Raw genomic sequence first — 51333 nt, 5'->3', positions numbered from 1 at the left:
AATTTTTGAATTTTAGGTTTGAATTTTTGCTAATAAAAATAAAAAAAGAAGAAAGTTTGAAAAATGATTTTTGTTTAAAAAAAACATAAATTCTTTAATAATGATTTTTCATTCATACTATCCTTTTAATTAAAAAATATAAAATTTAAATTAAAATAAAACATCCTTTAATTAAAAATTGAAGGATGTTAAATAAACACGTATTGTGAATGATTTATATTTTTGTTATATTAAAACTAATTCTGTAAGTTTGATTCAATAATAGCTAATTTATTATGTTTTTTAAATTTATATCTTCTAAATATCAAGATAAATGTCGGCAAAATAAATAAAGTACCTATTATTATAAAAAGCGAACCTATTCAAATTATTTTTCCATCTACAACTATTCATATGCCTACAGCGGTAAGCATTAATATAATAAAAATATATAATAATAAATTTATAAAATAACTTTTAAAATTTGTAACATTTGGAAGTAAGTTTTTTCTATGCAGTAATTTCATTTAATTTCCTCGCAATTTTGCTGTAAGTTAACCCAAACATTTTAAAAACAAAATCTCACCAAATAAATGAAAAGTTAATTAAAAACTTATATGTATTAGCAAATTTTTCTTTAATTTTTTTGAAACTTATAATGAAATTGCTATTGGTGTTATCAGATGTTGAAACTGTAATTTTCTGTATAACTACCGCTACAATATCAATCATTTTCGAATAGAACATGTTTCTACTGCTTTCTAGCAAAATAACTTTATTTTGTGTTGTTTGTTTAGGATTAAAAATTTAATACTTATAATAATTATATAGCTTTAATTAAGAATATAAAATTAAGTGTAAAGTTTCTGCAGATTTTAAGTAAAAATTTATTTTTTATTGTCTTTTTTTATGTAAAATAATTGTATTTTTAATTAAAAAATAAAAAAAAGGAATCATTTTTAAACCAAAAATAAGTGATTAAGAAAATTAGTTTCCAATCTAAAAAATATGCTTATAATTATTTAGCAATTTATTAAAAATAGTAATATATTTAATAGTAATTATTTAATCTAAAAAATAAAAAAAGAAAGGAATATTATGTATAAAAAATTTTCTGATGGAATGATCGAAGTCATTACAGGACCAATGTTTTCTGGAAAAAGTGATGAATTATTAAAACGCGTTGTTTCATTACATTATGCTAGTGTTCCCATTTTATTATTTAAACCTACAATTGATAATCGCTTTTCTGATGATCAAATTATTTCACGCTCAGGCGCTAAAAAAGATGCTTTTAATGTGGGCAACTCTCAAGAAATTAGGGATATTATTAACAAGCAAAAAAAACGTTTTCGTGCAATTGCAATTGATGAGGTACATTTTTTTGATCAAGATTTAGTAGATTTAATTGTTGAACTTGCAGATCAAGGTTACCGGGTAATTTTGAGTGGTTTAGACCAAGATTATTTGCGTCGTCCTTTTGGCATTATGCCCACACTATTATCGCTTGCAGAACATATCACAAAATTGCAAGCCGTATGTGTAAACTGTAAAAATGCCGCTTCAACAACTTTTAGAAAAATTTCTGATTCTTCACTAAATTTGATTGGCGATTCTGATGAATACGAGGCTCGCTGCCGAGCATGTCATATTAAAGGTGAATACTTAAAATTAAATAAACAAGAAAAGTAGGGCATTTTACCCTACTTTTTATTTATTATTAATTAATACTCTTTTTTTACCTTCATATTGATATTCATAACAATATAATTTTTGGTCATTCATTTCTAAAATAACAGCATTTTTAATCGGTTTTAAAGAGGCTCGATAAACTTTTAATCTCTTATTGTTTAAAATAATAAAGGCTCCCGGGTTATGGCTTAAGGCTCTAATTTTTCTTAATGCAATTTCGGCATTATCAATTAAAAAAAATTCAGCCATTTCTTTAGTAATTTTCGGTGAGTAGGTTACTGAATTAAAATTTTGTTTTTCTGGTTGTAATTTATTTTCATACAAATCATTAACTCACTGAACAATATTTTTAGCAGCTAGTGTTGCAAGAATTTTAAATAAATCTTCTGAATTATCATTTTCTTGAATTTTATATTTTACTTGAGCTAGCATATCTCCCGCATCCATCTCTTGTGCCATGTACATGAAAGTAATTCCTGTGGTATCATCACCATTCAAAAGTGCATGTTGAATCGGTGCTGCTCCTCGATATTTAGGCAATAAAGAGCCATGCACATTTAGAGAGCCCTTTTTAGCTAGTTTTAATATTTTGCTTGGAATATACTGTCCAAAAGCTGCTGTGATTAAAAAATCAAATTTTAAAGTGGATAATTCCGAATAAATTTCACCAATTTTCTCATGTTGAAATAGTTTAATATCTTTTTGAGTAGCCAATTCTTTTGTGGGTGTTGTTTGAATTTTATATCCCCTTTTTGCAGGGCGATCTGGCTGGGAAATGATTGCTAAAACATCAAAATTTTCAATAAGAGGTTGAAAAACTGTAGCAGAAAATTCTGTTGTGCCTGCTAAAATTAATTTAATCTTTTTAGACATTTTCCCCTCATGATTCAAAAATTGATTGGTATACTTCCACACTAATTTCTTGCGGCCTAATATTTTTATTTAAATTAAATCTTTCAAAAGTTTGGTAAATCTTGTCTTCAGCAATAAATTGTTTTCAATTATTAATTAATGTTTTGCGTTTCATAGCAAAAGATTTTTTAATAAAATACAAAAATTTTTCACTATTTAAAGATATCTTTTTATCAAAAGTTAGTGTAATTACAGCTGAAGTTACTTTTGGGATTGGTTGAAATGATTCCGGAGATACAGTAAAATGTTTTTTAATTGTTGCAAAGTGTTGTGCTGCAATTGACAATTTACCATAATCACTTGTATTAACTTTAGCAGCCAGGCGATTAGCTACTTCATTTTGAACCATAATTGTAATTGAACTAAACATTGAAACATGCTCAAAAATTTTAAATAAGATTTGGCTAGTGATGTAATAAGGTAAATTGGCAACAATTTTCTTTTTACCATTTCATTCAAAATTAGCTTCCAAAAAATCTTGATGCTGTAATTTAAAATTATTTGCTTGAATTTTTTGTTGCAAAATTTCTATCATGTCGTTATCAATTTCATAAGCTTCAACATCTTTTGCTAATTGTACAAGTTTCTCTGTTAATGCTCCTTGCCCAGGACCAATTTCAATAATGCTTTGATTTTGTACTTCTGAGATATTGATAATTTTTTCAATGATATTTTTATCAATCAAAAAATTTTGGCCAAATTTTTTCTTTGCTTTGATGCTTCTAGACATTAAAAACATCCTTAGCATTTTGAAATAAATGTTTAGTTAAATCAGCCTCACTCACGCCTTTTAGATTAGCTACAAATTTTGTAATCTCTTTAATATAGTAAGAATGATTTCTTTTCCCTCGATAAGGTACAGGGGTTAGAAAAGGGGCATCAGTTTCTACAAATAAACGATTAAGGGGGGTTTGCAAAACAACATCACGAGTTTCTTGTGCATTTTTAAAAGTTATAACACCAGAAAAAGATAAATAGTATCCTCTTTCTAAAAATGTTTTTGCCCATTTTAGGCCACCGCTGTAAGTATGAAATACTATTTTTAATTTATTATATTTTTCTTCTAATAAAATATTATTTACATCTTCATAAGCAGCTTCTTCTCTAACATGCAACATGACAGGAAGATTATATTTTAAAGCAAAATCTAATTGCATTTTAAAAGTAGTTATTTGTACTTCTCGCTTTGGGTTTAGTGGGTGGTAATAATCTAGTCCAATTTCACCAATACCAATAATTTTATTATTAGCGATGAATTTTTCTAATTTTGATACATTTTCTTTTTCCACTTCTGAAGGATGTATTCCTAAAAGGGGGAATAAGTTTTGCGGGAATTTTTTGCAAAGCTCTAATAATTCTGGAGTTTCACGAATTGAAGTCCCAACAAAAAACATCTTTGTAATATTATGCTTTAAATTTTTCTCAACTTCTTTTTCTGGTTGGGAATAATACTCTTTATAAGGATGAGTATGAACATCAATATATTTCATTTTTAATCTCCTATTTTTTAAATTTAAATAATTATATTAAACAGTATTTTTTTGAAAAGAAAAAAGAGTCTTCAAAAACTCTTTATTACTTTATTTTATCATTAACATCAATTAATGTATAAATTAACGCTTCCCCGCCTAAGTTTTCTTCAAAATTAGCAACTTCTAGGTCATTGATTAAATCATTACCTAAAAAAGCTGATATTTGTGCATATTTTTGAAATGGAAAATCTTGTGGAGCTATATTTTTAAAAAGTACATTCTTAAAAATTTTTCCATAAGGAATTAAATTATTATAAGTGGTTACATCTTCTTCATAATAATATTTTTCAGCTGAAAACTCAAAAATAAAGCCACTTGAATGCAATAAGTAAATTTTTTTAGTTGTTTCACTTTCATCCTCAAAAAATAAAACATCAGTAAAGTCAATAAATTTATTATCTTGTGGTTGTCAAAAAGTTCCAATTATTAATGTATTTTCTGCTCATTTTTTTTCAAACTCCGAATTTGAAAATTTATTTAAATTTTCTTGTGGTTTGTACATAAATTTAAATTTATTAATATTAAATAGAAATCATAATCAATTTTTCCATATTGAATCTTTATATAAATCGCCCCATTCTAATTTTTGAATTTCAGGCGCAATAATCTGAACATCATTTCTGTAATATAAGTAAGTTTTTAAATTTTCTAATGTTTTTTTTGTATCAATTTTCATTTGTGATTTTATATAATCATTTTTTGCTTTTTCATCTGAAAAAACAGTATTTAAAAGATTATTAATGGGTTCGCTTTTTAAAAATATATTTCATTTTTGTTCATCACTTTGATAATAATTAATTATTTGTTTTTGTGCAGTTTCAAAAGAAGTTTGCACAATAGAATAAGAATCTACATGAGCGCAACTAATTAATAAAAAAGGTAATCCAACAGGTGCCAAAAAAAACATTTTTTTAAATCGCATTTTTATCACTCTTAGGAATTAGCAACATTCACGCTGGAGTTGGTGTTTTAGAATCCATAATTTCTTGTTCAAATTGATAAACATCTTTTAATCTATTATGCATTATTCCAGAATGATAGGCATCTCTAAAATATTTTAAAGGCGCCGGTTCTTTACCATCAAAATAAACATTTAAAGGTTCTAGTGCAACATCTGTCGCTCCAGCTTCTTTTCTGATTCTAAAAACTAAAAATGTTTTTTCAATTAAAAGAAAAATATCACTCATCTGATTTGAATGGACACCCAAGCCTGCTTCTTCTCCTTCTTCAATATTTGTTCCGTTATATTGAGAAGGTTGATAAGGATTTAGTGTTTTTAAATATTTTGAATATTTTTCCGAAAATCTATTTGTTCTATTGCCTAAATCCCCCAAAGCATATCAATCATAAAATTTAAATTCAAATTTATTAATATTTTTTAAAACTAAATATCAATTTTTAGAGAATAATTGCTTTAACTTTTTTAAATCTTCACTTTTTTTAGAAACTAAAACTATGTCTGCTTGTTGTTTGATTTCCGCTAAAGTCTTTTGGATATATTCTGAATTTTTTTGTTGCTCTAAAAATTGAAATTTCTCAACTTCTTTTTTACCAAAAACTTTATCTGCTAGTTGATCCAAAATTGTTATTTCTCCAATTGTTTCAAAACCACCACCCGGTTGTATTGGCTCGATGCTAAAATCTGCTTGAGTACCACATGAAGCTAGAAAAATTGCAGTTGAGGGGACAACTAAGGGTACAATTTTTAAAAATAAACTTTTAGATTTCATCTGTGCTCCTTAAAATATAGCGTGTAATTTTAGCTTCATTTTTAGCGTTAATTTTTTTTATTGCATCTTTTATCATTGGTTGAATTATTGCTTTTGAAAAATTTTCAAAATAATTGGAATCATTATATATTTGATATATTTGGTCATTATATGGAATATCAAAGGGTTCATCTAAATAACTATCTTTTCTTAATTGATAATTTATTTCATAATTTCTTTCAGTAATTATATTTTTTTCTAATTCTGTAAATAAATCTTGAAAGTTTTCTCTATTATCAATCACAAATAAATCCGGTCATACAAAAATTTTGGGCTGGTTGTTTTTAATTACATACATAATTTTAATAAAAATATTTTTTGTATAACGCAAATATATTGCTTGCTTATGAGTATAAATGTCACCTTTTTGATTTGGGATATCTATAAAATACATTTCTTGGATTTTGTTTTCCGGAATTTTTTTTAATAAACTATTTTGGTTATCTTTTAAAAGGTCAATGATTTCTTCGTTGGATCCAAATCCAAAATCTCAAAAACTATTTGAAGTAATGCTGTAAGTATTTAAAATAAAAAACATTTTATTAATATTTTTTAAATACCAGTATCAATCATTACTTAGTGTAAAAAACAATTTATCTGCTGCTTTGATTTTTGCAATTGAATTTTTAGTAATCGAACTATTTAATGATGCTGATGAAATTAAAAAATCATTTCAAATTAATGAATGTTGAACTTCAATTAAATTAGTAGCTGGTTGTGTGTTTTGAGTAAATAAATAATTTTTTTCCGCATTTATATTATCTTTAAACAAAAGTTTTAATAGCTTTTCAATTTGCTTATCAGCAGAAAAATCTCGTCTAGGTTTTAGCAAAACTGAAACATCGCTTTTTTTATCATTGTCTTCATAATTTTGCCCACAAGATACAAGAGTTATTGATCCAAAAATTGATAAACCAAATAAACTAGCTTTTTTTAGTAATTTTTTCATAATAAATACTTTCTAAATTATCGTATTTAGCTCCTGAATAAACTATTTTTCCTTTATGAATCAGTGTTAAGCTATCTGCGTATTTATTAACTTCACTTAAAATATGCGAAGAAATAAAAATTGTTTTGTTGTTTTTTTTCAAATTTTCTAAAATACTAAATAATTCATATCTTGCTGTTGGATCTAAATTGGCTGCTGGTTCATCTAAAATAATAATTTCAGGGTTATGAATTAAAGCTTGAATTAATAAAACTTTTTTTTGTTGTCCTGAAGAAAAAAAAGCTGGTTTTTTATTTTTTAGGTTTTGAATTTCAAATTCTTTTAAAAAATCATCAATTTTCTTGATTGCATCCGCCTTAGTAACTCCGGACATGCGCGCAAAAAGTAATAAATATTGTTGCGTAGTTAATTCCTTAGGGAATTTAGCAGCCTCAGGTACATAACCTAACTTTATTTTTGAGCTCGCTAATTGGTTGCTTAAGTTATCTATTAAAACTTCTCCAGTTCAATTTGTGTAAGACCCGACAATGCACTTAATTGTTGTGGTTTTCCCAGAGCCATTTTCACCAATAAAAACGTGAAAGCTACCTTTATTGACATTAAAAGTTAAACTAAAAATTCCTTGATTATCTTTTGTTGAATAAATTTTAGTTAATTTTTTTACCTGCAAAATATGGTTCATTATCTAAAGTCCTTTTTACTATAGAATCTATAATTTAAGAAAATTAGAAATCCTATAAAAGCTACTCATATCAAAATGTAATAATTTTTATCTAGTGCAGTATTTTCCGCTTCTACACTATAAACGTCTTTGATATTTTGAAATAAAAAATTGTCATTAGATTGGAGTTGGAATCGAGTTACAATTTTATTGTTAATAATCTTTTGAATTTGAGAATATGAGCTAAATCCACCAATATTATAATTATATTCACCTAACTTAACTACAAGACTACTTGGTGTGTATTCCAATTCAGAATTATCATTTTTTAATAGTGTTTGTAATAATTCTTGATTTTCAGTTGAAAAATATAGATAATAAGCTAAAGCAGTAATGATATAAATTTGTTTTTCTGTTAGGTTTGTAATTTGATGTGTGTCAATTATTGAATTAAATAAAATTGTATTATTATCTTCAAAACTATCCATCACAACATTAGAAAATTCTGCAATTTTTGCAATTAAATCTTTTTTAGATATATTTTTATTTATTTTTTTAAAAAAATCAAATGCTATTTTATTAAAGTTTTTAGATTCTAATGCATCTCTTAAAACTTTCCATTTTAATTTTCCAACAAGATTATTAGGAGTTTGGAATGTATAACTATCTTCTAAAAAAACAACATCAAAATTGTCAGCTTTTTCACGAGCATAAATAATTTCTGAATTAATTAAGTTTGGAATTTGACTTTGATTTTTTAGTGCTCCAGGAACAATATATTGTTCTTCTAATTCAGAAGAAATATTTTTTACAAGGCCTTTAAATAAATAAGGATTTTTATTTAATTTATAAGAATTATAAATAGATCCTGGTTTTGAAAAATTAAAGTAATTTTTTAGGTTACTTTCAATATTATCTTGTTGATTTAAAATGTTTTGATTTTCATAACTAAAAATATCGATAAATTGCGAAGGTAATGATAGCCAAGAAAAAACCTGAAAGGGTAGGGCTGAGTTCTTTGTATAATTAAAAGCTTTTTCCAAATATGGCTTTTGCTTCTCGTTAAATTCTTTATTTTCAAATCCATTGGGCAAAATAAAAAATTTATCTTCATGGTTTTTTAAATAAAATTTTTCAAGGTTAGCTATATTACCGGCAGCATTTTGACTTGTGGGTATGTTTAAGTAGTGGGCATAACTATTGTTTCCCGAAACTGAAGATAAATTCAAAAAAGTTCCCACAATACTCAAAGGCACAAAAATAAATGTCGGGAGCGTTAAGGCTACTTTAGAATTGGTTTTTAATGCAATAAGAGAAGTAACGGAACCAAAAAATAAAGCCGCCATAAATGGAGATAATAATGAAAAAAATAAAAAGTTTCCAATAGCATTAATTTTATTAAAATTGAAAGCAAAAAATATTAAATTAAAAATTAAAATTAAAATCGCTCATGCAAAAGCAATAGTTATAAAAGTTAAAATTTTTCCTAAAATAATATTTTTTCTGGTAATTTTCTTAGAAAAGACAATAACTTCAATCCCCTCTTCTTCTATTTCCACAAAAATATTGATGACCTTAATACTTATAAAAATAATAGTAAACAATAATTCTACAAAAATTAATGAATAAAAAATAACATCAAAAGCACTTCCATTCAAATTCAATGCAAGACTTGTTATACTAAGAATTAGTGCTAACCCAAATAAAGCCAAGGGTACAACTAAAGTATTTTTTTTTCGAATAATTATTTTAAGTAAAAGAAGTGTGTAATGATTAAAGAATCATTTTTGGTTATTTTTTAAAAAATTTTTAAACATTTTCAGGTTTCTTTTCTACTAATAACTATTAAAAGTTATTAAAATTTTTAAAAAACAAAACTATAATATTTTGAAATTATACTACTAAAAAATTTTATTTTGCAACCAAAAAAACAAAAAATCGCATTGCTTGCGATTTTTTGAAAGAATTCTATTTTTGAATTTTTGAAAAAACATTGTTTGCCAAAGCTTTTTTAACTTGATTTAAAGCGCTTAAAAAAGCTTTCTCATCACTTGATCCATGAGCTTTTAAAACAATTCCATTGACACCGATGATTCAAGCAGCACCTACATTACGATAATCAAATCTTGATCTAATGCTTTTAAAAGCTGGTTTTAATAATAAAGCTGGAATTTTTCTAAAAATTGAAGCAGTTAATTCTTGTTTTAACAATTTAGAGAAAGTACCTACAGCACCTTCCATAGATTTTAAAGCAATATTTCCCCCATAGCCATCAGTTAAAATGATATCAGCTGGGGAATTTAAAATTTCTCTAGGTTCAATAAACCCAATAAAATTTAAATTTTTTTCTTCTTTTAAAAGATTAAAAGCTTCTTGATGAAAATCTAAACCTTTATTCTCTTCTATTCCGATATTTAAAATTGCAATTGAGGGTTTGTTATTTTTAAATAAAACATCATAAAAAGCCGTTGCAATTTTTGCTCATTCCACTAAATAATGTGCCTTAATTTCAACATTTGCCCCTGCATCTAAAAATAAAATTGATTTATCTTTTTTTAATTGCGGGAAAATCGGCATAAAAGCAGGGCGAGAAACATTTGGTAATCTTTTCAATTTTAAGCTTGAACTAGTTAAGATATTTGCTGATTCACCAGCAGACAGTACAGCATCCACTTCTTTCACTTTTAATAAATCAATTGCTTTATTCATTGAATTTTTCTCTGAGGCTGCTGCTCTTAAATTGTTTGTTTTAATTGAAACTTCAGGTTCATCAACAACAATTATATTTGTTGAATTTTTTAAATATTTTTGTATTTCCAACTCATTGCCCACTAGATAAATTTCAAAATCTGGATTTGTTGCTACAAATTCTTCTGCTGCTTTAATTGCTGGTTCGATACCTTTATCGCCACCCATAATATCAAATGCTATTTTTTTCATAAATACTCTCCATTACTCTATACTAATTAGAAAATCATATAAATCTTGATTACCAGAATGAATCTCAATTTCTAAATCTAGTTCACTATATTTTTCTTCAATTAATTCTGAAAGATCATTAGCTTCTAATTCAGAAATTTTTGCTCCATAATAAATTGTGATAATTTCTGTGTCTTCATTGACAACTTCTTCTAAGGTTTTTAAAACCGCTGTATTAATGTTTTTATTTGAAACAACAACATTACCATCTAAAATCCCTAAATAATCTCCAATATTAATTTTAACATCATTCATTACTGTTTTTTTTGCTGCTTGAGTGACTTTTACTTCTGAAATATTTAAAATTTCACTCATTATTAATTCTTTATTAGTGTTAAAATCAGTTTCTTCATTAAAATGCATAATAGCATTAATTCCTTGCATCTGATTTTTTGTTGGAATAATAATTATATTTTTATCCTTAACGGCTTTTGCTGCTTGCTGGGCAGCTAAAACAAAATTAGAGTTATTTGGTAAAACAAAAATATTTTCGGAATTCACTTCTTTAATAGCTTCAATAAAATCACTAATTGAAGGATTGCTATTTGCTGAAGATTCAATTATAAAGTGCGCTCCATGTGCTTGCATGATATCAATAATGCCTTGGCCATTATTACATGAAATAATCCCTGATTCTATAACTTTATTTTTTTGTTGCTGTGCTTGATTTTTGGTTTCACTAGCTTGTTCTTGCATATTTTCTGATTTAATTTTTAAAAATTCCCCATATTTTTGCACAAAATTCAAAAATTTACCTGGTTTAGCGACATGAGCATGAACTTTCAAAAGTTTTTCATCGCGCACAACAACAATGGAAGAGGCATAAATTTCATTTTCTAATTTTTCTTTAAATTTATCAGCATCAAATTTGTGGGGTTTCCTTAAATTAACAATTACTTCTGTGCAATAACCAAATTCACCATCATAAATTTCTTGATTAAAAATAAATTGAGTTTCTTGATTAGTTTTTTCATTTAAATTTACAGGTCGATCTTTTAAACTCAATAAAAAACCTTCTAAAATACATACAAGGCCTTCACCACCAGAATCTGTTGTCCCAACTTCTTTCAATACAGGCAGAATATTAGGGGTGTTAGCGCAACTTGTTTTTGCCAATTCTACAGCTTTTTCAAAAAATTCTAGTACAGTTGTTTTTGATGTTACAAAACTTTTTAAACCTTCAACAATTTCTCTGATAACAGTTAAAATCGTTCCTTCAACAGGTTTTAAAACCGAATCATAAGCTTTGTTTTTTCCTTCTTCAAAAGCTTTTAATAAATCTGTCGTGTTAACTTCATATAAGGATTTTTCTAACCCTTTAGAAAATCCTTTAAAAATTTGTGAAAGAATAACTCCAGAATTTCCTCTTGCAGCAAATAACATATTTTTTGCAAGCTGATTCATAGTAGAACTAATCTCGGTTTTTTCATTAATGTTTTCAATTCCGCCCATAATTGTTGCTGCCATATTGGTTCCTGTGTCACCATCAGGAACTGGAAAGACATTAATTGCATTAATTCTGTCTTTATTATTTTCCATATTATAAGCGGCTGAAAAAATACCACTTTTCAGTTGTTGAAGGTTCATGGTTTTCATTATTTTGCCACTCCTCTATAGTAAATGTTTACAGAATACACTTTGTAATTATTTTGTTGAAAACATAATTTAATCACTTGATTCAAACTTGTAGAAATATTTTTAAAATTAATGCCTAGTGTTGCAATTACAGCAATTTTAACAGCAAAACCTTTTTTACTTTCGTAAATTAAAATAGCTTGAGTAAGATTATTATCACTCAATTTTAAATTATTCAATTTGGAATCGGAATCAATCAAAGCAAAACCTTTGATTCCTGATATTTTCGAAACTTCTTTAATAATTTCGTTTTTTAAAATATCTAGATCTTTTTCTTCCACAAGTTTCCTTTTATTTAATAAATTATTAAATTTAAATTTATATGCTGCAAAATTTAAATTTTAGCATATTTATCATTTTTTAAGATTTTTGCAATTGCCCTTTAGATATTTGAAGATATTGTATAATTTCCATTATGTCTAAAAAACCTGTTTATTTACCACAACTTCCAAATAATGTTTTAAGAAAAAAATCAGTTGATGTTCCAATTCCTTTAGTCCAAGAAGACATTGAATTGGCTGAACAAATGATTGATCACATTGATTACTCACAAAATGACAAACAAACAATTTATCGTCCAGGAATTGGTGTGGCCGCAGTACAATATGGTATTTTAAAAAATGCTTTTTATATTCATGTCCCTGATTCTGAAAAATTAAAAGGATTTCGAGATGTTTTATTCAACCCCAAAATTCTAGGGACTTCAGATAGTTGAATTGCACTAGCCAATGGTGAAGGTTGTTTAAGTGTCCCTGAAGATCACCCTAAGCAAGAAGGGTATGTTCATAGAAAAAGTAGAATTATCGTTGAGGCTTATTCTTATTTCCAAAAAAAAGTTGTAACATTTAAAGTTAGTGGGTTTATTTCTATTGTATTTCAACACGAATTAGACCATTTACAAGGTAAATTATTTATTGATCATCTAGACAAAAAAAATCCTTGAAAAAAACGTTCTAATTGTTTATATATTAATTAAAAACTTTACAATAAATTTAATTGTAAAGTTTTTTTATGAAAATTATTTATTGTAATTTGGTGCATTTTTTTCAATTTCTACATTATGAGTATGAGATTCTTTTAATCCAGCGGAACTAATTTTAACAAACTGAGCTTTCGTTCTTAATTCTTCGATTGTTGCATTTCCTGTATAGCCCATTCCACTTCTTAAACCGCCAATAAGCTGAAAAATTTCATCTTTTACTTTACCTTTAAAAGGCACTCTTGCTTCCACGCCTTCTGGAACAAGTTTTTTAGCTTGCTTTTGTTGAAAGTAACGGTCACTACTTCCGCGTTTCATCGCTGCCAATGACCCCATGCCTACATAAGATTTATATTTTTTACCTGCTACAATTAATTCTTCCCCCGGTGATTCCTCGCAACCAGCTAAAATGCTTCCTAGCATTACAGTATGAGCTCCAGCTCCTATTGCTTTTGTAATATCGCCAGAATATTTGATTCCCCCATCAGCAATTATTGTGACTTGTTTATTTTTAGCTCATTCATAAACGTCATTAATTGCAGTAATTTGAGGTACACCAACACCAGCTACAATTCTTGTGGTACAAATGCTCCCTGGCCCAATCCCCACTTTTATAGCGTCAGCTCCTGCTTCATATAATGCCTGAGCTCCAATTGCTGTGGCAATATTTCCAGCAATTAAATCTACATTAGGAAACATTGCTTTAATTATTTTGACAGCACTAATTACATCTTTACTGTGACCATGTGCTGAATCTAAAACTAAAACATCAACTTCAGCTTCAACAAGCTTTTGGGCACGCTCTTTTAAATCAATGCCAATTCCAATTGCAGCACCCACCAACAAACGTCCTCGAGAATCTAAAGCAGCATCTGGGTAGTTATTTTTAGTTTCAATATCACTAATAGTAATTAATCCTTTAACTTCATTTTTAGAATTAACCAAGGGTAGTTTTTGAATTTTATTTTTCAGCATTAATTTTTTTGCTGCTTCAACTGAAATGCCTTTATTAGCAGTAATGGGATTTTTTGACATGACTTCAGAAACTTTTTTGTGTTCTGGAGTTACATATTTTAAATCGTGTTTAGTGATAATTCCTACTAGTTTATTATTTTGGTCTAAACACAAAATACTTGAAATATTATTTGTTTGAATCATATTAAAAGCCATTTGGATTTCTGCATTTGCAGAAATTGTAAATGGTTTTCAAACAATTCAAGAATCTTTTTGTTTTACTTTTTGAACTTCAAAAACTTGCTCTTCGATTGATAAATTTTTATGAATAATACCAATTCCTCCAGCTCGCGCCATTTCAATTGCTAACCCAGCTTCTGTAACTGTATCCATAGCTGCGCTAATTAGGGGGATATTTAATTCAATATTTTTGGTTAATTTTGTTTTTAAAGAAACTTCGCTTGGTAACTTTTCTGAATAACTCGGTACTAAAAGTAAGTCATCAAAAGTTAATCCTTCTGCAACAATTTTTCCATTTAAATCTTTATTTTTCATTTTTACTCCTTTAATTATAAATTTTATTTATTCTCACTCAATTGTCCCCGGAGGCTTTGACGTGATATCATAAACTACTCGATTTACTTTTTGCACTTTATTAATGATTTCATTGCTAAGTGAATTTAAAAATTCCCACGGTAAATTTGTACTTTGAGCCGTCATGAAATCAATTGTATTTACACATCTCAAAGCCACTACATTTTCATAAGTTCTATTGTCTCCCATTACACCAACAGTTTTTACTGGTAATAAAACTGCGAAAGCTTGAGAAACATGGTGATATAATTTTTCGTTATGTAATTTATTAATAAATAAAGCATCAACTTCTTTCAAAATTTCAGCTTTTTCTGACGTTACTTCGCCAATAATTCTGATTGCAAGCCCCGGACCAGGGAAGGGGTGTCGATAAACTACATCATAAGGTAATCCAAGCTCTAATCCTAGTTGCCTTACTTCATCTTTAAATAATTCTCTTAGTGGTTCTAATAGTTCTAATTTTAAATTTTTAGGTAGCCCACCAACATTGTGGTGTGATTTAATTACTTTTGATGCTTCGCCTGTAGAAGATGATTCAATTACATCTGGGTAAATTGTTCCTTGTGCCAAAAATTTTGCATTAGTTATTTTTTGTGATTCTTCTTGGAAAATATTGACAAAAATTTTACCCATTATTTTTCGTTTTTCCTCAGGCTCAGTAACGCCTTGTAATCCCTTGAAAAAGCGCTCTTGAGCATTTACAAGTTTTAAATTAATTGAAAAATTTTTAGAATAAATTTCCAAAACTTTTTTTGCTTCATTTTTTCTTAATAATCCAGTGTCTACAAAAATACAAGTTAGTTGGTCACCAATTGCCTTTTGGATTAATGTTGCTGCTACAGAAGAATCTACCCCACCACTTAATGCTAAAATCACATGATTTTTACCAACGGTTTTTTGAATTTCAGTAATCTTATTTTGTGTAAAATTAGCCATACTTCAATTTTTGAGGCAATTAGCAATTTCAAATAAAAAGTTACTCAAAATTTTTGCACCATACTCTGAATGAGTTACTTCTGGATGAAATTGAATTCCATACAATTGTTTTTCTATATTTTCAATTACTGCAATTGAATTATCAGATATAGCTAGAGTTTCAAAATTTTCAGGAAGTACTGTTACATGATCTGCGTGGCTCATTCAAACAATTGAGTTATCAGGAATATTTTTTAATAAGTTATTTTGTTTGCTTTCTAGTTTTAGTCTAGCTTTTCCAAATTCTTGAACATCAGCTAATTCAACTTTTCCGCCCATTAATTCAGTAATTATTTGCATTCCATAACAAATACCCAGAATAGGTAAATTTAAGTTTAAAATTTCTGAATCAATTTTATAGTGGTTTTGCATATAAACGCTAGAAGGTCCCCCTGACAAAATTATTGCTTTTAAATCCGGATATTGATTCCGTAATTTTTCTGCAGTAGTATCAAATGGAACAACTTCAACATATACATTCAACTCTCGGATTCTTCTAGCTAAAACTTGGGTGTATTGACTTCCGAAATCTAAAATTACGGCTTCCTTATTCATTTTTTTACTCCTTTTATGTTTTGAAATCAAAAAGTTAATAAAAAATACCAACTTAAAATTTAAATTGGTATTTTTGCATTATTTACTTGGCTTATCTAAAATTTTAAACATATTTTTTTTATAAACTTCAACTCCAGGTTGATCAAAAGGGTTTACACCCAATAAGTAAGCAGAAACTGCACAAGCTCTTTCAAAAAACATAATTAATCAACCTAATGTTTCTTCTTTATTATCTTCTAATAATAAATGAATATTAGGAACTTGTCCTTCTTGCGAGTGAGCTTTTAATGTCGCTTCGAAAGCTGCCTTATTAACATCATGTACAGTTTTTCCGGCTAAGTAATTTAATTCGTCTAAATCTTCATCTGCCGCTTCTAATTTCACATTCAAAGAAGGATTCTTAACAGTCATTACTGTTTCAAATAAAACTTTTGAGCCCTCTTGTATGAATTGTCCTAAAGAGTGTAAGTCGGTTGAAAAAATTACAGAAGCAGGCATTAAGCCTTTCCCATCTTTTCCTTCACTTTCCCCAAAAAGTTGTTTTCATCATTCGTTGAAAAATGCAAAATCAGGCTCATAAGAAACCAACATTTCAACAGCATATTTTTTACTCAATAAATAACGCGCTACAGCATATTTATAAGCATCATTAACTTTTAAGTCAGTTTTTTTATAAACATCATTAGCTTTAGATGCACCTTTTAATATTTTTTCAAAGTCAACTCCCGTTGCCATGATTGGTAAAGCTCCCACAGGAGATAAAACACTAAATCTACCACCAACATCATCAGGGATAATAAATTTTTTATAACCTTTCTGTGTTGCTAAATTATATAATGTTCCTTTTTTGCCATCTGTTGTTGCGATAATAAATTTCTTAGCTTCTTCAGCTCCAATTTGCGCTTCTAACAAATTAGCAAATAATCTAAAAGCGATTGCCGGCTCTGTAGTTGTTCCTGATTTAGAAATTATATTAATTGCAAATTTTTTGTTTTTTACATATTCTAATTGTCGACTTAATGCAATTGAGCTTACAGAAGTTCCTGAAAAAATTATTTCCATTTTTCTTTCAGAAGCAAGCGGTAATTGCCCCTGTACAAAATCAATAGCTGCTTTAGCTCCTAAATACGATCCACCAATTCCGATAACTACTAAAACTTCAACATTTTCTTGATGTAAAAACTCTGCAGTTTTTTTCATGTCTGCAATTTCTAAAGTATTGGGTTTTTCTACTAAATCAATTCATCCTAAGAAATCACTTCCCACAGATGTTTTATCATTTATTTTAGTTGCTATGTTATTTACTTGATTTTGTAAATCTAAAACCTTAGATTCCTCAATCGCAAAATCCAAATTTAAATTTAATCTCTTCATTATTAATTTCCTCTTCTGCGTGTTTTTTCAAATTTTTAAACCCTTTAGCTGTCGGCTTAATTAAATAAATATAAGCTGATTTTTGGTATTTAGGTCTAATTGCTTTATAAGATAAAGTTGATTTTTTGTTTTTGTGATTTACAGTTAAAACTTTTAAACTGATTATGTCACCAATAGTAACAACTTTATTTATGTCAGAAACAAAATAATCACTTATTTCATTTACAAAAATTACTCCTTGGTAATCATCTTCAAGATCAACTCAAAAATATTTATCAGAAATAGATTTTACTTTACCTTTTACTACTTGGTTTTCTTTTATCATATTTTGATATTATACACTTTTTTAAATTTAAAAAATTAGCAGTTATAATTACTTAATTAATTGTAAAATAATTCATATTCTTTTAATAGTATTCAGGTTTTACTATTCCTAAAAAATTGCAATTACGGTATTTGCCTCTACTATCAATTCCAAAACCAGCTACTCATTCATCCGGAATATCTAAACCTCATCAGTCTGGTTCAATGTCTACTTTACGCACAGAAATACTCTTTCTAAATAAAGTTGCAATCTTGATATCTTTAGCTCCAGAACTTAATAAAAATGTTTTAAAAATTTTTAAAGTCTTTCCAGTATCTACTAAATCTTCTAAAATTAAAACTTTTTTGTTGGCGAAAATTCCAATTTCAAAATCAAATTTAGCTTCTATTGTATTATCCTCGCTTATTCTAATTTCTTTCCCATATAAAGATAATTTTGTAGTTTTAAAAATTAATTTAAAATCAAGATAAGGTAATAGATGTCCAGCAAAAACAACAGAACCATCTAGTACTGCAATTACTAAAACTTCTTCTATTTCATCTTTATAATGATTATTTAAATTATTAGCAATTTTTTGGATTGCTAGCTCTATTTGTTCTTTATTTCAAATAACTTTATTGAAAAATTTTTCCATTTTTTTATTTAAACACCTTTTTATAAATTTCATCCACATATTTTAGATGATATTTTGCATCAAAGACATCATTAATTTCTGATTCAGATAAATATTTGCTAATTTCTGATTTTAAAATTTCTGATTTAAATGATGTTTTATTTGCGGTTGCGATGTGTGAAGCTTCTTTAATAATTTGATAAATTTGTTGTCTACTTAAATCAATTTTATTAATTAATTTCAACATTAAGGTTTGTGAAAAAATACTATTTGAAGTGAGGTTAATATTGTAATTGATAGAATCGCTATTAACAATCATTGTTTGTAATGAATTTGTTAATCGATTGGTGATGTAAGCCAAGATTGTTGTTGCATCCAAAAATAAAATTCTTTCATTAGAAGAATGAGAAATGTCTCTTTCATGTCATAAAGCTACATTTTCATTTGCTGTAATTGCATAGCCTTGCAATAATCTTGAAAGCCCGGAAATATTTTCTCAACTAATAGGATTTTTCTTGTGTGGCATAGCGGAAGAACCAACTTGCTCTTTGCTAAAATATTCATTCACTTCATTCACTTCCGTTCTTGCTAAATGACGTAATTCAGTAGTAATTTTATTAATTGACAAACCCATTAAGTTTAGTACATTGAAATAAAATGCATGACTATCACGCGAAAGAATCTGAGTTGATATTTCTGCAGAATTTACTCCTAGCTTTTGGCAAATATAATCTTGTAGTTCTAAACCGGTGTTAGCGTAAGTGCCGACTGCTCCAGAAATTTTCCCGACTTCTAGTTGTTTACGAGCTAGTCTAAATCTCTCTAAATTCTTTTCCATATCATTATAGAAAATTGCAAATTTTAAGCCAAAACTTGTAATTTCGGCATGAATACCATGAGTTCTTCCGATTTGAGCTACATCTTTATATTGAAATGCCAAATTTTGAAGTGTTATCATTAAATTTAAAATTTTAGATTCTAAAAAATCATTAGTTTGTTTGATCAAATAAGCATTAGCAGTATCCACTAAATCAGTAGATGTTAAACCATAATGAATTCATTTTTTTGCTGTAGCATTTACAGAATTACTAATATCATTAATAAAAGCAAAAACATCATGCTTTAAACTTTTTTCCAGTTTTAAAATATTTTTTAAACTAAATTGTATTTCTGCTTTTATTGCTTGTAATTCTTCCTCTGAAAGCAAATTACATTTGGTTAAATATTCAAGTAAAAAAATTTCAATTTTCAATCACGTTTTGTATTTATTTTCATCTGATCAAATTTGGCTTATTTCTGTTACTTCATATCTTTTAATCATTAATTTGTTCCTTAATAATTGTTTGAGTTCTATTTGGGCCAACAGAAATGTAAGCTACTTTTACATTTAAAAATTCCTCAATAAACTTAATGTATTCTTTTGCTTCAAAACAAATATCATCATAATTTTTAATTTGAGTTAAATCTTGATTCCAACCTCTAAATGTCTTATAAATAGGTTTGTACTGCGAAGGGTTTTCTTGAAATAATTGAAAACTTCCTTTTTCTATAATTTTTGAATCAATATTTTCATAGTCCACACAAACTTGAATTTCTTCTAAACCTGTCAAAACATCTAACAGTGTTAAAGCTACATAGTTGATTCCCGAAATTTGTACAGAATATTTTAAAGAAACTAGATCTAATCATCCAATTCTTCGTGGTCTTCTAGTTACTGTTCCGTATTCATTTCCAGCTTCTCGGATTTGGTGTGCTAAAGTTTCATCTGCAATTTCTGATAAAAAATGTCCGGATCCAACTCTAGTTGAATAAGCTTTTACAATTCCTAAAATATTTTGAAATTTTTGAGGCGCTAATCCAGTTCCCGAGATAGCAGCAGCAATAATTGATGAAGAAGTAACGAATGGGTAAGTTCCGTAATCAATGTCTAACAAAATCCCTTGAGCCCCTTCTAAAATAATTTTTTCACCCTTATCATAAGCACGATTTAATAAGTCTACTGTATCAATCAGATAAGGGGCAATTTCTTGTCCAACTTGATAATATTTTTGGGCAATTTCTTCTGCATTTAATTCTGGCAAACCATTTTGCTTAAATAGCATATTTTTAGGTTTAATCGTTAATGCAACTTTTGTTAATAGAGTTTCGTAATTCAAAAGTTCTGAAGCACGAATTCCTAAACGTGCAGCTTTATCAGAATAAGCTGGACCAATCCCTTTGTTAGTTGTTCCGATTTTTTGATCACCACGTAATTGCTCTAATAATCCATCCATAGCAATATGGTAATCAAAAATGATGTGACACATTCTTGAAACAAATAAGCGGTGTGTTGTTTCAAATCCTTTTTCTTTTAAATATTTGATTTCTTGTACTAGTTTGAATGGATTTAAAACCACACCATTACCAATTACTACTTTTGAGCTAAAAATACCCGAAGGAATTAAACTTAATTTATATTTTTGATTATTGAATAAAATTGTGTGACCAGCATTATCTCCACCTTGATAACGCACAACATAATCATATTGCGATGATAATAAATCCGAAAATTTTCCTTTACCTTCATCACCAAATTGACTTCCAACGATAATAAGTGTTTTTCCCACAGTTGAGTTCCTTAAATTTATTATTTTTTATTTGAACGGTTAATTGTTTTTAAAAAATAAAAAAACAATTTTCGAGTTCAAAAATTGTTTTTTTAAATTAAGTACTAATTTAAAAAATAAATTATAAATAAAAAATATTTTTTTAAGTTAATTTAACTTTTAAATTTTGTAAGTTTGTGTGAAAATAGTTATTTTTTTAAAACTATTTTGTGATTCTGTTTGTTAAAATTTTTCCAACAATCGATCCATCAGCAACAGCTGTAGTAATTTGTCTAATATCTTTAACAGTAACATCTCCAATTGCGTAAATTCCAGGAACAGAAGTTTCCATTAATTTATTAACTTTAACAAATCCTCTTTCATCCAAAATTCCCAAATCCTTAGCAAAGTTGGTTGAAGGTAATTGCCCAATAAATGGGAATAGTGAATTAATTTTAAACTCTTTTACTTCTCCATTAACATTGGCGATTGCTTTCTCTAATTTTCCATCACCTTCAAGTTTGGTAATTTCTGAATTGAAAAAGATATGAACATTTTTCTTTTCTTCTAATTCGCGAATTAAAGCTGGTTCAGCATTAAATTTATCATCTTTAACAAAAACGTAAACTTCAGAAGCAATCGAAGCTAAAAAAGCAGATTCTTCAACAGCTGAGTTTCCACCACCAATAACAGCAGTTGGATTCTTACCATATAAAGGTCCGTCACAAATCGCGCAATAAGAAACACCTCTATGTTCAAATTCTAAGGCATTTTCAATTCATTTTGGTCTTCTTTCAACCATTCCACTCGCAATAACAACTGCTTTAGCCCTTAAAACTTCACCACTTTCTAAGACAACTTCTTTATCAAATTCACCATTAGAAATAATGTTAACAACTTTACCAAATAAATGTTTTGCACCAAATTCTTTAGAATGCTCATACATCCTTAAAGCTAATTGGTATCCTTCAATCATTTTATCTCCAGGTCAGTTTTCAATTTTTGATTGATAAACTAACTTACCTCCAGGAGCGCGTTTTTCAATATAAGCAACTTTTAAATCTCCGCGTGATGCATAAACAGCAGCGGTTAAAGCAGCTGGTCCACCACCAATAATAATTACATCAAATTCTTTTTCCATATTTTATCCTCTTTTATGATTGACTAGAATCAACTATATTGTAGTTCATTCTTTCTCAATTATAAATAAAAAACTTAAAAAATGGCTGTTTTTTTAATGAATATCTTGTTTTTTTACTAAATTTAATTTTGAATTTAGAAAATGTGAATTTAATTAATGGTTTTTTAGGTTCTTTCCCCTCTTCCGCTTTGAATTGTGGGAATGCTCAAGTTGTAATTTTTCCGTATCTTTCTATTGTGAAAACGAAATCTGAAAAAAATTGGAAATAAATCATTAATACTAACCCTAAAATAATAAATAGGATCGATTGTACAAAGTAAAAGTCGTAAGCTTCTTCACGTAAATTTTCCATTGACGCTCTTACAACTCCGTAATAGAATATGTACATTCCGCCAGTAACTCCTGGTTTTAATCAACCAAAGAAATTGAAAACTCAAACAATTACAAGATATCCAAACAAAGATGAAAGTGATTCATAGAAGAATAGCGGTACTCTAAATCCAGTTCCGTGATTATCAAAAATGTACATATTATTTCTGAATCATTCTGGATAACCACTTAATTGTTCTCCATCAATAATACCTCCATAAACTTCGTGATTACTGAAGTTTCCTCAACGACCAATAGCTTGGCCAATTAAAACAGCTGGAAGGATATATGAAAAAGCATCCCGATAATCCATTTGCTTTCTAATTCGATATGCATAAAGCAGATTTAAAACAGTCGGTGTGAAAACCCCTCCTTGAATGGATAATCCTCCTTCTCAAATTTTCCATCAAGTTTGGTGAATATTTGAACCATCAACCAAAAGCTGCTCAAATATAAACCACAACCTTGCTCCAATAATAGAAGAAGGGATAGTGATTAAAATAAAGGTGTATAAATAATCCATTTTAATTTTTTTTCTTTTTCAAAAATAAACGATCGTTAGGATTGATGCTACAAATCCTAAAAAAATCATCACTCCGTAAACGTTAATGACGTTGTTAATAATTCATGTACTTTCACCTTTTTTGAAAGCGTATTCAGGTGTTGTTATTGCCATATTACCTCTTGTTATTGATTTTGCATGCGTTGATTAATGATTTTTAAAGGATTCACATCCTCTTTGTATGAAATATACCAGTTAACAGCCGCTTCTATTAATGAAGATGTGTTTCTTCCTGGTTGAACTGGAATTTGGATTTTCTTAATACTTCCACCCAAGATTTCATATTCTAAATCAGCATTTCCTAAACGATCAAAATTATTTTCATTGTTTGCGTTTGGTAATAATTCTATCACCAAATCAATGTAAAGTTTATGTTTACATAGTGCGCTACCATAAATATGCTTTACATCCAAAATTCCAATTCCTCTAACTTCAAGCATGTTTTGAGTAATGTGTGTTGGCCTTCCGATAAAATAATTTCCTAAGCGTGAAATGATAACTGAATCATCAGAAACAAAAATGTGTTTTTTTTGAATTAATTCAAGAATTGCTTCTGATTTACCAATTCCTGATTTACCAATTAGCATAACTCCAATTCCATTTACAATGATCGCCGACCCATGCACAGTTTCTTTTTCAGAAAATTTTTCAGCTAGGTAAGGTCCGATAATTGAAATTAAATGCGATAAGTGATCATCACTTTTGGCAACTGGAATGTCATATTCTGAAGCAATGTCAGAAACTTTTTGAGCCATTTCTTCAGTAAAACCAATCGACAATAAAACTAATGGTGGTTGGTATTTAAAAATGTGGCGTAATTTTTTTTCCAAATCAGCCTCTGGTAAGCTAGCGAATCATTTTCGTTCTACAGTTCCTCATCCGACCATATTTTGAATTTTGTCGTTAACTGCAACAGCACCTGATAGTTCAAGTCCCAAACGATAAATAGATGATTTATAAATTTTACCTTCTTTTTTAACTTTATCTTTATTCAAAAAAGTTAAATGATATTTAGAAATAATTTTATCCGAAGAAATGTAAACATCTTTTTTATTTATTTGCATTTTTTAAAATTTCCTTTAAAAATTGCCCCGTAAATGAGTTAGGATTTTCAGCAACTTGTTTTGGAGTTCCGGTTGCAATAATTTTACCACCATTAGCGCCACCACCAGGTCCTAAATCAATGATATAGTCAGCAGTTTTAATTACATCTAAATTGTGTTCAATCACAACTACAGTGTCTTTATTATCCACAATTCGATTTAAAACACCTAATAAATTGTGGACATCATAAGTATGAAGCCCAGTTGTAGGCTCATCTAAAACATAAATTGTTTTACCAGTTGGCTTTTTTTGTAAAAATGTTGCTAACTTAATTCTTTGTGCTTCTCCACCAGAAAGTGTGGTTGCTGATTGTCCTAATTTAATATACCCCAAACCAACATCAATTAAAGTTGCTAACTTTGTTGCTATTTTTGCTCTTTGTGAAAAAAAATCATACGCTTCATGCACCCGCATATTTAACACATCAGCAATACTTTTACCACGATATTTAATTTCTAATGTTTCATATTTATATCTTGTTCCGTTACAGTGATCGCAAGTTACATAAACATCAGGTAAAAAATGCATTTCAATTTTAATTGAACCATCACCTTGACATTTATCACATCTTCCGCCATTAACATTAAATGAAAATCGCCCTTTTTGGTATCCTCTTGTTCTCGCTTCTTCGGTTGCTGCAAAAACATCCCGGATATCATCAAATACAGATGTATAGGTAGCTGGGTTAGAACGTGGTGTTCTTCCGATTGGCGATTGAGTAACTTGTACTAATTTATCAATATTGTATAAACCCGAAATTTCTTTATGTTCGCCAGGAACTATAGAGCTGTCACTTAATTTCCTTTGAACACCTTTAACTAAAATTTCGTTAACAAGTGTAGATTTACCAGAACCAGAAACCCCAGTGACTGCAATTAATTTTCCAAGCGGGAAATTAACATCAATATCTTTTAAATTATTTTCTGCCGCCCCTTTGATAATAATATTTTGGCCACTGCCGCCCCTTGACTTATCTGGCACTAAAATTTTTCTTTCTCCAGATAGATATTGACCAGTTAATGATTCCTTGTTTTTAATAATATCTTCTACGCTACCTTGAGCAATTAATTGACCACCTTGATCCCCGGCTTTTGGGCCGATGTCAATAATATGATCAGCTTCCCAAATTGTCTCTTCATCATGCTCAACAACTAATAAGGTGTTACCTAATTCCACCATTTTTTTTAATGAGCTAATCAACTTTTGGTTGTCTTTTTGATGTAAACCAATTGAAGGTTCATCAAGCACATATAAAACTCCAGTTAAATTAGAACCAATTTGTGTTGCTAAACGAATTCGTTGCGATTCACCACCAGAAAGTGTTTCGGCTTTTCGATTAAGTGATAGGTAATCTAAACCGACATTAATTAAAAAACTTAATCTTTGATAAATTTCATTTAGGATAACTTCAGCAATTTCTTGATCCATTTTACTTAACTCAATATTTTTCAATTCATTAAGTGTTTGTTCAATTGCTAAACTACCAATTTCAAAAATATTGTATTTACCCATTTTTACAGCTAGAGCACTTGGATTTAGTCTTGCTCCATTACATTCAGCACATTTATGTTCTGACATAAACTTACCATATCATTGACGTAGTTCATCGCTTGAAGTTTCTAAATACTTTCTTTCAACACGGTTCAAAACTCCTTCAATAACTTTGAATCGATTGTACTTGGTCCCACCTTCTGTTTTTACAGTGTAAGAAATTTCTTCTTTAGATCCATTCTTTAAAATTTCAATATCTTTAGCTGGTAAATCCTCGATCGAAATATTTTTGTCAATGTTATAGTAGCTTAATAAATTATCAAATTCTTGTCATTCTAGTGATTTTGTATTTACTGATTGACCAAAAATTTTTAGAGCTCCCTCGTTAATGCTCATAGTTTTATCAGGGACAATTAAATTAAAATTAGCTTTTAAAGTTAAACCGATTCCATGACATGATTCACACATACCATAAGGTGAATTAAATGAAAATAATTTAGTTTCAATTTTAGGCATATCAAAATCACCCTTTGGACACGAATAAATTTGCGAAAAATTTAAAATTTTGCCATTATCCATGTTTTGAATATTCACTAAACCTTTAGAATAACCTAATGCAATTTCCACAGCCTCACTAACCCGATTTCTATTGTCGGAATTTAAAACAATCCTGTCAACAACAATTTCGATATAGTGTTTGCTATTTTTAGCTAAAACAATCTCATCTTCTTCAAGATTAAAAATTTCTCCATTAACTTTAACTCTTAAAAAACCTTCTTTTTTCAATCTTTCAAAAAGTTTTTGGTGTGTCCCCTTTTCCCCATTAACAACAGGAGCTAAAATCATAATTTTAGAATTTTCAGGGTTTTTAAAAATATCGTCAAGAATATCTTTAGTTTTTTTAGCTGTTATTTCAATTTTGTGGCGCGGGCAAAATGGTTTACCGATTCTAGCATATAGTAAACGTAAATAGTCATAAATTTCGGTGACAGTCCCTACAGTCGAACGGGGATTATTGTGGGTAGTTTTTTGCTCAATTGAAATCGCAGGAGATAAACCATCAATTGAATCTACGAGAGGTTTTTTAGTTCCGCCTAAAAATTGTCTTGCATAAGAATTAAGTGATTCAACATACCTCCTTCTTCCTTCTTCGTAAATCGTATTAAAAGCTAAAGAAGATTTTCCTGAACCCGAAACTCCAGTAAGTACAACTAATTGATTTTTAGGAATTACAACATCAAGTGCTTTTAAATTATTCTCTCGAGCACCTTTAACAGTAATAAAATTTTTATCGTTCATATTTTCCTTTTAAATATTAAATAAATTTATCCGGAGATAAATTTTTTTATACTTTTTTTTCTATTTCTTGATTAATTGAATTTGGATCTGTTTTAATATAAAAAACATCATCATTAATCCACACTGTTGAACCCGAATAAATTTTATATCCCTTACCTGTAGGGATTTCTGAATTTACTTTGATATCATTTTTTTCAATAAATTCTTTAGCTTGTCCACCTGTATCAATGATGCGCATTTTTTTAAGTAGCTGCGAAAGCTTAATAAACTCTCCGATAATTAATATTTCCATTTTATCTCCTTTTAATTTTTAACCACGATGCGGTGTGACTAGTTGGCGATTATTAGGGTTGCTTTTGGATAAAACAACAATTCTATCAGCAGATTGATTGAAAAAAATTGTAATTTTATCTTCAAAAACACTTACAGCTTCTTTTAAAAATTTGTAATTTAATGTTATTGTTAAATCCTCGCCTTTCCACTCATAATTATTCGCATATATTTTTGAAGAACCTATTTCTTCAAAAACTGAACTTACAAAAAATTCATTTTTACTTAAATTCAATCTTACACGATTATATTTATCCGATGTTGAAAAAGCCGCTTTTACAAGAATTTCTGATAATTCATTTTTGTCAATGATCAATGCATAAGGGTACTCTTTTGGGAAGATGTTTGAAATATCTTTGTAAATACCATCAAATAATCTGATTTGAATTAATGAGTCTCCATCAACTATATTTAACTTGCGATTGTCATTATAAAATTTAATATCTTTATTTAAATCCATTTGCAAAATTTTCTTTAAACTCTTAATTGGTAAGCATATATCAAAATCTTTTTCAGAATTAATTTCCAAGACTTCGGTCGCCAATCTAAAAGAGTCGGTTGCTGTAAGTCTTAAAACTTTTTCGTTAGCCTTAAAATTTGTATAGTGTAAAACTTTGGCTGCATTTTCTGATGTGGAAGCTGCAAAAATTGTATTTCTAATTGCATTTTTTAGATCACTAAAATTGAGAGTAAATGAATCTCCATATAAATTAAAGTCATTTTGAATTAAATCCTCTTTTTCTAATGTATTTAAATTATATTGATCTAATTTGTTTTTTATTTCTAAAATATTATTTTTTAATTCAAAATCAATTAAACCACTAGATTTTTTAATAATATTTTTTAGTAAGGTGGCAGTTATTAAGAAAGATCCAGGGCTTTTAATTATAACTTTATCTCCATCACTATTTATATCTTTTTTTATTACCATCTCACCATCCGAACCAGTAAGAGTTATTTTGGAGTCTGAAACTTCAATTAAAACACCTCTTAATAAGATATCAAAATTATTGCTATCTATAGCAAAAGAAACAAAATCTAAAGCTTTATCAAAAATATTTTTATTTATTTGGAATTTCATATTTTTTCTTTCTTTCATTATTTAAATTTATATTTACTTATTTTTTATTTAAAAACAATAATAATGTCTGTGGATAGTGTTTAATTAAGTGTATAACTTCTTTTAACTTAATTTTTTCATATTTTCTTCAATTTTTATAATAGCATTTTTAATCTGATGATCACCATCTTTTTGCATAGTTTCGATCTTGTTGATTGAATTCATGATTGTAGTGTGGTCTTTATTTCCGAAATTAGCTCCGATTTGTTTATATTTCATCCCTAATTGTTTTCTAATTATATATATTGCTACGGATCGTGCTATTCAGATTTCTTTTTTTCTAGAATTACTTAAGATATCACTAATTTTCAATTTATAATAATCAGCAACAGTCTTAATAATTTTTTCTGGAGTTAGATTCTCATTTGTTTGCTTTGAAGTTCCGAAAATACTTTGAATAACGCTGTATGTGTATTTAATATCAGGGTTTCTTTTTGAGTAAAATTTTATTGTATTCATTGCGCCCTCTAGAAACCTAATTGAACCATGATAATTTCTAGCGATAAATTTATATGAATCCTTATCTCAATTTGAAGTCTTTAAACCCTCTTGGTTTAATTTAAATTTCCAAACTTTAATTAAATCTTCGTCGTTTGGTTTCGGTAATTCTAACGTTAATCCAGCAGAAAAACGAGTAATAAATCTCTCTTCAAAACCACCAAGTTGATCAACAGTTCTATCAGCAGCCAATATAATTTGCTTTTTTCTTAAAATATGATTGTTTATTATGTTGAAAAGTACATTCAGTGTAGCATGTTTGTTTGCGTAATTTTGCACGTCATCAAAAATTAAAACATCAATATCGCTTAGTTCTTCAACTAAATCATTAATGGCAGAAGAATTTTTATTTTGTAAGTCAAAAGCAATTTTTGTTGTGAAAGTATTAGCATCAACATAACGCACTTTTTTATTCTTTTTTAAAAGTTCTAAGCCTGTAGCATTTAAAATGTGAGTTTTCCCTAATCCTGAAGCCGAAAAAATAAAAAGTGGGGAATATATAACTTCTTTGCTTTCGATAATTTCTTTTACAGCAGACAAAACGTTTTTGTTGTAATTTACTTTTGCTAATTTTTCAAAAGTAAAATAATCCATTAAATTTGTTAAGTTTTTATCGTTTTTTTTTATATCTAATAATTCTTGTTGTTTTTCTTTTTGATTATAAGACTTCATTTCTTTTTGATTCGAAAAATTATCTAAAGAAATTTCATCATTTTCTAAGTCGGAACTTATTTTTTTTAAACTTTTTTTAGAAGTTGAATTTAATTTTTCTAATAAATCAGAATCAACTATCTTTATCCCATATTCAGGTCATTTTGAATGAACAAATTCTTTTATTTTATCTAATAAGGCAATCTCCATCCATTCCTTAATATCTCTGTTTGGAACTCGAAAATACACTATCTCATTTTCAATTTTTTCTATTTGAATTTGGTTATCCACAACAGTTTTAAAAAGAAGCTCGTCATTTAGATAAACTTTTATTTCCTGTAAAAACACATTTGTTAATTCTTGCATTTTTTCATTTAATCTTTTAATTTCCATATCTTTAAATAATATCTTATTTTTTTTATATATAAAAAAACCACTATTTTTATTCATTGCAAAAATACTTTATACACATTTTTATACACAATAAATAATTTAATTTAAATTAAAATACCATTAAAAAAATTCTTTTAAATAACTTATAACTTAAATAATTTTAATAAAAAACAACTTTTCAACATAAAATAAATTTACTCAATGTGGAAAAGTTAAGCTACTAAAGAAATTAAAATTATATTGAAAATTATTGTAGTTAAAAATACTGAATCAAATCGATCCATTACTCCGCCATGTCCTGGTATTAATTGAGAAAAGTCTTTTATCCCTATATTTCTTTTAATTTTAGAAAATAACAAATCCCCTAAAATAGCAGCTAACGGTAAAAATATTGTGGATAAAGTTATAAAAGTGATTTGATTAAAATAATTTGGTGTTATTTGTTGAGCTAAAAAGAAATATGTTATTAAAAATGTGAATAAAGCAGAAAATAAATATCCTGCAATTGCACCCTCCCAACTTTTTTTTGGGGATAGTTTTGGCGCCAGTTTTACCTTAATAAATTTACCGCCAATTAAAAGTCCAGCAAACAACCCAAAAGTATCCGAAAAGGCTGCTACAAATCCTAAAATAAGCACTATAATAAAACCATATCAATGTAGTGAATTAAAAAGTCACAAGCTTTTAACGAAAAAAGGAATTAAAAAACAACTTAAAATTATTAAAAAAATAAAAAACACCTTATTGTTTTTATTTTTTTTATACTCTATAAAAAAGGGGATTGGAGCTAAAACTATAAAAATCAAATAAATAGGTCAATAAGAAACTTGCGTTACCAAGACGTATCAATCTGCTTCATTTAAAATTACTGTTAAAAATACGCTATGTATTGGCAAAAAATAAAATACAGCAGCTAAAAAAAAATAATAAATTTTAAAATACCAATTGATATTTAAATTATTGATAACCTCATATTTAGCTACTGCACCAATTAAAAAGAAAAAAATAAAAGTATAAATTCTGCCGCCCATTCCCGTAAATGAACCTACAATAATGGATGGAATCAAAACTAACATAATTAAAATAACTGTAAAAATTCTTTTTAAAATGTTATTTTTTTTAAACTTTGCAATTAAATTATTTTTTACCAATTTTGACCTCTGCATATTTCATAAAATAAAAAAAGAAAAAGACTAAATAGTCATTAAATCTTTTTCTTTTTCATTTATCATATCATTAATTTTTTGAATGTATTTGTCTGTAATTTTTTGGACATCATCACTGTATTTTTTTTCTAAATCTTCAGTAATTTCTTCATCATTTTTTATTTGTTTTAAAATATTTTGTCTAGTTAAACGTACTTGCACCTTAGCTTCTTCGGCGATTTTACCAACTTTTTTAACAAGATCCCTTCTTCTTTCGGTTGTCATTTGGGGAAAAATTAATCTAATTTGATTTCCTTCATTAGAAATTTGAACATCTAATTTATGATCATTCAAAACTGAAACAATTGTTTTTACTGAAGTGATATCAAAAGGTTTAATTAGCAATTGTTGAGCTTGAGCTACAACGATATTTGCAATTTGCTCAATTGGTGTTAATTCACCATAATATTCAACTTTAATGTAAGAAACTAATTGTGGATTAACTCTGCCGGTGGCAATTTTATTTAATTCTTTTTCGAAATGATCAAAAGCTCGCTTCATTTCATCGTCAAACATTTCTTTATAAATTTCAAATTCCATATTATTGATGCACCTTCGTGAATTTAATTTGATCTTTCATAACCTTTACAATTGAATCTGGTTCATTGATATCAAAAACCAATAACTCAATATTATTATCGCGTGCTAATGAAAATGCCGTTGCATCCATCACTTTTAAATCTTTTTTTAATACGTCTGAAAAACTAATTTCATCAAAACGCCGAGCATTTGGATTAGTTTTTGGATCTGAATCATAAACACCGTCTACATTATTTTTGCCAACCAAAATTACTTCAGCACCTATTTCTGAGGCGAATAATGCCGAAGCGGTATCAGTAGTAAAATAAGGTCTTCCTGTTCCGCCAACAAAAATAGTAACTTTTTTATCTTTTAAATATTTTTGAGCTTTTTCTTTAATGTAATATTCTGCAATTCTTTTATCAGTATTAACAGAAGAAAGCACTCTCGCTTTTAATCCTTCTGCTTCAAAACCTGATTGTAAAGCCAAACCATTCATCAAAGTGGCAAGCATCCCGATGTAATCAGCTCGGTTACGTGGAATACCATTTTTTTCAGCACTAACACCTCTTCAAAAGTTTCCGCCCCCAACAACAATAGCGATTTCTACACCTTCATCAGAAAGAGTTTTTAATTGCTTAGCAATTTTTTTTACTAAATTAAAATCAATCGCTAATGATTCATGTTTGTTAGCTAAACCTTCTCCAGATAATTTCAATAAAATTCGTTTATATTTTGTAGACATATATTAATTCATTCCTTCAACTTAATAATTAAAAATCAATATCTTTTGCATATTTAGCATTTTGTTCGATAAATTCTTTTCTAGGAACAACATCTTCACCCATCAATGTTGAAAAAACTAAGTCAGCAGCTGCGGCATCTTCGATTTGTACCTGTAGCATTTTTCTTTTTTCAGGATTCATTGTTGTTTCTCATAATTGATCAGGATCCATTTCTCCTAATCCTTTATATCTTTGAACAGAAATTTTGTGTTCATTCCCCAACTCTAATAAGACTTGATCTTTTTGAAAGTCATTGTAAGTGTAAACAAATTTCTTTCCATAAGAAATTTTGTAAAGTGGTGATTGAGCAATATAAACACAACCATATTCAATCAGTTTTCGAAAGTATCTATAAAAGAAAGTTAATAATAGTGTTCTAATGTGCGCTCCATCAACGTCAGCATCGGTCATAATAATAACTTTATGATATCTTAATTTATTAATATTGAAGTCTTCCCCAACTCCAGTTCCTAAAGCGGTAATCAAAGATCCAATTTCATCATTTTGAAATACTCTATCAGCACGTGATTTTTCTGCATTAATTACTTTACCTTTAAGTGGTAAAATTGCTTGAAATTCACGATCACGCCCCATTTTAGCGGATCCGCCAGCAGAATTACCCTCAACGATAAATAATTCAGAAATTTCTGCATTTTTTGAAGAACAATCTGCTAATTTACCTGGTAATGACCCAACATCAAATACAGTTTTACGTCTAACTGCTTCTCGAGCACTCGCGGCAGCAAAACGAGCTTTTTGAGCTAACATAGCACGTTCAAAAATTTTCTTAGCTTCTTGGGGATTTTCTGCTAAATATCTTTCAAAAGATTCTGATAAAACTTTATTAGTTGCAGGACGAGCATCCTTGTTTGCTAGTTTGCCTTTAGTTTGCCCTTCAAAAATAGGATCAGTATGCTTAACTGAAATAATAGCAATTAACCCTTCTTTAACATCATCCTTAGAAAGTTTTTCAGTTTCATTTTTAAATAATTTATTAGTTTCAGCATAATTATTTAAAATTCTGTAAATTGAATCTAAAAAACCTTGTTCATGAGTTCCGCCCTCGATTGTGGCGATGTTATTAGCATAAGACACAACGTTAGAAGTGTAATTGTTGGTGTATTGTAAAGCAACTTCGACTCTAATTTCGCCTTGTTCACCTTGTGGGGAACCTTCGGCATAAATTACTTCACTATTAATTAATTCTTTGCCATGAGCTAATTCTTTAATGTATTCAACGATTCCACCTTCAAAGTGGAATTCTCTTGTTTCGCCAATTCGCTCATCATTAATAATAATTTTGATGCCTTTATTCAAGTAAGCGGTTTGCTTTGAGCGGTCAACAATTACGTTAAATTCAAAATCATTAGGATCCATAATGGTGAAATCAGGTTTAAAAGTAATTGTTGTTCCAGTGTCGTTAATATCAACTTCACCAATAATTTCTAATCTACTTTTTGGATGTCCGCCATTTTCGAATTCTTGGAAATGTAATTTACCATTTCTTTTAACTCACACTTTTAAATTTTCCGAAAGAGCATTAACTACCGAAGCTCCCACTCCGTGTAATCCTCCAGAAACTTTATATGTTTCACCATCAAATTTCCCACCAGCATGTAAAACGGTTAAAACTGTTTCTACGGTTGATAAACCAGTTTGTGGATGTGGATCAGTCGGAATTCCTCGTCCATTATCTGAAACAGTGACATAGCCGTCTTTAGTAATAGTAATTTCTACTGTATCAGCAAAACCGGCCATGGCCTCATCGATAGAGTTATCAACAATTTCTCAAACTAAATGGTGCAAACCTTTTTTTCCGGTAGAACCAATATACATTCCGGGTCTTTTTCTAACGGGTTCTAACCCTTTTAAAACCTGAATATTACTTGCGTTATAATCTTTTGACATTTAGTACCATCCTAGCGCTTTTTAGCTTGTTTATGGTAATTTAAATAAAATTTAAATATATTTAAAAATTATATCATAAAGCAGCTTTTTTGAAGGTTAAACAACGGTTGCTTTTACAGAGAAATTTTTAACCCCAAAAATTCAATTTTTAAATTTTAATTTTTCTTTCGAAATTTAACCATTATTAAAAATACAAATAAAAAATATGTGTGATGTCTCTGCATTAAGTTTTTTTGGATATTTTTTTATTTTTGGATTAATACTTGCTTTATTCGCAATTAATTCTGTCTTATTTATACAAAAATCTATGAAAAACAATATTTATTTAGACATTTTATTAAAAAAAATATTTTTTAACTTTAAAGTCATTTGAATAAACACAATATTGCCACTTTTACTTTTGCTTATATGTATTTTGCTTTATTTAGGCATTATTCCCATAAGTGAGTGGTATTTTCTGAAGTTTTTGAGTTAATATTTTTTTAAAGGTTTTGTAATAGGATGATTATGATGACTTATTTTGAGTATTTTATTAAACTTTTTTGCTTATAAAAAATGATGCATAATAAAAATTCATTTTTAGAAGTAAAGTTTAAGAAAATTATTGATTTTGATATTTCAAAATATGATTACAACATTGAAAATTTTATGAATATAAAGTAAAAATTAGAAAATAAGTTTTTAGATTTTTATAACTCATCAGTTAAAAACTCATTTAAGTTTTGCTTGAAAAAGTATTTTGCTAAAAAATTTATTTTTAGATTAGCGCAAATTTGCTTGCCTTAATAGCACTTTTGAATTTAAATCTAATGGAGATAAGATATATTGAACACTAAAGCATTTTTTTTTTTTTTTTAAAAAAAAAAAAAAAAATGTAGATAAAAAATATACAGATTTCAAAAATCCAGAAAAAAATTTAGAAAAATAAAATACTAATTAACTTTTTATTTCAAAAGTTAAGCTATAGCTATCAACATAAATTTTATTAATTACGATATTTTAACAATCAATAATTTCTATTGCTTTTCAAAAATATATTTATTTATCTTGTGGATTTTGATGATAAGATTCTAAAACACCAATTCTTTTATTAATTTGGCTAACATTTTCTTCTAAAGCACTGATGCGTTGCCCATGATCTTTTAAAATAGTTTTGATTTCTTTTTGATTTTCTTTGATGTGCTGTTGATCTGCCTTAATTTTTTGTTGATCACGCAAAATTTGCTCAATTTTTTTATCACGTTCATCATCACGCTTATCCCTTTCGGAATCTTTTTGATTGCGAATTTCATTTTGAGATTTTAATTCATAAAGCATTTCAAAAATTTTTGAAATTTGATCGTTATCAATTGGTGGTGTTGGTGTTTTCATATTGGTATATCCTTTATATTCTGTGCAAAATCTACCATTTTCTTTGCCAGCAACAATTTCTTTTTGAAAATCTGTAAATTTAATAGTTTCAGAATGATTAATATATTTTTTGGCTTGAACCTTAGAAAGTTTTTCTAAGTCATTAACTTTGTTATTTTTAGACATAGAAACCTCCTAAATTATAAATTGATTGTTGAAATAATATGAAAAATAATAGTGACATATTTTTTCCTCCATTTATATATAGCTAAAAATTATTAATTTTGTAAAATAATTTTTTTCAAAAGTGTTTTTACATAAAAATAAGCCCCAAACTTACTTTTAGAGCTTATTTTTGTAATTTTAAAATCAGTTTTATATTAAATTTAATTTTTTATTTTCAAAAAAAGAAAATAAAAAAAAGACCAACTCCCTATTTTTCCATCTCTGGTATCGTCGGCGTGAAGAGGCTTAACTACTGAGTTCGGAATGGTATCAGGTGATCCCTCTTGCTATGGTCAGTCTGTAATTAATTCTACACTATTTCTTAAAAACTCCAAGCATTTTTTTATTATTTTTTTTCATAAAAAAAATCTCAGTAAAAAAGCTTAAAAAAACTACTTTATTGCCAAAATTCTTCTAATTTTTGCAATAAAGTTTTATAATATTAATTATATTAAAATATAACAGAGGTGCCTGCGAAGGCTGAGAAATACTCTTATTAGTTGATCTAGGTAATGCTAGCGTAACAAGTTTATATTAACTACTAATAATAAGATAAATACAAACCTCTGTTCATCCAGGAGGTTTTATTTTGCAAATTCTTAAAAAAATTGCCTTAGGGGGACTAACAGCATTACCTCTAGCTGTCATTAGTTGTTCCGTAGTTACTGTGAAGCAATCGGAAAATGCAGCATGAAAAACAAATGTAAGTTTTGCTTTTGAACAAAGTTGATATCAAGATAAAGGTGGTAATCGCGAAGAGTTAACGGCATATGAACGCTTATTTAGTCAAACTTTTAATGATTTTAAAAATGCTGACCCAGAATTAAAAAATTTTGCTGATGCAAATTTTTCAATTGTTGCAGCTGTAGCTGATGATAATTTAAGCTTAAATAATGTCATTAGTTCTAATTATGATTTTGCTTTTGTTAGTGCTAAGTTTGTTGAAAATAATGATTTGAACAAATTAAGATACTATCCGATGGTGCAAACTTTAACTGAAGCTTTTCATTTTGATGAAGATGAGAAGGCAAATCAGGTTGCGGTTGCTACTAAAATGCAAGCTGCATTTGATAAAAAACCTTTTATGGAGTGAACTCAAACAGGAGAACAATGGAATGGTTCACGCTGAAATTTTTTATATTCAACAAATAAATTGGTAAATTTTTATCGAGGTATGGTTGTAATTTCTGGAGATGAAACCACCAGAAATTCAATTAAGACCGCATGAAATAATCGAGACTGAAATACTTTTCGAAATTTCGGAATTCAAGGAATTAAAAAATTTAAATTATTTCAAGCTTATTTTAAAAATCATTTTAATTTACCAAACAATACTTTTACTACTTTAGAAGAAGATCAATTACAGCATCCTAATAAATATTCTAATTTAGAATATTTTAAAGTTGGTCAAGATCCTGAATTCCGAATTTCATTAGACGATGAAGCCTCTTTTGCTTGGACCAAAAACACCAATATTAAACCAAGTGATACTACTATTAAATTTCAAGCACCAAGTGGTGAAAAATTAGAATTTTTAACAGTGTCTCCAATTTTTAAATATGATGTTGGAGTTTTTGCTAAAACTTTTAACAAACAACAAGCGGAATTAATTTTAAAAACTATGGAGCATTTAGCAAAACAAGGCAAAGATATTTTTGGACCAAAAATTGGCTATAATGGTTATGAAAAATACAAAGCAAACTAATTTTTTAAAAATGCAAGGTGTTGCTATTTCTTTTAATAGTGATGATTATAATTATTTAATTCAAGACATTAACTTAAAATTAAATTCAAATTCCCCTATTGCTTTAATTGGTCCTTCTGGTTCAGGTAAATCCACATTATTAGAATCATTGTTAAATTTATCACAAATTAAAAAAGGTGATTTAATTTTTAATAATGTCAAAATTAATGAAAATAAAAATAAAAAAGTGCAAAAAGTTTTTTTTAGAAAAATTGCTTTTTTAAATCAACGTAACAATTTATTAGCTGATGATAATGTTTATAATAATGTTCGTAGATCAATTACAACTTATAAAAATTTTTTATATAAGTTATTTAATATCATTACCAAATCACAACATAATTTAATTTTGGAAACCTTACAACAGTTTGGACTTTTGAATAAAGCTCAAACATTGATATCGGAACTTTCTGGTGGTGAAGCCCAACGAGTCGAAATTGCTAAATTAATGCTAGAAAAACCGCAAATTATTTTAGCTGATGAACCTACTACCTCATTAGATCCTTTCAATTCTGAATTAATTATTTTAGAAATTTTTAAACTAGCACAACAAAATAATGCAATTTTAATTGTTTCATTACATGATCTAAATATTGTCAAAAAACATTTTAAAAATTTTCTAGTAATAAAAAACAAGCAATTAATTTTACAGCCAACCAGTAAATTAACAGCAGCAGAAATTAAAGCGATTTATTATGAAAAATAATTTTTGAATTACAGAAAAAAAATTTAGTTTTTTATACTGAAAAATTTGAGTAAAAAAAATTTGATTTTTAGTATTGTTTATTTTATTTATTTGAGCAATTTACAGTATTTTTAGTAGCATTAATTATTTAGGTGTTGAGTTATTTCAAGAAAATTTAACAAAGCTTTTTAGTTTTGAAAATAATGTATTGTATCCAAGTTATAACTTGTGATCTTTATCACTACAAATGATTTTAAAAACATTACAATATGTTTTTTTGGGAACAACTAGCGGATTTGTGCTTGCTGTATTTACAGCCTTTTTGGCTGCCCGAAATTTCTGAAAAACAAAATGAAAATATTTGATTAAAATCATAATTTTGGCATTAAGAGCTTTTCCTGCTTTAGTTTTTTTAATGGCTTTTCAAATGATGTTTAGCAAAGATTTAGCTGCAGTATTTATTTTATTTTGATTTAGTTGGTTGTGATTACATAAATACATTATTAATATTTATGAAAATATAGTAACAAAAAATTATTGATTTTTATACTATAAAACCAACAGTAAATTACTTGCTTTTTATAAAGAAATTTTTCCTAGAGTTTTAAATCGTTTAATAGCACTTTTCTTTTATTCAATTGAAGCAAATTTACTTTGAACAACAATTTTATCTGGTGTTGGATTAACTGGAATTGGTAATTTAATTAGTCAAACTTATCAAGAACCCAATGTTGGTTTCGAAGCTTTAGGCATACCTCTTTTTAGTTTAATTTTTACGATCATTTTTTTTGAAATAATTATTTTGCTTTTAAATCGTTTTGTTTTAAAGGTGAAAACACGGCATAATTTAAAAATTGCAATATTACCATATAAAAAAATGACTAAAATTGTGCTGTTAATTATAATTCTGATTTTATTCATTAGCTTAGCAACAATGATTGAGTATAAAACTTATTTTGATCAAAATACTTGAAGTTATTTTAAAAATATTTTTGCACCCAATTTGCAACTATTTTCCAATTGAGATTGAGATAATAACCCGTTTTTAATTTTCTTTTTATTAATAAAGCAAACATATGTAATCGTCTATATAACTTTTTTTGCAAGCATTATTATTGGTTATTTTTTAAATCAAAAACTTCAAAAATTTTATGTTTATTTATTTTTTAAAGTTTTAAATGCTTTTTGAAGAGTCATTCCTGTTATTTTTTGAATTTTTTTACTCTCTCCACTATTTAGTTATCCAAGTTATTTTATTACTTCTTTAATCATCGCTTTAAATACGTCATTTTATATTGGCCGTAAAACTAGCAATATTATTGATGAAATTAATTTCAGAACATATAAAAATTTAAAATTAAAAAAGTGAAGTAATATTAAAATTTTATTGTTTTTTATTTGACCTTCAATCAAAAAAGATTTTTATAGCTTGTTATTTTTTGAATTAGAAAATATTTTGAGATCACTAGTGTTTTTGGGTTTTTTTGGTGTTTCCTTATATGGTGAAAAAATGTATAGTTATATTGAATTAGGCCCAATGCGTAATTTAAATAATTTCTTCGCTTATGTTTGGGTATTGTGGACTTTTTTATTTGTAATTGAGATTATTTCTTGAAAAGAAGCTTGGGTTTATATTTTTAGAAAAACAATAACTAGTAAAATAAAACAAATTAATTAAAAAAATTGTTAAAATTTAATTAAAAAAAATTATATCGTGAGGTTTTAATGGTTATAGCATGACTTGCATTTGCGGCTCTTTTTTTATTTTTTTTACCATTAATTATGTATCCTGTTTTTATAGTAAAAAGACAAGTAGAGAGAAATATTTATTTAAATACTACTTATTATTTTATGCGTGATCACTTTATTAAAACAATACTTTTTTTTGTTATAGTTAATCTTGTTTTGATTTCAAGTTTAATAAGTTTTTTTGGTTTTTCAGATCTTGAAAAAAGCCTGGGAATAAAAATTAAATCAAGTATTTTCTACGCCTCACTAACAACAATGCTTTTTGTGAATGTTTTAACAACATTTTTGCTTTATAAATTACATTTTTTTAAACAAAAATTCCATAATAATAAATATAAAATTTTTTATTTTAATTACGAAAACATAATGCAAATGGATAAGAATAAATTTAAGTATGATTTTAATGATTTAACATATATAACATTCATGAAAAAAGAAAGAAAATTTAGCAAGGTTATTAAATCATTAGCTTTTTATTTTGATCGAACAAAATTTAATTTAGCAAGAAGATCTAGTTATAAATGAAAAGTTTACTGAGTGCTTGCAAATGTGCCTAATTTAAAAATTAACTTTCATTTTTCAAAAGATACAGACCAATGAAGTTGAATATATAAAAATACTTTGAATCAACTTTTTGATAAAAATGTTTTAGAAGAAAAAAATTTTTTAGATAATTTAATAAAACTTTCTCACAAATATAAAATTGATTAATTCTGAAAATATAATTTTTTCTAAAAGCTGAACTCTGCATTTTTAAACACACAGATGATTTCTAAATTTGGTGGAAAGTCATTTTATTTAATTTAATTAATATTATTTTGTGGTTGTAAAAGTTTTTTTTCCTTGAATTAACTAATTACATTTTTTATTTAACTTAGAATTATTTTTTATATTTCTACATTAAAAGTTTTAAAACAAAAATTTATTCAAAATAACTGAAAAAATACTTTATTTAAATCATGTAAATGTTATGTAATTTTATATCAAAAAATCCAATTATGAATTTAAAGATTCCACTTATAAAAATTTTGCAAAAATTAGAAGAAAATTTTTATTTTAATTATTTATAAACATGCTTAACTTAAAAATTAACTTTAATTTTACTAATAATAAAGATTATCGAGTGTACAACAAAATTTTTAAATTAGTTTTTCGATAGGAATATCTTAATTTTTCAAAATTTTTATAATAATTTCATTGAATTATTAAGCTCTTACAAAAGTACTGAAATAAATATAATAGCAATAATTAACAAATTTTTTATTTGTTTTAATCAATAATATTTTGCATTTAAACAAATAAAATACTACTAAAATTTAAAATATAAATAAAAAAATTTTAAAAGGAGTATTTATGGAAATAGCTTTACTAGGGTTTTCTTTAGGTTTATTTTTAATGATTCTTGTTTTTATTAATCCTATTTTGGTATTAAAAAAACAAATTAAGAAAAATATTTATTTAAATACAACATATTACACAGCAGCAGAATTTTTTAAAATGTTAGTTTTCCTTTTAGGAGTTAATGCTTTAATTTTGGTTTTTTTACTGATTAATTATTTTTTAATCAAAACAATTGATGTTACAAAAAAACCGGCTGGAGATATTATTTTTTATGTTAATTTAATTATTTTAATTTTAATGTTAATTACGTTTTTGATTTTAAACTTTGTTGTAAAAGTTTTCAAACAAAAATTTGCTAAAAACAAAAATTATGTGATTAATTTAAGCATAGAAGAAGTATTAGATTTCGATACTTCAAAATACAATTATAATTTTAAAGATTTAACTTATACTACAGCACAAAATAAAGAAAGAAAATTTTCAAAATTAATAACTTCATTAGAAAATGCATCAAAAATGTCAGGTAATAATATGTATAAATGAAGAGTGTTTTGAATTTTGGCTAATATACCAATCATGAAAACTAATTTTCATTTTGCTAATGATAAAGATAAAATTTGCTGAATTTTTAATAAAACCTTAAATGAATTATTCACCAAAAATGTTTTAAATAAAGATCAAGAACAAAAACGTTTTACTCGATTATCAGAAAAATATAAAGCAGACATTAACTAAAAATCACATTTTTAAAAATTCTAATTTTTATTATTAGAATTTTTTAATGCAGTTTTAAAATTGAGGAAAATTAATTTTAATTTCTTAATAAAAAACATGTAAAATTTAGCTATAAATTTAATAAATAGAAAAGGTGGTGGTTTATGAGCACTTGAGGATTAGTTCTAAATTTATTTTTATTAATAAATAGTGGCCTAATTTTTATTTTTACATTATTTATTTTTAATGCTTTGTATATATTTAAAAAGCAAACAAAGCAAAACATTTATTTAAATACAAGTTATTATGTTATTTCTGATTATGTGAAAAAGTTTTTTATTTTCATTGCTTATGCAATAGGGCCGGTAGGAATAGGAATACTTCTTTACTTTTTAATTGATGGTTCCGGCATTAAAAAGATAGAAAATTCTGAATATGAAGTAAATCATGAATTAAAAAACTTTTTCCTTTATTCAATTATAACTTTAAGTACTTTAAGTACATTAATTTATGTTTTTCAATTTTTCCAATTTTTATCACTTAAAAAAGATTTTAAACAAAACAAAAATAAAATTTTCCATTTATCATATGAAAATATTATGGAATTTGATCTTTCAAATTATAGTTATGATTTTAATGAAGTGACTTATAAAACTATTTTTAATAAAGAAAAAAAACTTAGCAAAGTTATTAATTTCTTTAAAATAATTGATTTTTTCAGATCATTTAGCAATCGTAATTTTGCAGTTTTTTTAGATCTTTGCAAAATTCCTAACTTAGAAATAAACTTTCGTTTTTCAAATGAACGTGACAAAGTATTATGATTATATAAAAATATTTTAACTAAGCTTACAGAAAAAAACACTTTTAAAGAAGAAGATATTCAAAGTGCTTTTGAAAAAGCGAAAACAAAATACAGTGAAATTAATTAAGGCTTTTTTAAGATGAAGACATTATTAATATTTATTGCTATTTTTCAAATACTTTGAGCGTTGAGCGCTAGCTTTATATACTTTTATTGATCATATTTTATTCAAAAACAAATTCGAAAAAAGATTTATTTAAATACAACTTATTTTACAATTAGAGAATATTTAAAACACTTTGTATTACACTTTTTGCTTAGTTTTATAATGTTTATACTATTAATATCAATTTATTATCTAGAAGTAAATGTTAAACAACTATATTCTAATATTGAAATTAATGTAGAACTTATGTATTTTTTACTTGCGCTTATTTCTTGCATGGTATTAGAAAGCATTATTTTTATTTTTGTTTTGTTTATTAGCAAGAAAAAGTTTGAAAAAAATCAAAATAAAATTATTCATATCACATATCAAGATTTTACAAATTTTGATTTAGCTAAATATAATTATGATATTAATCAATTAGAATATTTAACAATTTTTAGAAATTATAAAAATGCTAAAAAAAGTTTTTTGCTTTTTATTAAAACAGTAGCATGAACTCCAAAACAAAAACGAACTAAAAAAATTGCGTTTTCACTTGTAAAGATTATGACCTCAAAAATAAACTTTGAATTTGAAAATGATAAGGATAGAGCATGCTGGCTTTACAATGCCTTGTTTAACGAATGTGTTAAACAAGGAATATTATCTCCAATAGAAATAGAACAAAATTTTTTAGAACTAACTGATAAATATAGAATTGGATAAACAAAAGTTCCTAATTACAGGAACTTTTAAATTTTTATTTTTGTTCTATTAATTCTTTTGCAAGCCCATAAATAAACATGTCTAAATCAAACTCATGTAAATCTTCTAGCTTTTCACCTAAACCAATTAATTTAACATTAACATCAATTTTGTTTTTGATTGTTAAAACAATACCACCTTTAGAGGTTCCATCCATTTTAGTTAAGATAATTCCTGTTAAATTAGTAACATCTTTAAAATGTTGAGCTTGACTTACGGCATTTTGGCCTGTTGTAGCATCAATAGTTAGCAAAACTTCATGTGGTGCTCCAGGAACTTTTTTTTCAATAATGCTATGCATTTTTTTTAATTCATTCATTAAGTTTACTTTATTTTGTAGTCTTCCAGCTGTATCAATAATTAAAACATCATAATTGTTGTCTAAAGCACGTTCTAAAGAGCGGTAGACAACAGAAGAAGGATCTGTTTCATTTTGATTAGGTAAAACTATGTCAACTCCAATTTTATTAGCTCAAACCTCTAATTGCTCAGCTGCTGCAGCTCTAAAAGTATCAGCTGCTGCAATTAAGACTTTTTTATTTTCTTGTTTTAATTTATAAGCGATTTTAGCAATTGAAGTAGTTTTTCCTGAGCCATTAACCCCAATCATTGTCATAACGTTCAAACGCCCATCTTGAATATTTAAACGAGTATCGATTACATCATTATTAGCATAAATAACAAAGATTTTGTCAGTTAAAATTTCACCAATTAATTTAGGATCAGAAATATTTTCGATTTTAACTTCTTTTTTAACTTGATCTAAAATAATATCAACAAGTTCAACTGAAATATCTGCCATAATTAAAATTTCTTCTAATTCTTCAAAAAACTCTTCATCAATTTCATTATGACTATTTTGTAATTCAATAATTTTTTGGGTAAAAAAAGAACTACTTTTTTTCATTCCGGCAACATAGCTATTAACCTTGCCTTCTTTTTCTAATTTTTTTTGCAGCTCCTTTTCTGACTGTTTTTTTAATTCTTCTTCAGTAGTTATTTTTTTACTAAAAATACGCTCTTTAATCTTCTTGAAAAAACTCATAATTATAATTATAGCAATACATTTTTAGTAAAAAAGAAAATAAAAAAAGACCAACTCCCTATTTTCCCATTTCTGGTATCGTCGGCGTGAAGAGGCTTAACTACTGAGTTCGGAATGGTATCAGGTGATCCCTCTTGCTATGGTCAGTCTAAAACTTATTTTATACTATTTTTAAAAATTTCCAAATATTTTTTAATTCTATTTTTGAGTTAAATATTTTTTTATTTTTAATTAATTTTTTTTTTTTTTTTAAAAAAAAAAAAAAATGTTAATTCACTTTAAAAAAGCTTTAAAAAATGTTTTTAATTAAATTTTTTATTTTCTGCTATTGAAAAAAAATAAAAATTCTTTAAAATATATTTTTTTAAAAAACAAGAGGAGGGAAATTTTTTTGAAATCACTTTCATTAAAATTAGATAAATTTTTTGAGATTTCTAATAGGAAATCAACAATTAAAAAAGAAATTATTGGTGGTATAACAACTTTTTTAGCAATGTTATACATTTTATCTGTAAACCCAGGTATGCTATCACTAAGTCCCGGAGCTGGAGATTATCAAGGAGCAATTTTTTTAGGAACTGCCTTGTCATCTTTTATCGGGACTTTTTTAATGGGGATGTTTGCTAAAGTTCCGCTTGCATTAGCTCCTGGTATGGGGCTAAATGCATTTTTTACTTTTACAGTAGCAGGAACATTCCATTTAGGATATAGCGGATCATTAGTTGCTGTATTCTTTTCAGGAATTTTATATTTTATTATTGCAATTACTAATTTAAGAAAATATTTAATTGATTTGTTACCAAAAAACTTTAAAGTAACAATTGCAATTCTAATTGGTTTTTTTATTGGTTTTATTGGATTACAAAATACAGGAATTATTACTGGGAGCCCAGAAACATTAACAAAAGTTGGGGATTTATCTAATCCATTAGTAATTATTGGAATTATTACTTTTCTAGTAATTTTAGGATTGCATTTACTAAAAATTAATTTATCAGTAATTATCGGGATGTTAGTTGGTGTTGTATTACTAGCGATTGCACTAGGAGCTTCTGTAAATAGTCAAGAAGCTTGAGCTAAAGGACTTAAAGAAGCATTTAGCTTAAATAGTTACAATGACTTTGACGCAACCGGAAAAGCGATGAAGGAAATGTGATCTGGCTTTGGGGATGTATTTAAAAATCCTTTATTTTACATTGCTATTTTTACATTTTTATTTGTTGACTTTTTTGACACAACAGGAACACTATTGATTTTTGAAAATATGTTTAATAAAGATGGTGTAAAAGTTGAAAGTGGTAAAAAGCAAAATAGCGGATGAATCAATAAAGCTAATATCGTTGATGGGATATCAACAATTGCTGGTTCTTTATTATTAAATTCTTCAGTTACAACTTATGTAGAATCATCAATGGGGTACAAAGTTGGAGCAAGAACCGGTTTAGCTTCAGTAACATCTTCATTATTATTTGTTTTATCAATTGGATTATGACCAATTTTAAAACCATTTTTACCAATTGGTATGGAAGGTGGCAGAAGTTTACAACCAATTACTGGTCCAGTCTTAATAATGGTATCGATGTTAATACTTCAAGAATTAAAAGTATTTGATTTTTCTAAGAAATTTGATTTACCAGTATTACTAATAGGGATTTTCTTAGGAACATTAGGATTCTCAATTTCAATTGGTTTTGCTTTTGCTGCATTAACACATTTATTTGTTTATGGTGTGATAAGTCCGCTATATCAAATCTTAGTTAAAAAAGAAAAAGATCGTGCAATTATATTATCCAGTTGAAAAGAAAACTTAAGTGTCATGATGCTTATTATATGTATCTTAAGTATTGTTTACTTAGGTTTAGATACGGCAATAGCTAAAGGGGCTTTCTAAATTAAAAATAAATATAAAAAAATCTAATGCTATGCAGTGCGCCCTAAAAGTTGGACAAAACAACTAAGGAGCGCATTTTTTATGTCAAAACTAACAAAAGAACAAAAAATTAAAATTTATAATGAATCTAAAAACCAATCAGTATTAAATTTGTCTAAAAAATACAATGTTGATAGACAGGTTATTTATAACTTAATAAGACTTGGAAATAAAAACGGTTTAAAAGCTTTTGAAAAAATAAAAAATAAAAAATATTCTAATGAAATCAAATTAGAGTAATTAATAAAGTTTTGCTTCAACATGAAAATATTAGTGATCTTGCTTCAGAATATGATATTAATTCTCCTGCTATGATTTCAAATTGAGTTAGATCTTATCTTGAAAATGGTTATAATTTAATAATTAAAAAAAGAGGTAGGCAAAGAATGACAAACCACGAAGATTTTTTATTAAAAAACAAAGACAAAAACCAAAATAATAAAACAACCAAAGAAAAACAACAAGAGGAGAAGATTGAATATTTACAAGCTGAAATTGCTTATTTAAAAAAGTTCCGTGAACTGATGAAGAAGAAAGAAGAATCAAAGCAAAACAAAAAGTAAACATTATCATTCAACTATATAAGAAATATAAGTTAAAAAATTTATTAAAGGCTGCTAAAATTTCTAAATCAGTTTATTACTATTGAGCTTCCAAACTTAGTTATGATAAGGATAATGAGGTTAAAGAAGAAATCCTTATAATTTTCACAAAACATTTCGAAAGATATGGATATCGCAGAATTCATGCAGAATTAAGAAGAAAAATGGTTATAAATACTAAAAAAGTACGAAGATTAATGAAAAGAATGGGTTTGATTATAGTTAAAAAACCAAAAGAAAACTTATTACCTATCATGGGCAAATAAGCAAAATCTCTTCGAATCATTTACCTGTTGCTCAAGCAAATGATGATAAAAATAAAAACCAAAAAACGAGAGTCTTTTCAACTACAAAAACCAACCAAAAATGGGTGACTGATGTAACACAATTTTCATTTAAGGAACAAAAGATATTTCTTTCTCCAATTATGGATTTACATACTCGTGAAATTATTGCTTATGATATTTCTAAATCTCCAGACTTTAAGCAAATTAAAAAAATGCTACAACAAGCTTTTAATAAATTTAATAATTTAAAAGGATTAATTTTTCATTCAGGTCAAGGCTGACAATATCAAATGAAAAAATATCAAAATGCTTTAGAAGAAAAAGGCATCATTCAATCAATGTCAAGAAAAGGAAATTGTTTAGATAATTCAATTATGGAAAACTTTTTTGGAATCCTAAAAAGAGAAATGTTTTATGGACATGAACATGAATTTGAGGATATTGAAGATTTTAATTAAAGCAATAGAAAACTACATTGAATATTATAATAACCAAAGGATATCAATTAGATTAAATAAAATGACCCCTGCAGAATTCAGGGATCATTCAAATACTTAAAATTTATAAGTCCAACTTTTGAGGTGCATAGCACTAATAAAATCAAAAGCATTAGATTTTTTTATAAACATTTTTTTATTTTAAAGATTTATTTTAATAAATATTTTTAAAATATAAGATACATATTTTTGACATTCTATATAATTTTAAAATGTTTAATATGCCACGTTTTTTACATAATTTTTAAAATCATTTGTATAAGTATGTATTATTTATTTGTCATTTTTTTTGTATATTTACATGCAGGATAATTAGAACATCCAAAAAATTTCCCATATTTGCCTTCTTTTATTTTCAACTTCCCTTTTAAACATGATATACAAGAAACTTTCATATCTTCTTCTATGTTTTGAATACAACTTAAATCCATTTCTTCAGGATCATCAGTTGTAATAAATGTGAGCTGGTTAGCTTCCATGTAATTTAATATTTAATCTAAAAAATTTAAAAATTTTCTAGCATATTTTTTCATTTTTTTACTTATGTGTTTTTTAAAAAAATTAAAATTAACATTTATTTTCTTTTAATATACTTTCATTTTCTTTATTTTTATAGTATAAATCTTTTTCTTTTATATAACACAAATTTTTTTTCGGAGCTTTTTTAGCTCAACTTAGGTCTTGAAATTTTATTTCATTTTTGTGTAAAATTTCAAAAAAAGAACTTGAATAACCATTGTAATCACTTATATCTATAAATTTTAGAATGTTTGAGCTTTCTTCGATGTAAGACTTATATTTTTTTAAATTAGATTCATTTAAAATATTTTTAACAAGCATAATAACTATTATATTGGTGTATGCTCTATGAAATTCCCCATTATACCTTGAAGCCATTAAAATTTTATTTAAGAAATTCATATCATTTTTAAAATTAAGAATAAATGTTTCAATATTTCATACTTCTAATAAATTTAGCATAAATGCAAGCTCATAAAATAGGTCATTTTTTTCAATAATTTCTTTATTTTTTGATATAAATAATTTTATTTTATTTTTTAATTTACTATCTGTAATTTCAAAATTATTCAAAGAATATTTTAATAAATCTTTATTTAATAAATTAGTTTTATTTAAATCATTTTCTTTTATTTTCTCAAGGACCAATTTTGGGTTTTGAATATTTTTATTAAAATTAGAATTATCATTCTTAAAAATTAAATTTTCAATATAAATTTCATCATCTGAACTTAATTCATCTTTACCAAAGTAGCTTTTGTAATAAGGATATGTTTCATCAATTCAATTATTGATAATCAAAAATTTTATTAAAGCAAAATCGGGATCACCAAATAGTGCATTTTCTTTATTGTTAAAAATTTCTTCAATTTCTGAATATCTCCCTTTTTCTAAATATTCTTTTATTAAACTAAATTCTGTACTATTTCTAGTTTTTTTTACATCATTAGTTTTGATTTCTTTGTTTTGTGGAGCATTAATATCATTTTCTGAATTTATAGATTTGGTTTTTTGATCTTGTATAGCATTTGTCTTATTTTCTGCGTTTTTTTTATTTCAAACTTTTTTTTCATCATCATACTCATAAAAATTTATTTTATTAATCATATCGTGAATATAACCTTCATCCTCTTGTAAATTATCAAATTCATTAGGAAAAACATTTTTTAATGTTACCAATGAAAATAATTTATTAGCATCAAGATTTAAATTATTATAAAAAATAATATTTTTGTAAACATTATATTCATTATAAATATTTTTTAACAAACGAATATCTTTCACAAATGAAGAAATCTTTAATAAAAACTCCTCATCTATAGATGGTATTTTCCCCTCCATATTTATGTTTTCATTTTCTAAGTTATTTTTAAAAAAATCATAAAGTAAATTTTTGGAATTTTTAGCATTTTTTATAGGTACTACAGGTATTATGAATTCAAAAAATTTAGTTCTATCATTAAATTTATGAAATATTTCATCTCTAATCATATAAATAAATTTAACTTTTTTAAATTTGCTATTTTGATAATAATATTTATTAATCAAAAAATTCAACTCCCTAAGTTTTGTAAAAATTAAAGGGTCATCATTTCTGTCTAAATCCTCTATTACAAGAACATTTGTTTTTGAACTATACAATAAATATACTATTTCTTTTATTTCTCTATCGAAAATTGTTTCATCGCTAGCCTCTTTATTTTGTATTTCAGCTTCACCTGCCTTTAAATTTATTTTTGAAATTTGAATTTTATTATTAACAAAAAACGTGTATAAAAAATAAATAATAGGAACAAAAAACAAAATATACAACAAAAACAAATATTTTTTAGCATTTTCATCAATATTTTCAATTCAAAAGTCTTTTGTAAACCAAGTAATTACTGAAAATATTAATAAAAAAGAAAACAATGTATTAAGTATAACTCTAAAAAAATTTTTATTTTTTTTAAATTTATACTTACCTAACGGAATTTTTTTTGGATTTATTTGAGCTGCAATTTGGTTAATTATTTGCCTTTCAACTCTATTTTTTTGTTGAGTATTATGGTCATTTTTACCATTTGAATCGATATCATACTTCCCAATTGAAATAGTAATCACATTTTTAAAATTTTTATTTTTATTTCTTAAAAAATATTTTTCATTTCGCTTTTCTTCCAAATATGTTTTTCATATAGAACTTTTCCCAGAACCATATATGCCTGTTATTGCTATGTTTAATATATCATTATTTTTTTTATTAAATACAAAATCTAATGCTTCCTTATAAATTATCATACCTTTAGGCTTTTTAATACATTTACAATTATTTTTTTTATTTTTGTTTTTAGTTATATTATTTCAATTTTCAATTTTTGTAGGGGTTAATGAATAAAAATTATCTTGATGACTACACATCTAAGTAACTCCTTTTTTATTTAATTAAATATTTAAAAATTCATATTAAATTTTATTAGATATCAAAAATTATTTAAATATTTTTTAAAA

48 protein-coding genes, 2 rRNA genes and 1 riboswitch are annotated in these 51333 nt (G+C 26.6%); of the genes, 15 read left to right on the top strand and 35 right to left on the bottom strand.

Features of this window, described 5'->3' with window-relative positions:
* Positions 1 to 1077: 1077 nt before the first annotated feature.
* Positions 1078 to 1671, top strand: coding sequence for a thymidine kinase (locus tag ACW95P_RS03810; protein ID WP_457961909.1), 594 nt, complete (start codon positions 1078 to 1080; stop codon positions 1669 to 1671).
* A gap of 18 nt (positions 1672 to 1689) precedes the next feature.
* On the opposite strand, the gene fmt is transcribed toward ACW95P_RS03810, so the two are convergent.
* From fmt to ACW95P_RS03755, 11 genes are all read right to left on the bottom strand, one after another.
* A complete protein-coding gene (gene fmt, locus ACW95P_RS03805) occupies positions 1690 to 2544 on the bottom strand; it encodes a methionyl-tRNA formyltransferase (protein ID WP_457961908.1) in 855 nt (284 codons plus the stop codon).
* Complete coding sequence (rsmA, locus tag ACW95P_RS03800; protein ID WP_457961907.1) at positions 2537 to 3313, bottom strand: 16S rRNA (adenine(1518)-N(6)/adenine(1519)-N(6))-dimethyltransferase RsmA; 777 nt, start codon at positions 3311 to 3313, stop codon at positions 2537 to 2539. The genes fmt and rsmA overlap by 8 nt, the downstream gene beginning before the upstream one ends.
* Entirely contained in the window at positions 3306 to 4073 is a 768-nt protein-coding gene (locus tag ACW95P_RS03795) for a TatD family hydrolase (protein WP_457961906.1), read from the bottom strand. Before ACW95P_RS03795 ends, rsmA begins: the two co-directional genes overlap by 8 nt.
* 85 nt (positions 4074 to 4158) lie before the next feature.
* Positions 4159 to 5037: an aromatic motif membrane protein gene (locus tag ACW95P_RS03790; protein ID WP_457961905.1), complete on the bottom strand. Its 879-nt coding sequence runs from the start codon at positions 5035 to 5037 to the stop codon at positions 4159 to 4161.
* Positions 5027 to 5845, bottom strand: a complete 819-nt coding sequence (locus ACW95P_RS03785; protein ID WP_457961904.1) for an aromatic motif membrane protein — start codon at positions 5843 to 5845, stop codon at positions 5027 to 5029. The genes ACW95P_RS03790 and ACW95P_RS03785 overlap by 11 nt, the downstream gene beginning before the upstream one ends.
* On the bottom strand, positions 5835 to 6833 hold the full coding sequence (locus tag ACW95P_RS03780; protein WP_457961903.1) for an aromatic motif membrane protein: 999 nt from the start codon (positions 6831 to 6833) through the stop codon (positions 5835 to 5837). Before ACW95P_RS03780 ends, ACW95P_RS03785 begins: the two co-directional genes overlap by 11 nt.
* Positions 6808 to 7515 (bottom strand): ABC transporter ATP-binding protein, encoded by a 708-nt coding sequence (locus ACW95P_RS03775; RefSeq protein WP_457961902.1) that lies wholly within the window; start codon positions 7513 to 7515, stop codon positions 6808 to 6810. Before ACW95P_RS03775 ends, ACW95P_RS03780 begins: the two co-directional genes overlap by 26 nt.
* On the bottom strand, positions 7515 to 9311 hold the full coding sequence (locus ACW95P_RS03770) for a hypothetical protein (protein ID WP_457961901.1): 1797 nt from the start codon (positions 9309 to 9311) through the stop codon (positions 7515 to 7517). The genes ACW95P_RS03775 and ACW95P_RS03770 overlap by 1 nt, the downstream gene beginning before the upstream one ends.
* 151 nt (positions 9312 to 9462) lie before the next feature.
* Positions 9463 to 10434, bottom strand: a complete 972-nt coding sequence (gene plsX / locus ACW95P_RS03765; RefSeq protein WP_457961900.1) for a phosphate acyltransferase PlsX — start codon at positions 10432 to 10434, stop codon at positions 9463 to 9465.
* Positions 10435 to 10446: 12 nt separating this feature from the next.
* Positions 10447 to 12069, bottom strand: a complete 1623-nt coding sequence (locus ACW95P_RS03760; RefSeq protein WP_457961899.1) for a DAK2 domain-containing protein — start codon at positions 12067 to 12069, stop codon at positions 10447 to 10449.
* Positions 12069 to 12389: a hypothetical protein gene (locus ACW95P_RS03755; protein ID WP_457961898.1), complete on the bottom strand. Its 321-nt coding sequence runs from the start codon at positions 12387 to 12389 to the stop codon at positions 12069 to 12071. The genes ACW95P_RS03760 and ACW95P_RS03755 overlap by 1 nt, the downstream gene beginning before the upstream one ends.
* 134 nt (positions 12390 to 12523) lie before the next feature.
* On the opposite strand from ACW95P_RS03755, the gene def reads away from it, so the two are divergent.
* A complete protein-coding gene (gene def / locus ACW95P_RS03750; protein WP_457961897.1) occupies positions 12524 to 13084 on the top strand; it encodes a peptide deformylase in 561 nt (186 codons plus the stop codon).
* A 42-nt stretch (positions 13085 to 13126) separates the two neighbouring features.
* Here the strand turns inward: def and guaB are convergent, their stop codons facing one another.
* The 20 genes from guaB to rrf (ACW95P_RS03650) all read right to left on the bottom strand — a co-directional run bounded on the left by guaB (position 13127) and on the right by rrf (ACW95P_RS03650) (position 36313).
* Positions 13127 to 14596 carry an IMP dehydrogenase gene (guaB, locus tag ACW95P_RS03745; protein ID WP_457961896.1) on the bottom strand — a complete coding sequence of 490 codons (1470 nt, stop codon included), beginning with the start codon at positions 14594 to 14596 and terminating at the stop codon, positions 13127 to 13129.
* Positions 14597 to 14623: 27 nt separating this feature from the next.
* Positions 14624 to 16165 (bottom strand): glutamine-hydrolyzing GMP synthase, encoded by a 1542-nt coding sequence (gene guaA / locus ACW95P_RS03740; protein ID WP_457961895.1) that lies wholly within the window; start codon positions 16163 to 16165, stop codon positions 14624 to 14626.
* A 78-nt stretch (positions 16166 to 16243) separates the two neighbouring features.
* On the bottom strand, positions 16244 to 17539 hold the full coding sequence (locus tag ACW95P_RS03735) for a glucose-6-phosphate isomerase (RefSeq protein WP_457961894.1): 1296 nt from the start codon (positions 17537 to 17539) through the stop codon (positions 16244 to 16246).
* Positions 17493 to 17864 (bottom strand): S1 RNA-binding domain-containing protein, encoded by a 372-nt coding sequence (locus ACW95P_RS03730; RefSeq protein ID WP_457961893.1) that lies wholly within the window; start codon positions 17862 to 17864, stop codon positions 17493 to 17495. The genes ACW95P_RS03735 and ACW95P_RS03730 overlap by 47 nt, the downstream gene beginning before the upstream one ends.
* Before the next feature lie 82 nt (positions 17865 to 17946).
* Positions 17947 to 18498, bottom strand: a complete 552-nt coding sequence (locus ACW95P_RS03725) for a phosphoribosyltransferase (protein ID WP_457961892.1) — start codon at positions 18496 to 18498, stop codon at positions 17947 to 17949.
* Positions 18499 to 18502: 4 nt separating this feature from the next.
* Positions 18503 to 19798 carry an adenylosuccinate lyase gene (gene purB, locus ACW95P_RS03720; RefSeq protein ID WP_457961891.1) on the bottom strand — a complete coding sequence of 432 codons (1296 nt, stop codon included), beginning with the start codon at positions 19796 to 19798 and terminating at the stop codon, positions 18503 to 18505.
* Positions 19791 to 21083 carry an adenylosuccinate synthase gene (locus ACW95P_RS03715; RefSeq protein WP_457961890.1) on the bottom strand — a complete coding sequence of 431 codons (1293 nt, stop codon included), beginning with the start codon at positions 21081 to 21083 and terminating at the stop codon, positions 19791 to 19793. Before ACW95P_RS03715 ends, purB begins: the two co-directional genes overlap by 8 nt.
* A 202-nt stretch (positions 21084 to 21285) precedes the next feature.
* Positions 21286 to 22203, bottom strand: a complete 918-nt coding sequence (locus tag ACW95P_RS03710) for an NAD(P)/FAD-dependent oxidoreductase (RefSeq protein ID WP_457961889.1) — start codon at positions 22201 to 22203, stop codon at positions 21286 to 21288.
* A gap of 13 nt (positions 22204 to 22216) precedes the next feature.
* Complete coding sequence (lgt, locus tag ACW95P_RS03705) at positions 22217 to 23248, bottom strand: prolipoprotein diacylglyceryl transferase (RefSeq protein ID WP_457961888.1); 1032 nt, start codon at positions 23246 to 23248, stop codon at positions 22217 to 22219.
* Positions 23249 to 23259: 11 nt separating this feature from the next.
* A complete protein-coding gene (gene hprK, locus ACW95P_RS03700) occupies positions 23260 to 24198 on the bottom strand; it encodes an HPr(Ser) kinase/phosphatase (protein ID WP_457961887.1) in 939 nt (312 codons plus the stop codon).
* Positions 24185 to 27028, bottom strand: a complete 2844-nt coding sequence (gene uvrA / locus ACW95P_RS03695) for an excinuclease ABC subunit UvrA (protein ID WP_457961886.1) — start codon at positions 27026 to 27028, stop codon at positions 24185 to 24187. The genes hprK and uvrA overlap by 14 nt, the downstream gene beginning before the upstream one ends.
* Positions 27029 to 27074: 46 nt before the next feature.
* The gene (locus tag ACW95P_RS03690; protein ID WP_457961885.1) at positions 27075 to 27320 is read right to left on the bottom strand and encodes an RNA-binding S4 domain-containing protein; all 246 of its coding nucleotides are present in this window, start codon (positions 27318 to 27320) and stop codon (positions 27075 to 27077) included.
* An 18-nt stretch (positions 27321 to 27338) separates the two neighbouring features.
* Positions 27339 to 28457, bottom strand: coding sequence for a DNA polymerase III subunit beta (gene dnaN / locus ACW95P_RS03685; protein ID WP_457961884.1), 1119 nt, complete (start codon positions 28455 to 28457; stop codon positions 27339 to 27341).
* 84 nt (positions 28458 to 28541) lie between these two features.
* Positions 28542 to 30020, bottom strand: a complete 1479-nt coding sequence (gene dnaA, locus ACW95P_RS03680) for a chromosomal replication initiator protein DnaA (protein ID WP_457961883.1) — start codon at positions 30018 to 30020, stop codon at positions 28542 to 28544.
* A gap of 212 nt (positions 30021 to 30232) precedes the next feature.
* Positions 30233 to 31186, bottom strand: coding sequence for a phosphatidate cytidylyltransferase (locus tag ACW95P_RS03675; RefSeq protein ID WP_457961882.1), 954 nt, complete (start codon positions 31184 to 31186; stop codon positions 30233 to 30235).
* A 27-nt stretch (positions 31187 to 31213) separates the two neighbouring features.
* The gene (gene frr / locus ACW95P_RS03670; RefSeq protein WP_457961881.1) at positions 31214 to 31765 is read right to left on the bottom strand and encodes a ribosome recycling factor; all 552 of its coding nucleotides are present in this window, start codon (positions 31763 to 31765) and stop codon (positions 31214 to 31216) included.
* Position 31766: 1 nt separating this feature from the next.
* Complete coding sequence (gene pyrH / locus ACW95P_RS03665; RefSeq protein WP_457961880.1) at positions 31767 to 32489, bottom strand: UMP kinase; 723 nt, start codon at positions 32487 to 32489, stop codon at positions 31767 to 31769.
* 28 nt (positions 32490 to 32517) lie between these two features.
* Positions 32518 to 34437, bottom strand: a complete 1920-nt coding sequence (gene gyrB / locus ACW95P_RS03660; protein ID WP_457961879.1) for a DNA topoisomerase (ATP-hydrolyzing) subunit B — start codon at positions 34435 to 34437, stop codon at positions 32518 to 32520.
* A 1038-nt stretch (positions 34438 to 35475) separates the two neighbouring features.
* Positions 35476 to 35973, bottom strand: coding sequence for a hypothetical protein (locus ACW95P_RS03655; RefSeq protein ID WP_457961878.1), 498 nt, complete (start codon positions 35971 to 35973; stop codon positions 35476 to 35478).
* 234 nt (positions 35974 to 36207) lie between these two features.
* Positions 36208 to 36313: ribosomal RNA gene (gene rrf, locus ACW95P_RS03650) — 5S ribosomal RNA — on the bottom strand.
* A gap of 152 nt (positions 36314 to 36465) precedes the next feature.
* Positions 36466 to 36556: riboswitch (TPP riboswitch) on the top strand.
* A 45-nt stretch (positions 36557 to 36601) separates the two neighbouring features.
* On the opposite strand from rrf (ACW95P_RS03650), the gene cypl reads away from it, so the two are divergent.
* The 7 genes from cypl to ACW95P_RS03615 all read left to right on the top strand — a co-directional run bounded on the left by cypl (position 36602) and on the right by ACW95P_RS03615 (position 43924).
* Positions 36602 to 37717 (top strand): ABC transporter thiamine pyrophosphate-binding lipoprotein p37/Cypl, encoded by a 1116-nt coding sequence (cypl, locus tag ACW95P_RS03645; protein WP_457961877.1) that lies wholly within the window; start codon positions 36602 to 36604, stop codon positions 37715 to 37717.
* Positions 37695 to 38462, top strand: coding sequence for an ATP-binding cassette domain-containing protein (locus ACW95P_RS03640; protein WP_457961876.1), 768 nt, complete (start codon positions 37695 to 37697; stop codon positions 38460 to 38462). The genes cypl and ACW95P_RS03640 overlap by 23 nt, the downstream gene beginning before the upstream one ends.
* Complete coding sequence (locus ACW95P_RS03635; RefSeq protein WP_457961875.1) at positions 38452 to 40119, top strand: ABC transporter permease subunit; 1668 nt, start codon at positions 38452 to 38454, stop codon at positions 40117 to 40119. Before ACW95P_RS03640 ends, ACW95P_RS03635 begins: the two co-directional genes overlap by 11 nt.
* 443 nt (positions 40120 to 40562) lie before the next feature.
* The gene (locus tag ACW95P_RS03630; RefSeq protein WP_457961874.1) at positions 40563 to 40901 is read left to right on the top strand and encodes a hypothetical protein; all 339 of its coding nucleotides are present in this window, start codon (positions 40563 to 40565) and stop codon (positions 40899 to 40901) included.
* Positions 40902 to 41543: 642 nt separating this feature from the next.
* The gene (locus ACW95P_RS03625) at positions 41544 to 42266 is read left to right on the top strand and encodes a hypothetical protein (RefSeq protein WP_457961873.1); all 723 of its coding nucleotides are present in this window, start codon (positions 41544 to 41546) and stop codon (positions 42264 to 42266) included.
* A gap of 143 nt (positions 42267 to 42409) precedes the next feature.
* A complete protein-coding gene (locus tag ACW95P_RS03620; RefSeq protein ID WP_457961872.1) occupies positions 42410 to 43177 on the top strand; it encodes a hypothetical protein in 768 nt (255 codons plus the stop codon).
* 201 nt (positions 43178 to 43378) lie between these two features.
* Positions 43379 to 43924: a hypothetical protein gene (locus ACW95P_RS03615; protein ID WP_457961871.1), complete on the top strand. Its 546-nt coding sequence runs from the start codon at positions 43379 to 43381 to the stop codon at positions 43922 to 43924.
* A 34-nt stretch (positions 43925 to 43958) separates the two neighbouring features.
* Here ACW95P_RS03615 and ftsY read toward each other — a convergent pair whose 3' ends face one another.
* Positions 43959 to 45008 (bottom strand): signal recognition particle-docking protein FtsY, encoded by a 1050-nt coding sequence (ftsY, locus tag ACW95P_RS03610; RefSeq protein ID WP_457961870.1) that lies wholly within the window; start codon positions 45006 to 45008, stop codon positions 43959 to 43961.
* Positions 45009 to 45053: 45 nt separating this feature from the next.
* Positions 45054 to 45159, bottom strand: a 5S ribosomal RNA gene (gene rrf, locus ACW95P_RS03605).
* A gap of 240 nt (positions 45160 to 45399) precedes the next feature.
* Between rrf (ACW95P_RS03605) and ACW95P_RS03600 the strand changes: the two genes are divergently transcribed.
* The 6 genes from ACW95P_RS03600 to ACW95P_RS03575 all read left to right on the top strand — a co-directional run bounded on the left by ACW95P_RS03600 (position 45400) and on the right by ACW95P_RS03575 (position 48385).
* Positions 45400 to 46899: an NCS2 family permease gene (locus tag ACW95P_RS03600; protein WP_457961869.1), complete on the top strand. Its 1500-nt coding sequence runs from the start codon at positions 45400 to 45402 to the stop codon at positions 46897 to 46899.
* Positions 46900 to 46980: 81 nt separating this feature from the next.
* Entirely contained in the window at positions 46981 to 47178 is a 198-nt protein-coding gene (locus ACW95P_RS03595; protein ID WP_457961868.1) for a hypothetical protein, read from the top strand.
* Positions 47179 to 47189: 11 nt separating this feature from the next.
* A complete protein-coding gene (locus tag ACW95P_RS03590) occupies positions 47190 to 47501 on the top strand; it encodes a helix-turn-helix domain-containing protein (RefSeq protein ID WP_457961867.1) in 312 nt (103 codons plus the stop codon).
* Positions 47417 to 47806, top strand: coding sequence for an IS3 family transposase (locus tag ACW95P_RS03585; protein ID WP_457961911.1), 390 nt, complete (start codon positions 47417 to 47419; stop codon positions 47804 to 47806). The genes ACW95P_RS03590 and ACW95P_RS03585 overlap by 85 nt, the downstream gene beginning before the upstream one ends.
* The gene (locus ACW95P_RS03580) at positions 47785 to 48285 is read left to right on the top strand and encodes an IS3 family transposase (protein WP_457961910.1); all 501 of its coding nucleotides are present in this window, start codon (positions 47785 to 47787) and stop codon (positions 48283 to 48285) included. Before ACW95P_RS03585 ends, ACW95P_RS03580 begins: the two co-directional genes overlap by 22 nt.
* On the top strand, positions 48242 to 48385 hold the full coding sequence (locus ACW95P_RS03575; protein ID WP_457961866.1) for an IS3 family transposase: 144 nt from the start codon (positions 48242 to 48244) through the stop codon (positions 48383 to 48385). Before ACW95P_RS03580 ends, ACW95P_RS03575 begins: the two co-directional genes overlap by 44 nt.
* A gap of 208 nt (positions 48386 to 48593) precedes the next feature.
* Here the strand turns inward: ACW95P_RS03575 and ACW95P_RS03570 are convergent, their stop codons facing one another.
* Together ACW95P_RS03570 and ACW95P_RS03565 are read right to left on the bottom strand one after the other, a co-directional pair.
* Positions 48594 to 48803, bottom strand: a complete 210-nt coding sequence (locus ACW95P_RS03570; RefSeq protein WP_457961865.1) for a topoisomerase DNA-binding C4 zinc finger domain-containing protein — start codon at positions 48801 to 48803, stop codon at positions 48594 to 48596.
* Between the two features lie 88 nt (positions 48804 to 48891).
* A complete protein-coding gene (locus tag ACW95P_RS03565) occupies positions 48892 to 51243 on the bottom strand; it encodes a YobI family P-loop NTPase (protein WP_457961864.1) in 2352 nt (783 codons plus the stop codon).
* Between the last annotated feature and the right edge of the window lie 90 nt (positions 51244 to 51333).

The sequence above is a fragment of the Mycoplasma pogonae genome (genome assembly GCF_054170725.1).
The sequence above is the reverse complement of the archived record's forward strand: the minus strand, read 5'-3'. Positions and strand labels throughout refer to the sequence as shown.